Below are 45745 nucleotides of genomic sequence, written 5' to 3' on the forward strand. Positions count from 1 at the left end.
CTCCGTCCTGCGGCGATGGTCCGATCAGCACTCGTGCCACCGGCTGGTCGGGTGGCGCCGTGCTCGGGGCGGGAGGCGGCCGACGCGGCGTCCGCGTCCGTCGCGGCCCCGTCGCTCCGTCCGCCCTCGATGTAGTGGGGGACGAACTCCGCCAGGTCGCCGGTGATCAGGCCGCTCGTCTCGCGCACGTCGATGCCGGCCGGGGTCTCGCCGACGATCCAGCTGCCGATGACGACGGTCTTCCCGTCGACCCGGGCCAGCTCGGCGCGCTCCTGGTGGATGAAGCCCTCGGCGCCGTAGCTCCCGCCGTTCTCGGCGACGACCGAGCCGTCGGCGTCGAGGACCGTCACGTTGGCGCCCTCCCGGCCCAGGCGCGGCTTGCGCACCTGGGCGGTGCCGGGCAGCGGATGCACGGAGGCGGGCAGCAGGTTCGGGTGGCCGCGGAACATCTCCCACAGCACCACCAGCAGCTGCTTGTTGCTGAGCAGGAGCTTCCACGCCGGCTCGACCCAGCGGGTGCGCTCGCGCCGGTCGAGGAGCAGGCCGCCGAACTGCTCGCCGAGCATCCACTCCCACGGGTACAGCTTGAAGACGTGGCGGATCGGCTCGCCGTCGCCGTCGAGGAAGCCGGCGCCGTCGAGCTCGTAGCGGATGTCCTCGACGAAGATCAGCTTGGGGTCGAAGCCGGCCTGCGCCGCGGTCTCGGCCATGTAGGCGACGGTGTCGGCGTCCTCGACGATCAGCTCGCCGTCTCCGGAGTCGTGCAGCGACGCGAGGTGCAGCCGGGCGCCCTCGTCGAGGCTCCAGCGCTCGAGGCGGAGGTGGCGCCACTGCTCGACGAGCTGCTCGTGCAGGCTGTTGAACTGGTCGGCGTCGGGCCCCTTCGTCTCGACGAGCCACTGCCACTGGGCCGCGGCGGTCTCGACCAGCGAGGTCGGGGTGTCGGCGTTGAACTCGAGCAGCTTCACCGCGCCCGCGCCGTCGTAGGCGAGGTCGAAGCGGCCGTAGACCGTGGGGTCGTCCTCGTCCCACGAGGTGCGCACCAGCTCGTGGAAGCGGGGCGGGATGCCGAACTCGGCGAAGCGGCCCTTCCGCACCACGAGCTCGCACGCCTCCATGCAGAGGTCGAAGAGCTCCGAGGTCGTGCGCTCGAGCAGGTCGATCTCGGCGGGCTCGAAGGAGTAGGCCGCGGACTCGTTCCAGTAGGGGCGGCCGCCCTCGGAGGGGAGGTCGTAGAAGCTGAAGCCGATCTCGTCGCAGCGGGCTCGCCAGTCCGGTCGCGGAGTGAGGGTGTGTCTGCGCATGATGTCCGGCAAGTGTAGGTCGGGCGTCCGCGTGAGGGCAGGGGGTGGCGCCGTCCTCCGCGCTAGCCTCGACGGGAGCGAAAGGCCGTGCCATGACCGCACCCCTCCCGCTCGCGGGCGTCCGCGTCCTCGAGCTCGGCAACTTCATCGCGGCGCCCACCGCGGGCCGGCTGCTCGCCGACTTCGGCGCCGAGGTGATCAAGGTGGAGCGGCCCGGCACGGGGGACGAGCTGCGCCGCTGGCGGCTGCACGAGGGGTCCGAGACCTCGCTCCTCTTCCACACGATCAACCGCAACAAGCGCTCGATCGCGCTCGACCTGCGCACGGACGAGGGGCGCGACGCCGTCCGCCGCCTGGTCGCCGAGTGCGACGTGGTGCTCGAGAACTTCCGGCCCGGCACGCTCGAGCGCTGGGGGATCGGACCGGACGTGCTCGACGGGGCCCGGCCCGGCATCGTGATCGGCCGCATCTCCGCGTTCGGGCAGACCGGCCCGCTGTCGGCCCGGCCCGGATTCGCGGCGGTCGCGGAGGCGATGGGCGGGTTCCGCGAGCTGGTCGGCGACCCGGATCGGCCGCCCGTGCGCGTCGGCGTCTCGATCGGCGACTCGATAGCCGGGCTGTACGCGGGCTACGGAGTGATGATGGCGCTGTTCCAGCGCGAGACCCGCCGCTCCGCGGGGCTGGATCCGGCACCGCTGGCGGAGCGGGTCGTCGACGTGGCGCTGCACGAGGCGATGTTCTCGATGACGGAGTCGCTGATCCCCGACTACCAGGCGCACGGCATCGTCCGGGAGCGCGTCGGCGGGCGGATGGAGGGCATCGCCCCGACCAACGCCTACACCTGCGCCGACGGGGCGAGCATCGTGATCGCGGGGAACGCGGACGCGATCTTCCAGCGGCTGATGGCGGTGATCGGCCGCGCCGACCTGGGCGAGGACCCGGCGCTCGCCTCGAACGAGCAGCGCTGGGCCCGGCGCGACGAGCTGGACGCCGCGATCGGCGCGTGGACGGCGGGCCGCACCGCCGCCGAGGCGCTCGCGGTCCTCGACGACGAGGGCGTCCCCTCCGGCCCGATCTACACGGCCGCCGACATCAGCGCGAGCGAGCAGTACGCGGCGCGCGACATGATCCAGGCCTTCGACGTCGAGGACGCCGGCGGCACTCTGCGCGGCGTGGGCTTCCCGGGGATCGTGCCGGTGCTCGGCGGCCGCTCCCTCCCCATCCGCTCGCTCGCGCCCGACCTGGGCCAGGACACCGAGGAGGTGCTGGGGATGCTCCGGCGGACCGGTCCCGCTGCTCCCTCCGCCGGCGGGGCTGCTGCTGCAGCTCCGGCCGCTGCTGCTGCAGCTGCTCCCTCCGCCGCCGCTGCCGAGGAGGCCGGCCGGTGACCGCGCTCGCCTCCGCGCGCCTGCGAGACGTCACCCTCCGCGACGGCCTGCAGCTCACCGGCAAGCTCCTGACGACCGAGCGCAAGGTCGACCTCGCGCGCACGCTGCTCGCCGCGGGAGTGCCCGAGCTCGAGATCGGCTCGCTCGCGCGCGGCGACCTCGTCCCTCCGATGGCCGACACCCTCGACGTGATCGCCGCGCTCACTCCCGAGGAGCTGGAGCGGTGCTGGGTGTGGGTCGCGACTCCGCGCCACGTCGAGCGCGCGGCCGCCGCGGGGGCGCGCCGCTTCCAGTACTGCTTCTCGGCGTCCGACTCGCACAACCTCGCCAACGTCGGCAGGCCGACCGAGGCGAGCATGGCCGCGATGCCGGAGGCGGTCGCGCTCGCCGAGAGCGTCGGCGGGCGGATCCAGCTGTGCATCGCCACCTCCTTCACCTGCCCGTTCGAGGGCCCGGTCGACCCGGAGCGCGTGCTCGCGATCGCGCGCGACCCGCGAGCGGAGGGAGCGGCCGACGTGGTCGTCTGCGACACGCTCGGTCAGGCGCACGCCGGCCAGGTGGCGTCGCTCGTCTCACGCGTGGCCGCGGAGACCCCGCCCCGCGAGATCGTGTTCCACGGCCACGACACCTGGGGCTCGGGCGTCGCGAACGCGATCGCCGCCGTGCAGGCCGGGGCCGCGGTGGTCGACGGCGCGCTCGGCGGCCTCGGCGGCTGCCCCTTCGCACCGGGCGCCAGCGGCAACACGGCGACCGAGGACCTCCTGTTCGCCCTGCGCCCCGACTGGTTCACGCCCGGCGCGCTCGCGGTCCTCGTCGGCGAGTCGGAGGCGCTGCTCGCCGAGCTCGGCGAGCCCGGCCGCTCGAAGGCCGCGCAGGGCGCCCGCTCGAACGCCCCCGCCTTCCCCTGGGCGCTCTGAGCGGATCGTCCCCCGCTCGCCGGTCCGAGGCGTCGCGAACGGTCGCCTCCCGCCGCGGAGGACGACCGTTCGCGACGCCTCGACAGCGTCGTGCGGGTCAGCGCGCGAGCAGCGCGCCGAGGCGTGCGCGCTCGGCGCGGAGGACGTCGACCAGGAGGGAGCCCTCGGGCGCGGCGAGCCAGCGCTCCAGGGCGAGGTCGAAGAGGGCGGAGGCCGCGAGGGCGGCGAGGGCCGCGTCCTCCGGCGCGACTCCGGCGTCGACGAGGGCGGAGCGCATGCTCTCGGCGAGGGCGGCCGACTTCAGGAGCTCGCGCTCGCGCAGCTGCGACTCGGAGCGCACGACGGCACGGCGGGCGGCGATCGGAGCGCGCCAGGTCTGGAGGTCGCCCGAGGCGGCCGCCTCGAGGCCGTGCATCACGAGGTCCATCGGCGCGAGGCCGGCGGGGGCGCCGGCGAGCAGGCGGCCGACGATCTCGGGGAACTCGCGCTCGCGGAGGAAGAGGACGTCGCGCTTGTCGGCGAAGTGGCGGAAGAAGGTGCGGGTGGTGAGCCCGGCGCGCTCCGCGATCGCGGGGACGGTGGTGCCCGCGTAGCCGTGCTCGGCGAAGAGCTCCATCGCCGCCTGCTCGAGGCGGAGGGCGGCGTCGGGGGCCCAGCGTGACATCCGCCCAGGATAGCTGACGACACGACGTGTCATCGGGAGTAGTGTGACGACACGTCCTGCCATCACTTCCGACTGGAGCCGCCCGTGCCCGAGAACGCCGCCGCCCTGCTGACCGCCCCGCGGGCCGACCTCGTCGTCCGCCCCGCTCCGATGCCCGTCCCCGGTCCGGGGGAGGTCCTGCTGCGCAACCGCGCCCTGGCCGTGAATCCGGTCGACGAGATGAAGCAGTGGACGGGCGATCTGATGTTCCGGTGGGTGCCGTACCCGGCGGTGCTCGGGGAGGACGTGGCCGGAGTGGTCGAGGCGGTCGGCCCTGGAGTGACGCGCTTCGCCGTCGGCGACCGGGTCGTCGCGTACGCGGTCGGGATGGAGCGCGGGCGGCGGAACCGCGACGAGGGCGCCTTCCAGGAGTACACGGTCGTGCGCGAGGACCTGGCGGCGCCGATCCCCGACCGGCTGGGCTTCGAGGAGGCGGCGGTGCTGCCGCTCGCGGTCTCGACGGCGGCGACGGCGCTGTTCCAGCGGGACCACCTCGCCCTGCCGCACCCGAGCGTCCCGGTCCGGCCGACGGGCAGGACGGTCGTGGTCTGGGGCGGGACGACGAGCGTGGGGAGCAACGCGATCCAGCTCGCCGTCGCCTCCGGGCACCGCGTGGCGACGACCGCGTCGCCCCGCAACCACGATCGGATGCGCGAGCTGGGCGCCGAGATCGTGCTCGACTACCGCAGCCCCACCGTCGTCGCCGACCTGGTGGCGGCGCTCGCGGGCCACGAGGTCGCGGGGGTGCTCGCGATCGGGACGGGCTCCGGTGCCCCGTCGGTGGCGGTGGCCGCGGGCACCGGAGCGCGACGCGTCGCCCTGGCCAGCCCCTCCGTCTCGTTCGGCTCGCTCCCGCGCCGGCGCGGTGTCAGCGCCGCCTTCGTGCGGACGATGCTGCGCCTGGTCGGCGGCACCGCGGCGCTGCAGATCGCGGCCCGTCGCCGCGGCATCCGCGCCCGCTTCGTCTGGGGCGGCTCGCTGACGACGAACGAGGTGGGGCCGATGCTGTGGCGCGACCACCTGCCGGCGGCGCTCGCCGAGGGCCGTCACGTCTGCGCCCCGGCGCCCGAGGTGGTGGGTGAGGGGCTCGCCGCGCTGCAGCCCGCCCTCGACCGGCTGCACGAGGGTGTGTCGGCGGTGAAGCTGGTCGTCCGGCTCTGAGGGCGGGCCGCCGCCGCCCGCCCAGGCCGTGCCGCGGACCGGCCGCTCCGCCCGCAGCCGCTCCGCCCGAGCCGTGCCGCCGAGTGGCCGCAGCGCCGGAGCCTCGGTATCGTGGCGCGCTCCGACGCGACCCGAGGAGATCCCGTGATCCGCCGCACCGCCCCCGGAGCCGCCGCGCTCCTCCTGCTCGCCCTGACCGGCTGCTCCGCCGGGTCGTCGCCCGCGGCGTCCCCGTCCGCCACTCCGGAGCCCGTCGGCGGCCTCGGGGTCGCCGTCTCGGCGCTCTGCGAGCCCGGCTCCGATCCGCAGTGCGTCCCGGTCGGCGGGCAGGACGTCCTCGTCGATCCCGAGGACTTCACCCGCGCGGGCGTCGCCGCGGTCGAGGCCGATCCGAGCACGGGGGCCGTCGACGTCCGGTTCGACGAGGCGGGCGCCGCCCTCCTGCGCCGCGGCTCCCAGGCGGCCATCGACGAGGGGGCCGACGCCCGGCTCCTCCTCCGCGTGGGCGACCGGGTCGAGTCTGCGCTCTCCGTCATGCAGCCGATCGAGGGCGACACCGTGCAGATCGTTCCCGCGGAGGGCGACGCGCAGGGGCTGGTCGACCGGATCCTCGCCGGCTGACGCCCGCCTAGGATCGGCGCATGGCGAAGGGTTTCCGCACGGAGCGCGCGCAGGCGCTCCTCCTCGCGCAGCCCTGGGCGCTCTCGCTGGTGAGCGCCGTCTTCGTGGCGGGGATGCTCTGGCTGGCGGCGGACGCGGGCTGGGATCTCGGCGCGGTCGTCGGCGGCGGACGCCGGCACGCGCCGCTGTGGCTGGTGCTCCTGCTCGGCCTGCCGCTGTTCGGCGCCGGAGTGGTGCTCGGCGCGGTCCGGCAGGTGCGGCTCCTGCGGCGGCCGGCGGCGCCGCCCGTCCCGAGTCCGGAGGCGGAGCGGCTGCGGCGCGAGGGCCCGGGCTGGCTCAGCCGGCGCGAGGACGAGCGAGCGGCGCAGGGCGGGACCGGGAGCGCGCAGGGCGGCACCGGCGGCACACCGGACGTGATCGGCAGCGCTCCCGACGGCACGGACGACCCGCGCGACGAGGCCCGCTGACCGCGCCTCAGAGGTGCAGCATCCCCCAGTCGATGATCACGGCCAGCGCCGTGTAGGCCGCGGCCACTGCTCCGACCGCCTTGCCCGCGCGGTCGAGGTCGGCCTGCGGGTCCGGACCGGCGTCGGCGACGACCCGGAGCAGCGCTCCGACCAGCGCGATCAGCATGATCGCCAGGATCCAGACCTTGAGCGACGCGTGCGGATCGACATGCGCGAGCGTCAGCGCGACGACCGGCACCGCCACCACGAGCACCGACGCCAGCACCAGGAGGCAGCCGCGCCGGGTGAGGCCGGTCGGCCCGAAGGAGCCGCCGCGCATCCAGGCGCGCACGCGCTGCCTCCGCGACGCGGGCGGACCGCCGGCGGAGTCCGCGTCGGTCGAGGGCCCCCAGTCCTGCGCGGTCGTCATCGCGCGGTGCCGGAGCGGTCGGGAGTCGGGCTGGGCCGCATCGGGTCCTCCAGGAGACGAGGGGGCACGTCGGACGGTGGTGCCGACCCCTCAGTCTCGGGAGCGCCTCCGGCAGCGGCAAGCGCCTCTTCCGGACATGTCCGGAAGAGGACGCTCAGGCCCGTCCCTGCAGGATCAGATTCCAGTACACCCACGGCAGGACGCGGCGGTCGGCGAGGTAGGTGAGGCGCCGCTCCTTCGCCAGGCCCGTCCAGAAGGGGACGGTCGGCTTCGGGCGGTAGCGGTCGTCGAACTCGGCGAACACCACGCTCGACCGCGAGACCACGAAGGGGCAGACGGAGTAGCCGTTGTACACGCGGGGGAGCGGGCGGCCCTTCTGCGCGGCGACGAGGTTCTTCGCGAGCGTGGTGGTCTGCTGGCGCAGTGCTCCTCCGGACTTCGAGTTGACCGTGGCCGCCGCGTCGCCGAGCGCCCACACGTCGGGGAACCGCGGGTGCCGCAGGGTCAGCGGGTCGACCTCGACGAAGCCGCCCTCGTCGCCCTCGGCGGCCAGTCCGGTGCCGGCCAGCCAGTCGGGGGCCGACTGCGGGGGCACGGCGTGCAGCACGTCGTACGACAGCGTCTCGCGCGGGCCGTCGGTCGAGCGCCGCGCGCGGTCGGGGCCGGGGAGGGCGGTCGCGCGCTCGTCGACGGCGAGGACGACCCGCCGCTCGGCCGCGTCGACCTCGACCAGCTCGCGGCCGTAGCGGACCTCGATCCCGTACTCCGCCACCTTCCGCTCGAGCTCGGAGTCGATCAGCGGCATCCCGAACAGAGTGGGGGTCGGCACGACGAGCACGACGCGGATGCGGTCGAGGACGCCGGTCGCGCGCCAGTAGTCGCAGGCGAGGTACATCGGCTTCTGGGAGGCGCCGGAGCAGGTGCCGGGGCCGCCGGGCTGCGTGAAGACGACGGTGCCGGAGCGGACCTCGCGGAGCACCTGCGACGCCTTGCGGGCGTACTCGTACTCGTAGTTGGACACTCCGAACGGCGAGTCCATCGCCTCCTGGAGCCCGGGGACCGCGGCCCAGTCCTTCTGGATCCCGGGGCAGACGACGAGCTGCCCGTAGCCGACGGTGCGGCCGGAGAGGAGAGTGACCGTGTGCGCGACCGGGTCGATCGTCTCGACGCGGTCCTGGATCCAGACGACTCCCTTCGGCGTCACCGAGCCCTGGGGCCGGGTCGCCGCGGAGGCGGGTGCGGTGCCGCCCGCGACGTGGGAGAGCATCGGCTGGTAGACGTGGGTCGACCGGGGCTCGATCACCGCGACGTCGTCCACTCCGGAGCGCCGCAGCCGTCCCGCGGTCGAGAGTCCGGCGTTGCCGCCGCCGATGATGAGGACGTCGTGGCGGGCCGCGCCGGGATCGGTCATGGCCTCACCCTAGGGGCGCGCCGGGGTGAGCGGACGGGCTTGCGCAGACCCGCGGAAGGGGGGTGCGCCCGGAGCGCCCGGGACGGTGATCCCGCACGGCCGCCCGGCTCGCGTCAGGCCGCCTCGAGCGCCTGGATCGCGGTCCTCGCGGTCGCGCAGGGGTAGGAGTCGTACCCGTCGTGGGCGTCGAAGGCGCGGCACTCGGCGCAGCGCAGCCGCACTCCGGCGCCGCCCTCGAGGACGCGCTCGGGGCGGTGCCCGTGCAGGATGACGGCGAGGCTCGCGACGAGGGGGTCGCTGCTCACCAGCGCGCTCCGCAGCGCCTCCGACCGGCGGCGGAGGTAGTCGTCCGCCACCGCGTCGATCGACTGCTCGGGAAGGTCCGGCTCGGGCCAGGAGGCGGGCCTCTCGACGGGCAGGTCGAGCTCGTCGAAGCCCATCGACCAGTCCGGGAAGCGCCGCTGCTCGTGCACGCTGGTCCAGACGGTGACCACTCCCTCGTGCCGCGGGTCGGCGAGGATCCGCGCGTAGAGCGAGCGCACGTCCGACTCCTCGCCCTCGAGCAGCTGCATCACGCGGCGGCCGCGGAAGACGAGCATCCCCGAGACTCCGTGCTCGACGTTGTTGCGGCGGCTCGTCTCGAGCAGCCGGCGGATCTCCCCCGAGCCCAGGTCGCGGTCGAGGGTGCTGACGTAGACGACGGTGAAGACGAGGGAGTCGCGCCGCGGCGAGTGCTCGACGAGGTGGAGCGTCGCGGGGGAGTGGGCGCCGGCTTCGGGGTCCATCAGGGCCGCGACCTCCGGGAACTCGAGCCAGATCAGGTCCTCCGGAGCGCTCGGCTCCACGGCGGTGACCGCCGGGACCGCGTCCAGCCACTGCGTCCGCTGGCGGAGGTCGGCGGCGACGGCCTTCTCGTCGAGCCCGGGCAGGAGGCCTGCGGCGCCGGAGACGAAGAGGCTCGTCGCGGAGTTGAGCAGCAGCGTCACGACCGTCGCGTGGCCGTCGCCGCCGAGCACGGGGAGCTCGACACTGTCGGTGCGGCCGTGGGCGGCGAGCCCGGAGGCGTAGGAGACGAGTGCGTCGGCGACCGCGTCCCCCACCTGGAAGGTCGCGCCGGCGTACTGGATCTGCTTCACAGCCCTACGATGCGCCTGCGGCGGATCCACGGGTAGGGGTACCGGTGCCGGGTGGAGCGTGCAGGGGTCGCGGCTGCTCCCGTCCGAGGAGCACGGAGCGGCGGGACCGCGCCCAGTCGGCCGTCGAGCGGGCCGGCGTCCCCGTGATCCGCTCGACCTCGTCGGTGAGCACGTCGACGCCGTCCAGGCCGCGGCGGGCGACGACTCCGAACTGCCGGCGGAGCCCCTCCGCCTGCCACGCGGACATGCCGGCGAGGCGCAGGACCCCGGCGAACACGCGGCTGGGCAGGTGCAGGTAGCGGACGCGCCGCCCCAGGCCCGCGGTCAGCTCGCGGGCGGCGCCGGGTCCGTCGAGCAGGGCCGGTCCGGTGAGGACGGGCTCGGCGCCGGTGTGCCCTCCCGCCTCGAGGACGTGCGCGGCGACCCGGGCGATGTCGGCGGTGTCGATCCACGGGATGACGCCGCGCCCCATCGTCTGCGGGAGCAGACCGCGCGAGATCGCGGGCGCCGAGGGCTCGAGGTTCGTCAGGAAGCCCGAGGCGTGGAGGATCGTCGCGGGCAGCCCGGAGGCGCGCACCCGCTCGTCGGTCCGCCAGATCGCGCGGCCCCAGGGGAGCGGCGAGTGCTCGGCCGCGTCGCCGCCGGAGAGCTGCACGAGCGCGCGGACGCCCGCCTCCTGGGCGGCGCGGACGGCGGTGGCGCCGTGCTCGGCCTGGCGCGGGGTGGCGGCGGTGACCAGGAAGAGCTGGTCGGCGCCCCGGAGGGCGGCGGTCAGCGCGGCCCCGTCGCCGAGGTCGGCGATCCGTGCGTCGAGGCCGCGGGCCGCGAGGGCCGCCGCCTGCTCGGGCCGGCGGACGATCGCGCGGACGGGCGCGCCGGCCGCCACGAGCCGCTCGAAGGTCTTGCCGCCGACGTCGCCGGTGACTCCGGTGATCGCGATCACATCGCTCATGATTCCTCCTCGGTATCAACTAACTGATACTCGAAGACTACGCCGCTACGCTCGGTCCATGTCCTCGGAGTTCTCCCTGACCCGCGACGACGTCGACGCGATCGCCGCCTGGACGGTCATCCGCGCCGCCCGCGACCTGGCGAGGCGGGTCGGCGACGCGCTCGCGCCGGTCGGGCTCAGCCCGGTCGAGTTCGGCGTGCTGGCACAGCTCTCGGCGGCCGACGGGCTGACGCAGGCCGACCTCGCCCGCGCCGTCGGCGTCCGCCCGCAGAGCATGACCGCCCTGGTCGCCGGGCTGGCGGAGCGGGGCCTGCTCGACCGGGGGGCCGAGCGCGGCCGCGGCCGTCACTCCCGGATCGCCCTGACCCCGGCGGGGCGCGACCTCCTCGCGGCCGCCTACCCGCTCGTGCGGGCGGGCAACGCCTGGTTCGGCGGCGAGGAGCGCGCCGACGCCGTCGCGACCGCGCTGCGCCCGCTGCTCGGCGGGCAGTCGGGCCCGGGGCACGAGGTCCCCTGAGCGGACGGGGCGGGGAGGCTCGGCAGCGGGAGAGACGGCTCCTCCTCCGAGCGCTCGTGCACACCCGGCCCCCTCGCGGGTGCCACCGGTACCCTGGTCCGGTGCCCCTGACCCTCCCTCCGCTGAGCCGCGCCCGCGCGCGCGCCGCCGTGGCGTACCCGACCCGGCTGCTGCTGACCAAGCGCGCCTCGGGCACGAACGGATGGCTCAGCTCGTGGGGGACGAACGCGCACGGCGAGATCGCCGGCTGCCCCCCGCCGCGAGGCTGACCCGCGACCGCCCCTCCTCCGGAGCCCGCGGCCGCGTCCCCGCGCTCACCCACCCCTCCGGACGGAACCCCTCATGCCGCACCAGCCCCTGCCCGCCGATCAGGCCCCCCACTCGATCTGGCGGGGACTCCGCCAGACCCTCCAGAAGGACACGGTCGGCGGAGCGTTCCTGCTCACCGCGACCCTCCTCGCCCTGATCGTCGCCAACAGCCCCGCGTCCGCGCTCTACAGCGCGGTCCGCGACTTGCGCTTCGGCCCCGAGGCCCTGCACCTCGAGCTGAGCGTCGGGTCGTGGGCGGCCGACGGCCTGCTCGCGATCTTCTTCTTCGTCGTCGGGCTCGAGCTCAAGGAGGAGTTCGTCGCCGGCAAGCTCCGCGACCCGAAGACGGCGCTCGTGCCGATCGTCGCGGCCGTCGGCGGCGTGGCCGTCCCCGCCCTGATCTTCACCGCGGTGAACCTGCCCCGCGGAGGAGCCGCGCTGGACGGCTGGGCGATCCCCGCCGCCACCGACATCGCCTTCGCCGTCGCGGTGATCGCCGTGGTCGGCCGCTTCCTCCCGCCGGCGCTGCGGACGTTCCTCCTCACGCTCGCCGTGGTGGACGATCTCATCGCGATCACGATCATCGCCGTCTTCTACACCGCCGGCATCGACGTGCTGATGCTCCTGCTCGCGCTGGTGCCGCTGGCGGTCTTCGCGGTCTGCGTGCAGCGCGGCGTGCGCGCCTGGTGGGTGCTGATCCCGCTCGGAGTGGCGACGTGGGCGCTCGTGCACGCCTCGGGCATCCACGCGACGGTCGCGGGCGTGCTGCTCGGCTTCACCGTGCCGGTCGTCGCGTCGAGGCGCGCCCGGGTGCAGGTGGGGTCGGACGCGGAGGGGCGCCCGGTCTACGACGGCCTCGCCGCGCACTTCGCCGATCGCTGGAGCGTCCTCTCGACCGCGGTCGCGGTGCCGGTCTTCGCGTTCTTCTCGGCCGGAGTGACGGTCGGCGGAGTCGCGGGCCTGGTCGACTCGTTCCAGGACTCGATCGCCGTGGGCATCATCGCGGGCCTCGTGCTCGGCAAGCCGCTCGGCATCGCCGGGAGCACCTTCCTCCTGACCCGCTTCCGCGGCATCGGCCTGGATCCGTCGCTGCGCTGGGTGGACGTGATCGGCATGGCGTTCGTGGCCGGCATCGGATTCACGGTGTCGCTGCTCGTCGGCGAGCTCTCGTTCGGCGCGGGCAGCGAGTCCGACGACCACGTGAAGGTCGGCGTCCTGGCCGGCTCGTTCCTCGCGGCGGTGATCGGAGGCGCGATCCTCTCGGTCCGCAACCGCCACTACCGCCGCCTGCAGGGCTGACGGCCGACGGGATCTCGCGGCGCCCGCGGCCCGGGCGGCTCGATCGGCACGCGCCTCCTGCTGGTCGATCGGCCGTCGCAGGCGGCGCATCGAGATCCCGCGCGGCTCAGCCGTGCAGGCCGTGGACGACCGCGTGGCCGCGGCCGCGGGAGATGAGCAGGCGGTTCACCGGGGTCGTGATGACGAAGGCCAGGGCCAGGGCGCCGGCGAGCGAGCCCCAGAAGAGGCCGGACGAGAGGCCCGCGTCCATCGCTCCGGGGATCGCGAGCACCACCGTGTTGTCGACGACCTCCATCACGGCGATCGAGACGGTGTCGGCCGCCAGCGCGATGCCGACGGCGGCGCGCCACGTCACTCCGGAGCGGAGCACGCCCCGCAGCGTGAGCGCGTAGCCGAACACGAAGGCGAGGACGATCGAGAGGGCGACCGTCGCCAGGGCGGGCAGCCCCAGGGCGGAGCCGATCACCATGCCGAGGACCTCGCCGATCGCGCAGCCGGTCAGGCAGTGCAGGGTCGCGAGGGCGGCGGCGCGCCAGGTGGTCGGGTGGTGGTGGGCGTGGTCGGTCATGGTGTCTCCTCCGGTTCGGTCCAGGGGAGTGCAACATACCCCCGGGGGGTATATTCCCGACCCGGCCGTCGGAGTCTCCTCCGGCTCCGCAGGCGCGCGAGCCGTTCGCCCGGGCGCGCTACCCTCGCCCCGTGCTCCTCCGAGCACCGCCCCTCGACACCAGGAGCCCCGATGGCCGCCCCCACCGTCCTCTTCGTCTGCATCCACAACGCCGGCCGCTCGCAGATGGCCGCCGGCTACCTCCGCGCCCTCTCCGGCGGCGCCGTCGAGGTCCGCTCCGGCGGCTCCGAGCCCGGCGACAGCATCAACCCGATCGCGATCGAGGCGATGGCGGAGGAGGGCATCGACATCTCGCAGGCCGTCCCGCAGCTGATGACCACCGAGCAGGTCCAGGCCTCCGACGTCGTGATCACGATGGGCTGCGGCGACGTCTGCCCCGTCTTCCCGGGCAAGCGCTACGAGGACTGGGACCTCGCCGACCCGAAGGGCCGACCGCTCGAGGAGGTCCGCTCGATCCGCGACGACATCAGGGCCCGCGTGCAGGCGCTCGTCGCGGAGCTGCTGCCCGCCTGAGCCGTTCGATCCCGTCCGGCCGCGTCAGCGTTCGGCGGGAGGCGGGAACGTCCGCCCGACCGGAGGCGAGCCCGCCGGGAGCGCCGCGCGCGCCCGGTGCAGGAAGACGGCGGTCATGACGACCCGGGCGCGGGCCGGCGACGAGTCGAGCGGGCCGATCAGCTCCTCGATCCGCGCGAGCCGGTCGTAGAGGGTCTGCCGGCCGATGCCGAGCGCGGCCGCCGTCGCCGTCTTGCTCCCCCACAGCGACGCGAAGGCCTCGAGGGTGGCGAGCAGCTCGCCGCGCTGGGCGCGCAGGGGCCCGAGCACCTCCTCGACGAGGTCGTCCGCCTCCGGATCGTCCTGCAGAGAGCTCGCGAACCGCTCCAGGCGGTACTGGCGCGAGTCGACGACTCCGCCTGCGGGCGCCCACTCGCGCGCGCCGCGCACCTCCGCCAGCTCCCGGGGCACCCGCTCCTGCCCGCCGAGCCCGCTGCCGACGCAGAGCAGAGCGTCCGAGTCGAGGGCGGCGCCGAGGCGCAGCAGCTCCGCGCGGCCCTCCTCCATCGCGGCGGCGGTGGCGAACGGCAGCAGCGCCAGCAGCTCGGAGCCGACCACGCAGAGCACCGGGCCGGGATCCGCTCCTGCGCCCGTCAGGAGGCGGAGCAGAGCGCGGAGCCGCCGGTCGTCGTGACCGGTGTCGGCCCGGACGCCGAGGTAGCGCTCCCGGGATCCGGCGCCGAGGCGGCCGAGGAAGGCGTCGATCTGGAGGTCGGCCGCCGGGTCCGCACGCTCGACGGACGCGATCGCGAAGAGCTGGGCGGTCAGCCGCTCGGTGACCGACGGCGGGCGGTGCCGGAGCACGGCGATCGCGAGGACGTCCGGCGCCCGGTCGAGCGCGACGGCGACGGCGTGGAGGTCGGCGTCGGCGTGGGCCCGCAGATGCAGGGTGCCCAGGAGGGAGTCGCCCGCGTGCAGCACGTTCGAGAACGTCCCGGCCGTCGGCTCCGTGTCGACGCCCGGCCCGGGCGAGGCGCGGGCGATCTCGTCGCCCGTGAGCGAGACGAGCGAGGCGGAGGCGCCCGTCGCGGAGGCGACGACCTGCAGGAGCTCGTCGACGCCGGCGTCCCCGGAGGCCGCGTCGGCCAGCAGACCGGACACTCTGTCCGCCAGTCGGATGCTCCGGAACTTCTGCTCGGTGAGGTGGGTGTTGATGCTCTCGCAGACCTGCACGAACGGGACGCGCCGGGGCAGGGCGAGCACGGGGAGGCCGAGCTCGTCGGCCGCCGCGACGATCGGCGGCGGCACCGCGGGCAGGCGCGGCGAGAGCTCGAGAGCGAGGGCGCCGACTCCCGCATCCACCAGAGACCGCACGTACTCGCGGCACTCCGCCGGGTCCTGGTCGGTCGAGAGGAGCGCGCCCTCCATCAGGAGCAGCTCGCCTCCGAGGAGGAGGGGCGCGATGTCGAGCTGCTCGCTCGTGTGGGCCCAGCGGATCACGGCGCGCTCGGCGGCCGCGTGCCCGGCGGCCACCACCGGGAGCATGGCGGCGAGGCGCGGATCCCGCATCGCGTCCGACAGCAGGTAGGCCATACAGAACGTCCTCTCGCGTCACGGCGAATTTACACGCGGACGCGCCGCCCGAAACGGGTCCGCACGAGAGTGGAGCCTCACCGGGCGCCCCGCCCTCCCCTTCATCCCCCTCCCCGAGAGGATCCGCCATGAGCACCGACACCCTGCACGGCACCGCCGACGCCGAGGACGCGCTGAGTCCCCTGCCCGACTCCCGGCGCACCGCCCGGCTCGACGGGCAGTTCTGGATCTGGGCCGGCGCCAACATCGCCCCCATCAACTGGGTGCTCGGCGCCCTCGGCGTGAACATGGGCCTCGGCCTGGCGGACACCGTCACCGTCCTCGTGCTCGGCAACGTCGTCGGGATGGCGGTGTTCGGCTTCTTCGTCCTCCTCGGCCAGCGGACGGGGGCGACCGGGATGCTCGTGGGACGGGCGATCTTCGGCCGGCGCGGCAACTACGTCCCGGCCGCCATCCAGGCCGTGGTCGTGATCGGCTGGTGCGCCATCAACACCTGGATCGTCCTCGACCTCGTCATCGCGCTCCTCGGCTCCGTCGGCGTCGTCGACCCGGAGCAGGCGAACGTCGGCTGGAAGATCGCGGTGGCGGCGGTGATCATGGCGGTGCAGGTCGCGATCTCCTTCCTCGGCTACCGCGCGATCGCCGCCTTCGAGCGCTGGACCGTGCCGCCGACCCTCCTGGTGCTGGCGATCATGTCGGTCGTCGCCTGGTTCTTCCTCGACATCGACTGGTCCTACGCCGGCCCCGCGGAGGGCGCGCTCACCGGAGGCGACCGCATCGCGGCCATGTCCATCGTGATGACCGCCATCGGCATCGGCTGGGGCCTCACCTGGCTCGCCTACGCCGGCGACTACTCCCGCTTCGTCGGACCCCGCTCCTCGAAGCGGGGGCTCTACCTCGCCAGCGTCCTCGGCCAGTTCATCCCGGTGGTCTGGCTCGGCGTCCTCGGCGCGACCCTCGCGACGAAGAACGGCTCCGTGGATCCCGGGGAGCTGATCGTCGAGAACTTCGGCGCCCTCGCGATCCCCGTGCTGCTCCTGGTGGTGCACGGTCCGATCGCGACCAACGTCCTCAACATCTACTCGTTCGGCATGGCGACCCAGGCCCTCGACATCCGGCTCGGGCGCCGCGCGCTCAGCCTCATCGTCGGCGTGCTGGCCTTCGCGGCCGCGGTGTTCTTCGTGTTCCAGGACGACCTCGCCACCACGCTCGACGCGTGGCTGGTCGGCCTTGTCGGCTGGGTCGCCCCGTGGGGTGCGATCGTGCTGGTGCACTACACGGTGTTCGAGCCGCGCGTCCGCTCCTTCGGGCACCTGTTCGCCCCGGTCGGCTCGCCGCTGCTGCCGGACGTCCGCTGGCGAGCGCTGCTCTCCTTCGCGATCGGCGCGACTCTGACCTGGCTGTTCATGAACGGCTCGGCGCCCGCCCTGCAGGGTCCGGCCGCGACCGCCCTCGGCGGCGTCGACGTCTCATGGCTCGCGGGCGGAGTCTCGGCCGGCCTCGCCTACCTCCTGCTCGGCCGGGACGCTCCCGCCTGGGTCGAGCGCCGGGAGTCGGCCGCGCCGGTCGCCGCGGAGCCCGAGCCCGTCCGCGGCTGAGCCCGAGCCCCTCCGCGGGCCGGCCCCCTCGCGAGCCGGCCCGCCCGGTCCCACCCCGCACCACGAACGGAACCGCCATGCCCCTCTTCCTCTCCGACGCCGCCGTGATCACCATGGACCCGGTCTCGGGCGCCGTCCCGATCACGGCGAGCATCCGCATCGTCGACGAGCTGATCGTCGCGATCGGCCCGGGCCTCGTCCCCGAGCCGGGCGACGAGGTGATCGACGGGCGCGACCGCCTGGTCGTCCCCGGCTTCGTCAACGCCCACACCCACTCGTGGGAGTACCTCTACAAGGGCCGCTACGACAACCTGCCGCTCGAGCTGTGGATGCTGCTGTCGTACCCGATCCTCGGGAACAGCCGCGTCGCTCCGGATCTGGTGCGGCTGCGCTCGTCGCTCTTCGCCCTCGAATCGCTGAAGGCCGGGGTCACGACCCTGGTCGACGACGTGCTCGAGAACCCGGACCAGGACGCGGAGCAGCTCGCCGCGGTCTTCGACGCGTACGACGAGATCGGAGTCCGCGCCAACATCTCGGGCCACGTGATCAGCAGGCCCTTCCACGAGACGATGCCGTTCCTCGAGGAGTACGTGCCCGCGGAGATCCTCGACCAGGCGCGGTCGGCGTCGCGCCCGACGACGGAGGGCTACCTCGCCTTCAGTCGCGAGGCGTTCGCGACCCAGCACGGGAGGGGAGGCGGGCGGCTGCGCTACATGGTCGCCCCGTCCGCTCCTCAGCGGTGCGGGCCCGAGCTGCTCGTGGGGGCGACCGAGCTGGCGCTCGAGCACGGGGCGGAGTGCCACATCCACGTCCTCGAGACGAAGACGCAGCTGGTGACCGGCGAGCTGTCCTACGGCTCGACGCTGGTCGAGTACATGGAGCGGATCGGCGCGCTCTCCCCGAACACGACCTTCGCCCACGGGATCTGGCTCACCGACTCCGACATGGAGCGGATCGCCGCCGCCGGCACGTCCGTCTCGCACAACCCGATCTCGAACCTCAAGCTCGGCTCGGGCATCGCCCCGTGGCGCGCGCTGCACGACGCGGGCGTGAACCTCGGCCTCGGCACCGACGGCTGCTCGAGCAGCGACTCTCCGCGCATGCTCGACGTCGTGAAGGCCGCGGCGCTCCTGCACAAGGTCACGGATCCGGACATCGCCACCTGGCCGACCGTGTCCGAGGTGCTCACGGCCGGCACGATCGGAGGCGCGCGCAGCGCCGTGCTCGACGACGTCACCGGCAGCATCGAGGTCGGCAAGCAGGCCGACCTCGTCGTCTACGACCTCGAGACGCTGAACTTCACCCCGCGCCAGCGGCTCGAGAACCAGCTCGTCTACTCCGAGAACGGCTCGTCGATCGACACCGTGATCGTCGCGGGCCGGGTCGTCGTCTCGAAGGGCGTCTCGACCACCGTCGACGAGGCGGCCCTCCGTGCGGATCTCGCCGCGCAGCTGGGGGAGATCGTGGCCTGGCAGGACTCGCTGGACCGCACGAACGGCGTGCTCACCGAGCCGTTCCGGCGGATGTACGAGCGGGCGATGCGGCACGACGCCCCCGTCGACCGCTTCAGCGGCCGCCGGCTGGTCTGAGGGCGGGCCGCCTCCCGGCGGACTCCCGGCTCGGCACACGGACGGGCGGGGGCGCGGCTCCAGTAGGTTGCGCACATGAGGTGGCGAGCGGGAGCGGTGGCGGTGCTCGTCCTCGCGCTCGCCGGGTGCACCGCGCCGGCCGACCCCGAGCCGACGACCGGGCCCACGGCCGCCCCCGTCTCCGGGCCGGTGGTCGGCGGTTACGGCGACCTGCACGTCGCGCCCGACGGGTCGATGATGTTCTGCTACTCCGACCCCGACCCCGGATTCACGGGCGTCTGGCGCGAGTGCCAGGACGGGATCCGCGCCGTGAACGTCGACCCGGCCGCGATCGACGCGACCCTCGGGGAGACGGCGACGGCCGATCCGGGCGGGCACCGCTGGGTCGGCGCGGCGGCCGGGAAGCGCACCGCCGAGGACGGCACCGACGTCTACACCGTCTTCCTCGCGGGGACGCGCACGGACGACGCCTTCACCGTGACCGCGGTCGGCGAGGGCTCCTACCGCGTGCCGTCCGAGTACCAGGAGCTGCAGCCGGGAGTGCCGGGCGGGTTCCTGGTGCGGCTCGAGCCGATCGGCTGAGCGGGGGCGCCGGCGCGGGCGGAGGAGCCGAGCGGGGTGCAGCGGCCGGGAGGGGCGGAGCCGGCGGACTCGCGCACCCCCCCCGCCCGACCCTCACAGCGGGCGCGGCCGGTACCGCTCGATCAGCGCGTCGAACAGGCCGTTCATCCGCTCGTCGACCACGCGGCGCGACTCGTCGGCGTCGTACCACTCCACGATCTCGCGGGCGCCGTCGCTGAAGCGCACCGAGGGGGAGTACGCCGGGACGAGGCGGCGGATCTTCGCGTTGTCGAACACCATCGAGTGCGCCTTGTCGCCGATGATCCCGGCACCGAGCTCGGGGTCGGCGGCGGCGATCGCGTCGGAGGCGACGTGCACGAGGCGCGGCTCGACTCCGGCCGCCGCGGCGAGGCAGCGGTGGATCTCGTCCCAGGTCGGCGTCTCGTCGCCGGTGATGTGGAAGGCCTCGCCGATCGCGGCGGAGGCGCCGAGGAGGCCGACCAGGCCGACGGCGACGTCGTCGGCGTGCGTGAGCGTCCAGAGCGAGGTGCCGTCGCCGAGGACGACCACCTCCTGGCCGCGGCGCATCCGGTCGACGACGGTCCAGCCTCCGTCGACGGGCAGCGCGGTGCGGTCGTAGGTGTGGGAGGGGCGGACGATCGTGACCGGGAAGCCGCTCGCGCGGTACTCGGCCACGAGCAGGTCCTCGCACGCGATCTTGTCGCGGGAGTACTGCCAGTAGGGGTTCCGGAGCGGAGTCGACTCGGTGACCGGGAGGCTGCGCGGCGGCTTCTGGTAGGCCGAGGCCGAGCTGATGAAGACGTACTGGCCCGTGCGGCCGGCGAACAGGTCGATGTCCTGCTGCACGTGCTCGGGCGTGAAGGCGACGAAGTCGATCACGGCGTCGAAGGTCCGGTCGCCGAGGGCGGCGGCGACGGAGTCGCGGTCGCGACCGTCGGCCTGCACCTCGCGGACGCCCTCGGGCAGCGGGCGGAGCGACGTCCGCCCCCGGTTCAGCACGGTCACGTCGTGGCCGAGCCGCAGCGCCTCGCGGACGCAGGCGGCGCTGATGATGCCCGTCCCGCCGATGAACAGCACGCTGAGCGACATGGATCCTCCTCCGGCGGCGCCCGCGGCGGACGCCTCCCGATCCGATTCCCCCACATCGGGGCGCCGCACGCGAGTCCCTTGACCCGGCTACCGCTCGACGGGACGCCGGCGCTCGTCCTCCGGCTCGAGGGCGAGCAGCGCCTCCGGAGCGGCCGCCGCGGTCGGCACGTCGGGCGCCGTCCGCTGCTCGAGGGAGCGGCCCCAGGCCGTGCCCGCGAGGATCAGCGCGATGCCGAGGAAGCCGACCGGCGCGATCGGGTCGCGGGCGAGCGCGACTCCGACGACCGCGGCCCACACCGGCTCGGTGCCCAGCAGGAGGCTGACGCGGGAGGGGGAGGTGCGGCGGACCGCCCACGTCTGCACGAGGAAGCCGAAGACGGTGCAGACCAGGACGAGGTAGAGGAACAGGCCGGCGCCCACGGAGTCGAGCCCCGCGACGTACTCGGGGATCGGCACGCCGACGACGAGCGACGCGGCGCTGAAGACGACGGCGCAGGTGCCGAGCTGGACCGTGGTCAGGCGGAGGGAGTCCATCGGCGCTCGGGCCGAGAGGCGGTGCATCGAGGTGACGTGCACGGCCCGTACGACGGCGGCGCCGAGGATCAGCAGGTCGCCGGGGGAGAGCGGGCGGAGGGCGCCGTTGCCGGCGAGCAGCAGGTCGCCGGGGGAGAGCGGGCGGAGGGCGCCGTTGCCGGCGAGCAGCGCGACTCCGACGACCGCGACGAGGCATGCGAGCAGGAAGCGGCCCGGGAGCCGGCGCTTCGAGACGGCGGAGTCGAGGATCGGCGTGATCACGATCGTCAGGCTGATGATGAGGCCCGCGTTGGTGGCGGAGGTGCCGGCGATGCCGTAGGTCTCGAGCGCGAAGATCGTCGCGAGCAGCGCCCCGATGGTCACGCCGACCCGCCACTCCGCCGCGGTGATCCGGTGCCGCCGCGCTGCGACGATCACGGCCAGGCACAGCGCGGCGAGGGTCATCCGCGAGCCGAGCAGCGCCATCACGCTGGAGTCGGTGACGAGCTCCTTCGCCGCGAAGTAGGTCGAGCCCCAGGAGGCGGCGACCACGAGCAGGAGGAGGTCGACCCGGAAGCGGGAGAGGAGAGCGCGCACGGCTCATCGTGGCGGCACGGAGACCCGCAGGACAAGACTGCATCTTCTTCGCCGACGCGTAAGTTGGAACTCATGGAACTCGGACAGCTCAGGGCTCTGCGGGAGCTCGGCGAGCGCGGGAGCATCGCCGCCGTCGCCGCCGCGATGCGGGTGTCCCCCTCCTCCGTCTCGCAGCAGATCAGCGCGCTGCAGCGCCGCACCCCGACGGCGCTGACCTTCCGCGACGGGCGCCGGACCGCGCTGACCCCCGCCGGCCGCGCTCTCGCGGCGGCCGTGGTCGAGGTGGAGGTGGCGCTCGAGCGCGCGGCCCGGGCGGTCGCGGACTTCGAGGGGGAGCCGAGCGGCACGGTCTCGGTCGCCGCGTTCCACAGCGCGGGGCTGGCGATGTTCGGTCCGCTGCTGAAGGCGCTGCGCGCACCGGGTCGGCCGGGCGTCGCGCTCGCCGACTTCGACGTGGCGCAGAGCGCCTTCGCCGGGCTGACCGCGGATCACGACCTGGTCGTCGCGCACCGGCTCGCCGGCAGCGCCGAGTGGCCCGGGACCGTGCGGTCGACGCCCCTCCTCTTCGAGCCGCTCGACCTCGCGCTGCGGCGCGATCATCCGCTCGCCGCGAAGGACGTCGTCCGCCCCGCCGACCTCCGCGACGAGGAGTGGGTCGCGGTGCACGAGGGCTTCCCCCTGGAGCGGGCGATCGACGCCATCGCGGTCCTCGCGGGCGGCGACGCGCGCATCCCGCACCGGATCAACGACTTCCTGGTCGCGGCGGCGGTCGTGTCGGCGGGCGACGGCGTGGCGCTGCTGCCGCGGTACACGACCGACCTGCGGCGCACGCCGGAGGTGGTGCTGCGGCCGCTCGGGATCCCGGGGCTCGGCCGCCACATCGACTGCCTCGCCCGGCCCGAGACGCTGGAGCGCTCGGCCGTGCGGGCCGTGCTCGAGCAGCTGACCGGGATCGCCGCGGGGCTCGCCGCCGCGCCGTAGCATCGTGCCGTGCACCGCCTGATCGAGACCACGGCCGGAGACCCGGCCGCCACGGACCTCTTCGCCCTGCAGGAGGCCGACCTCCTCGCCCGCTACGGCGGCGACGACACCGGTCCGCGTCCGCCCGCCGACGCTCCGACCCTGCTGCTCGAGGTCGACGGCGGGCTCGTCGGCTGCGTGGCGCTCGCGGTCGAGGACGGCATCGGCGAGATCAAGCGGATGTTCGTGGTGAGCGCCGCGCGGGGCCGCGGGCTCAGCCGCGTGCTGCTCGCCGGCGTCGAGCGGCTGGCGGCCCGCGAGGGCGTGGAGCTGCTACGACTGGTCACCGGCACGGAGCAGCCGGAGGCGATGGCACTCTACGCGAGCGCCGGCTACGACCCGATCGCGGGCTACGGCTACTGGGGCGACGAGCCGAGCGCCCGCTGCTACGCGAAGCGGCTCGACCGCGGGGCGCTGCTCGCCGACGCGGGCTGACCCCGGGCTGCTACCGGGCTGCCCGTTCGGCCGTCGCGGGCCGGCGCCGGACTGACGTCGGGTTCTGCGCTCGGCCGTCGCGGGCTCTCCGGGCCGCTCGGTCCAGGGTGCTCGCGAGTCGGGCCGCCCGCTCGGAGGGTCCGTATCGGCGAGTCCGACGGGGCATCTGCGACGTCGTGCACGACTGGTCGGCGGTGCGGAGAAGCTGCTGAGGATGAGGCGCGGGAGGCGCGGCGCGCCGCCTCAGGGCAGGTTCGCGCCAGAGCGGCCTCGAGCGGCGTGCCCCGTCGCGGAGCAGGCGACTCTGTCGGAGCGGCACGGGCATCCTCCCGCGCCTCTCACCCGACTCTGCCCCCGATACCCAGGGGTGCACGATGACAGAAGGACTCCGATGCAGAACGAAGACACCAGCACGCCGACCGGCGCCCCCGATCGTCTGACCCAGCGCCGAACCGTGGTGAAGGGCGCCGCATGGGCGATTCCCGTGGTGGCCGCCTCGATCGCCGCTCCGATGGCGTCGGCCTCGACCGCCCCCCAGTGCGCCCTGCAGGACGCGCAGCGCATCGACGCCACCTCGACCACCGCGCTCGCGGCCCGGACGATCCCCGTGCCCGCGGGAACCCAGTGGGTCCGCTTCACGGCGGTCGGCGGAGACGGCGGCGGCGTCCGCACCGGGTCGGACGTCACCAGCGCCGGTGCGCGGGTGACGGGCACCATCCCCGTCGACGCGCTCGGCGGAGCGTCCGAGATCGTCATCACCGCAGGCTCGGGCGGCAGCAACCAGGCCGGCGGCCGGGGGCTCGGCAACGGCGGGGCTCCGGGCACTCCGGGCTACATCGGCTCCGGAGGAGGGGGCGGGGCCAGCGGGATCACCGCCGCGGGCTCCCTGCTCGTCATCGCGGGCGGCGGCGGCGGTAGCGCAGCCGGCTTCACCTCGAACGACTTCACCCGGTCCGCCCGCGTCGGGCCGAACGCGGGGTCCGGCGGCCCCGTCGGCGGCTCCGGCTACGACAGCGCCGTCTCGCGCGCGGACAGCAGCACCGGCTCCACCGAGCAGGCTCCGAGCACCGGCGGAAGCCAGACCGGGCCGGGGCAGCCCGGTGTGACGACGGTCAACGTGACCGAGACGGTTCTCGGCAGCCCGGGCTCCGGGCGCGACGGCGGTGCCGGCGCAGCCAGGACGAACGCGAGCCGCCAGGTGACCTACGCGTCCGGTGGTGGCGGCGGCGGTTACTTCGGCGGTGCCGGCGGCGGCACCTCCTTGTGGGTGCGGGGTGGCGGCTCCTACGCGGCCAACGCGTCGACGGGCGCAGGAGGCAGCAGCTTCGCCGCGTCCGGCGTGACCGTCGAGAACTCCGACGTCGACACCCGTTCGCAGACGATGGGCTACGTGGAGGTCGCCTTCTTCGTCTGCGAGTAGCGCCTGCCCGAAGGCCAGACGAGCCTCCGTGGTCGTCCGCTCCGGCGCGCGACCACGGAGGCTCGTCGTCGTCACCGTCCGCTCCACGTCGTCCCCGTCCTCCTGATGTCCCATCACCATATCAGTATGGGAAGGAAGACACCAGCCCTCACTCCTCCTGCGGCTCCGCGCCGTCGTGCTGCAGGCGCACCAGGACGCGGCGGAGGTGCATCGCCGCGAGGACGCCGGGCCCGAGGGTCCGGGAGGTCGCGGCGGTCCGCTCGTCGACGACCTGCACGAGGTGCCGGATCGCGCGGGCCGCGCCCCCGATCGCCCGGTGCGCGGCGGGGGAGCCGGCGTCGTCGCGGTCGATCGCGTCGGCGACCGCCCGGCAGGCCTCACTCAGCGGCGGCCCGAGCGCCGGATCGAACGGGAGCGCGCCCGGCCGCTCCCAGATGGTGTCCGCGAGGGCGCCGCTCAGATCGCGGACGTGGAAGAGGATCGCGTCGAGCGTCTCGAGGCGGAGGTGGTCGGGTCGGGAGTCGCGCCGGTGCAGCAGCGCGCGCGGGTTGCCCTTGCGGCTCTCGTCCGCGTCCGCGAGGGCCGCGCGGACCTCCTCCGCCGTCCGGGCCAGCTCCTCGCCGTTGCGCGCCCACGCCTCGTGCTCGGGTGGCCACGTCTCCTCGAGCGCGGCGGCCAGCTGGCGCAGGTGCTCCGCGAGCTCGCGCCGGAACGCGTCGACCCGGGCGGAGGCCGCCTCGACGGTGAGCCCGGGGGCGACGACCACGTTCACCAGCAGCCCCACCACCACGCCCACCGCCATCTGCACGAGGTAGCCGAGGGAGTAGTCCTCGGCGTCGGCCCCGCCGATGATGAGCACGAAGAGGGCCGCCATCGGCACGTACTCGCGGCCCGCGCCGAACCACCCCGTCCCCGAGAGGACCACGCCGATCCCGAGGACGAGCGGGATCGTCCACCAGGTCGGGCCGACGGTGACCACCACGAGGGCGGCGAGCCCGATCCCCGCCGCCAGGCCGAGCAGGGTCTGCAGTCCGGTGCGGACCGAGCCCATCAGGGTCGGGTACATGCTGACCAGGGCGCCGAGCGGCGCGTAGTACGGGTACTGCTCCGCGACTCCGGGAGCGAGCGGCGCGACGGCCCAGGCGATGCCGACCGCCAGCGCCGTCTTGAGAGCGAGCATCAGGCGCGAGCCGGTGACCGCCTCCCGCCAGGCGAGGGCGGCGCGGGACGTCCGGGTGCGGGGCATCCCGGCACCCTAGGCGAGGGGCGCGGACCGTCTCTCCCCTCTTGACAGCGGCGGCGGAGGCGCGAGCGGCGGTGGAAGAAAGAGGACGGCGGCTCGGGACGGCGGTGCTGATCACGACTCACGACGAACGTCCGATCCGGCCCACGTCGCCTGCGCCGTTCCACGGGGCGCCGCGGATCCTTCCTCCGTGACGAAAGCGACCGCGCGGACCGCAGGCGCCGTGAAGTGATGCCACCCCCGCTCACGGGGGCCGTTGAGTTTGCGCAGACGCCCTGTTACCGTGAACAAACCGTGCAGCTGGCGGCGTCGGAGGCCTCGAGGTGGAGGTCGCGCCGGATCCTGCGAGTCACGGCGAGTTCTTCTCCGGGGTCCACCGGGCCTCTCCCCTTGGCGCCCTCCGGCGCCTCTCCGCAGCCCCCCAGCCCCCGGGGGCGCGCCGCTCACGGTGCGCCTCCGGGCCCCACGCCGCCCCTTGACGATGGAGTCACGATGACGACCGCATCGACGCCCGTCGACGCCGAGCTCCCCCGATCCGCGGGGCTCCGGCGCCACCACACGGCCGGGCTGCTGATCCTCCTCGCCGCGGTGGCTCCGCTGCCCTACACCGCCGCCTCCCCGGCCGTCGCCCTCGGCGAGCCGACCTCCACCGACCCGATCGCGCCGGACACCGCCGACCCCGCGATCGAGTTCCACGACGGCGACTGCTCCATGGTCGCGACAGCCCGGGCAACCCCGTCGTGATGCGGAAGGCGCCCACCCTCGCGGCACTCGGCACCACCGCCCCGACCACCGGGTACACCGACATGAACCCCGGCGGCTGATCCCTCGTGCCGGTCGAGCGGCTGCCCCTCCCTGCCTGTCGAGCAGCCGCCCAGCGGCGTATCGAGCCCCTCGTGCTCCGCACACAGGTTCCGACACGCCCCTGACGGCGCTGCTCGACCGAGCAGGGCTCGGCACCCCGAGATCCTCTCCCCCTCCCTGAACCGCACCACTCCACTGAAGGAGCACCATGCCCCCCACCACCACACCCGCGCGGCGAGCGCCGCTGCGCGCCGCGCTCGCCGCGCTCGGCCTCGGAGCAGTGCTGCTCTCGGGCCTCGTCGCCCCGGCTCCGGCAGCGCAGGCGGCCGATGCCGTGATCCCGCAGCAGGGCCTCCTCGCCGACTACCGGTTCACGCAGACCACCGGCAGCACGGTCCCGAACACCGTGAGCGGAGGCGTGGGAGCCGCCACCGTCCGCAACGCGACCGACGCGCTCTGGACCGGCACGTCGCTCCGCCTCACCGGCGGCCCCAAGAGCAGCACCACGGCCCCCTGGGTGCAGCTGCCCGCGAACCTGCTGACCGGCCGCTCGTCGGCCACCGTCACGATCGAGACCCGCGCCGACGCGTCGATGCTCTCGAACTTCCACTTCCTGTGGAACATCGGCAGCGACAGTACGAACCAGTACTGGTTCGCGTCCGTCCGCGATCGCGTGCGCACCGCGATCACGACCAGCGGAGGGAACGGCGAGAACAACGCCCGCAGCGCCTCCGCCCTCACCGCCGACCGCTGGTACAGCCTCACCTCGGTGATCGACGGCAGCGCCGGCACGATCTCGTTCTTCGTCGACGGCGTCCAGGTCGCCTCGGCGCCCACCGCTCTGCGCCCCTCGTCGGTGGCGGACCAGTCGCTGAACACGATCGGCCGAGCACCGTACCCCGACCCGTTCTACACGGGCGAGGTCTCGGCGTTCCGCGTCTACGACCGCGCGCTCACCGGGGCGGAGGTGGTGGCCGTGTCGAGCGTCGACGCGAAGCCTCACGCCTCCACGTTCTCCCCGATCGCCGCCGCCGTGCTGGCCGGGGTCGCCCCGCTCACCGTCGACGACTCGACCACGAACCTGCCCGACTACGGGGGAGCGGTGACCTGGTCCTCCAGCGACCCGACCCTGCGCGTCTCGGCCGACGGCCGCACCCTCAGCGCCGACCGCCCCGCCGTGGGCCAGGCCGCGCGCGCCTCGACGCTCACCGCGACGGCGTCGATCCGCGGAATCGTGCAGACCCGCTCGATCGCCGTGACGGTCGAGCCGCAGGTCGGCGTCGACACCCCCTACGGCTACATGATGGTCCACTTCGTCGAGGACTCCCAGGGCTACGCCGAGAAGATCTACCTCGACGTCTCCCGCGGCGACGACCCGGAGAAGTGGGACCCGCTCAACGGCGCGAAGCCGATCCTGGCCTCCGACCTCGGCACCACCGGTGTCCGCGACCCGTACCTGACCTACAACCCCGACACGAAGAAGTACTACATCATCGCCACGGACCTCCGCGTCTTCGGCGGCGACCGGGGCCCCAGCACCTGCGACACCTGGTGCTACTGGACCACCAAGGGCAGCACGAAGATGAACGTCTGGGAGTCGAGCGACCTCGTGTCGTGGAGCGACGTCCGCCAGTTCGACGTGGCGCTCGACGCCGCGGGGACGAAGAAGCTCGAGGCCGGCATGATGTGGGCTCCCGAGGCCACGTGGGTGCCGGACTACGCGGGACCCGGCAAGGGCGCGTTCGTCGTCTACTGGTCCTCGACGGTCTACCCGACCGCGGCGCACACGCCGGGCACCGGATCCTCCCGCGTGCTCTGGGGAGCGACCACGGACTTCACGCAGGCCACCTACTCGTACGGCGGCACCTTCATCGACACCGGGGCCGACACGATCGACACCACGCTGATCCAGGACTCCGGCACGACCTACCGGATCTCGAAGGACAACGGCACCGGCAAGGGCATCTACATGGAGTCGACCACCTCGGCGACCTGGTGGCTGCCGACGACCTCGTGGACGCAGATCCAGTCGCGCATCGGCGCGGTGTGGTCCGGCGGCAACCCCGGTGGGGTCGAGGGCCCCGCGGTGTTCAAGGACCACGGCGAGGACACCTGGTACCTGTACGTCGACGTGATCCCCGCGACCGGCTACAAGCCGATGGTGACGAACGACCTCGACACGGGCTGGACCCAGCTCACCGACCCGGGCTTCTCGCTCGCCTCGTCGACCAAGCACGGCGGCATCGTCTCGCTGACCGCGGGGCAGTATGCCGAGGTCCGCTCGGCCGACGCCGCCTCCGCGGTCCGCTCGGACCTCGGCGAGGTGACGGTCGCCTCCGGCACCGACGCCGCGGCGGCTCTGCCCGCCCGCGCCGACGTCGTGCTCGCCTACAACCGGGGCACCGCCTCGCAGCCGGTCACCTGGAACACCTCCGCGGTGGCGACGGCGCCCGGCCGCTACTCCGTCACCGGAGTCGTCCGCACGATCGGTGCAAACGACAACCAGTGGGTGGGCGCGAACGGATCGACGGCCTACAACGCCGCCGACCGTCGGCTCTCGAGCTCCACGGCCGTCACGGTCACCGCGACCGTGGTGGTGACGGCACCGACCTCGACGCTCACCGCGTCCACCCGCTGCGTCGCGGGCAAGGTCGTCCTCACCGGAGTGGTGAAGAACACGGGCGCGACGCCCCTCTCGGTCGTCATCCGCTCGCCGTTCGGCGCCTCGCAGACGCTGACCGCCGCCCCCGGCGCCAGCGCCTCGGCCGCCTTCACCACCCGTCAGGCCTCGGTCCCGGCCGCCTCGCTCACCGCGGGCGCCCTGACCGCGGCCTACCCGGCGCGCACCTGCTGACGCACGCGCGCCGCTGACGCCGAGACGGCCCGCCCCCGCCGAGACACCGCCCCACCGCGGTGCCTCGGCCGGGAGCGGGCCGTCTCGGCGTCGAGCGCCTCGGAGCTCCGCGGCGGCCGCCCCACATCCCGGCACGGCAGGCTGTACGGATGAGCGCGCCTGGAACCACCGACCCCCTCGACCACGTCCGCGTGCGCGGCGCCCGCGAGAACAACCTCCGGAGCATCGACGTCGACGTGCCGCGCGACGCCCTCGTCGCCTTCACGGGGGTCTCCGGATCGGGCAAGAGCTCGCTCGCCTTCGGCACGCTCTACGCGGAGGCGCAGCGCCGCTACTTCGAGTCGGTCGCCCCCTACGCGCGGCGGCTGATCGACCAGGTCGGCGTGCCGGACGTCGACTCGATCGAGGGCCTGCCGCCGGCCGTCGCCCTCCCGCAGCGGCGCTCCGGAGGCTCGGCCCGCTCCACGGTCGGCAGTGCGACGACGCTCTCGAGCGTGGTGCGGATGGTGTTCTCGCGCATCGGCGCCTACCCCGAGGGCGCGCCGATGCTGCTCGCAGAGGACTTCTCGGCCAACACCGTGCAGGGCGCGTGCCCCAGCTGCCACGGCATCGGCCGGGTCTACGACGTCCCCGACGAGCTGATGGTGCCGGACGACTCCCTCTCGATCCGCGACGGGGCGCTCGCCGCCTGGCCGACCGCCTGGCACGGCAAGCAACTGCGCGACAGCCTGATCTCGCTCGGACACGACATCGACGCTCCGTGGCGCGACCTGCCCGCGGAGGACCGCGACTGGATCCTGCACACTCCTGACTCCCCGCAGGTTCCCGTGTGGACCGACCGCTCTCCCGCGGAGGTGCGCGCGGCCGTGGCGGCCGGTGACGAGCCGCGCTACATGAGCACGTTCCTCGGGGTGCGCCGCTACGTGCTCGACACCTTCGCCGGCTCGAAGAGCGCCCGGATGCGCGAGCGCGCGGCCTCGTTCGTCGTCAGCGTCGCCTGCCCGGTGTGCGGCGGCCGGAGGCTGAAGCCCGACGCGCTCGCCGTCACCTTCGAGGGGCTCGACATCACCGAGCTGTCAGCGCTCCCGCTCGAGGAGCTGGTCGTCGTCGCGCGGCGCGTGCTGGAGCCCGGCTGGACCCCGGCCGACGGCGCTCCGCAGACCCGCCTGGCCGCGCAGCGGCTGGTCGAGGACCTCGTCGCCCGCCTCGCGCCGATCGTCGACCTGGGCCTCGGCCACCTCTCGCTCGACCGCTCCACGCCGACGCTCTCCTCGGGGGAGCTCCAGCGGATGCGCCTCGCGACGCAGGTGCTCTCGCGCCTCTTCGGCGTCGTCTTCGTGCTCGACGAGCCGTCCACGGGCCTGCACCCCGCCGACACGGAGGCGCTGCTCGGCATCCTGCGGACCCTGCGGGCGACCGGCAACACCGTCTTCTTCGTCGAGCACTCCCTCGACGTCATCCGCGAGGCCGACTGGATCGTCGACATCGGCCCGGGCGCGGGGTCGGGGGGCGGCACCGTCGTCTACTCCGGCCCGCTCGACGGCCTGCCGGGCGCCCGCGACTCCGTCACCCGCCGCTACCTCTTCCCCGAGGGCGACCCGGCGCCGCTGCGCTCCCGCCGCACCGCGGAGCAGTGGATCGAGCTCGCCGGAGTCTCGCGGCACACCCTCGGCGACCTCTCCGTCGCGTTCCCGGTCGGGGTGCTCACCGCGGTCACCGGCGTCTCCGGATCGGGCAAGTCGACGCTCGTGAACCAGGCGCTGCCCGATCTGCTGCGCGCCTCGCTCCGCGCCGACGTCGCCGAGGACGCGCCGGCCGAGGAGGGCGGGGAGGCGGACCCGCTGCTCGACGCGGCCGCGGCGGCGACCCGCGGCACCGCCTCCGGGCCCGCGGACCGCCTGCGCCGGGTGGTGCAGGTGACCCAGACCCCGATCGGCCGGACCTCGCGCTCGAACGTCGCGACCTACACGGGTCTGTTCGACCGGGTGCGGACGCTCTTCGCGGCCACCCCGGAGGCGAAGCGCCGCCGCTTCTCGGCGAGCCGCTTCTCCTTCAACCTGCCCAGCGGGCGCTGCCCCGTCTGCAAGGGCGAGGGCTCCGTGGAGGTGGAGCTGCTGTTCCTCCCGACCGTCGAGGCGCCCTGCACGGCGTGCGGCGGCACCCGGTACAACGACGAGACCCTCGAGGTCACCCTCGGCGGCCGGACGATCGCCGACGTCCTCGCGCTGAGCGTCGCCGACGCGCGCGAGGCCTTCGCCGAGGACCGCGAGGTCGCCCGCCACCTCGACGCTCTGGTGGACGTGGGGCTCGGCTACGTCTCGCTCGGCCAGCCGGCGCCCGAGCTGTCCGGGGGAGAGGCGCAGCGGGTGAAGCTCGCCTCGGAGCTGCGTCGCGCCCAGCGCGGGGACACGCTCTACCTGCTCGACGAGCCGACGTCGGGCCTGCACCCCGCCGACGCCGACCGCCTGCTCGAGCACCTGCAGCACCTCGTCGACGCGGGCAACACGGTGATCGTCGTCGAGCACGACATGCGCGTCGTCGCCGACGCGGACTGGGTCGTGGACCTCGGCCCGGGGGCGGGCCGGGCCGGCGGCTCGGTGGTCGCGACGGGCACTCCGGAGGAGGTCGCCGAGGCCGCGGGCAGCCGCACCGCTCCGTACCTCCGGGCGGCTCTGGACCGGCGCCGCTGAGCGCTCGAGGACCCTGTCAGTCCTCTCACCGAAACCTCACCGAAAACTATTGTTAACGGTAACATTCGAGGCGGCCCGCCCCCCTGGGCCGGATTTCTCAACGACGAGAGGCCTCACGAATGAGACGACGACTCCCCCTGGCCACCGTGGCGGTGATGGCGCTGACGGCGGGTCTCCTGTCGGTCGGCCCCACGGCCCAGGCCGCCCCCACCACCTCGCTCGACGCCGCGAAGGTGCTCGAGCTCCCGTTCGACGGGTCGCTCGCCGACACCAGCGGTCGTGGTACCGCCCTCGGGATGCAGAAGGGCACCGCCTCCTACGGCACCGGCCTGAACGGCCGGGCGTTCGAGTTCACCGGATCGAACGCGATCTCGCTCGGCACTGCGGCGGCGCTGCAGCCCGCCGACCTCACCGTCTCGTTCTGGTACAAGCCGACCAGCGCGATGACCGGTGAGCAGGTCTTCACCTGGAACAAGACCGCCTACAACTCCGACGGCTGGTACCTCACCTCCGAGGGCGACGGCACTCCGCTCGCCCTCTCGATCGGCCCGTCCGGCGGTCAGCCGTACAAGGTCGCCGTCGAGACCGCCCGCTCCGGCTTCTTCCCCGCGGGGGAGTGGACGCACGTGGTCGCCACGTACGACAAGAGCACCAAGGCCGTCGCCTTCTACCGCAACGGGGTGAAGCAGACCGCCGTCGTCAAGACCGCGCCGTCCTCCTCCGCATCAGGCGTCCTCGGCTCCGAGAGCACCTCGACGAAGACCCTCGGCTTCAACGGCCCCCAGTACAACGGCGCGCACCTGCGCGGCCTGCTCGACGACTACGCGCTCTACAACGGCGTCGCGACCACCACCGACGTCGTCGCCCTGACGAAGGCCGGCAACCCCTCCTTCGACCCCGCGAGCATCGCCCGGGCCGACCTCGAGCTGGTCGCCCCGCCCGCGAGCACCAGCACCGGCTTCACCCTGCCCACCGTCGGCGCGAAGGGGTCCGCCCTCAGCTGGACCTCCTCCGACCCGGCGACCGTCGCGATCAGCGGAGGCACGGCCGCGGTCACGCCGCCCACCGGCTCCGCGACGCAGGTCGTCCTCACCGGCTCCGCCACCTACGGGGGCAGCACCGCGGTCACGAAGACCTACACTCTCCAGGTGCAGCCCCGGGGAGTGAAGACGTCGAACTACCTTCTGGAGGCCGGCCTGTCCGACGTCTCCGTGCAGGACCCCTACCTCGAGAACGGGGAGCAGCAGACCGTCGAGTACCTGCTGAGCCTCGACCCCGAGATGTTCCTCTACTCCTTCTACCGCGAGGCCGGGCTCACGCCGACCACCAGCGGCGGATACGGGGGTTGGGAGCGCGAGAACGGCACCCGGTTCCAGGGCCACTTCTTCGGCCACTACCTCTCGGCGCTCTCGCAGGCCTACGCGACCGAGGAGGACGCGGCCACCAAGGCGGCTCTGCTCGCGAAGCTCACCGCTTCCGTCGACGGTCTGAAGAAGGTCCAGGACGCCTACGCGCTGAAGGACCCCGCGAACGCCGGCTACGTCTCGCCGTTCCCGACCCGCTACCTCCCCTCGGGCGGCGACGGCCTGCTCGTCCCCTTCTACAACCTGCACAAGGTGCTCGCAGGCCTCCTCGACGCCCACGACCAGGCGCCCGACGCCGTCTCGCAGAAGGCGCTCGTCGTCGCCGGCGGCTTCGGCAGCTGGATCACCGCCTGGGCGGGCCGCCAGGCCAACCCCGGGCAGCTCCTGAACACGGAGTACGGCGGAATGAACGAGGCGCTCTACCGCCTGTACGAGACCACGCACGACCCGGCGCACAAGCGCGCGGCCGAGTACTTCGACGAGACCGCGCTGTTCCAGAAGCTCGCGAACAACGAGGACGTCCTCAACGGGCTGCACGCGAACACGACCGTCCCGAAGCTGATCGGCGCGCTGAAGCGCTACCGCGTCTTCACCGACGACCCGGCGCTCTACGCCACGCTCACCGCCGCGGAGAAGTCGGATCTCGACATGTACCGCCGTGCCGCCGAGAACTTCTGGCGCATGGTCGACGAGACCCACACCTACGCCAACGGCGGCAACAGCCAGTCCGAGCACTTCCACGCACCCGGCACCCTGTACGAGTACGCCACGAACGGCCAGACCACCGGCTACGGCGAGAACTCGACCTCCGAGGGCTGCAACATCTACAACATGCTCAAGCTCACCCGGGCGCTGTTCCAGGTGACCGAGGACGTGAAGTACGCCGACTTCTACGAGGAGACGTTCATCAACGGCGTCCTCTCGGTGCAGAACCCGGACACCGGCATGGTGACCTACTTCCAGCCGCAGACCGCGGGCTACGCCAAGGTCTTCGGGCACGAGCTCGACGAGTTCTGGTGCGACCACGGCTCGGGTATCGAGAGCTTCACCAAGCTCGGCGACTCGATCTACTTCGAGAAGCCGAAGACCGTCTTCGTGAACCAGTTCCGCTCCTCGGTCCTCCGCTCCTCCGCGAACAACCTCCGGCTGACCCAGACGGCGGACATCCCGAGCACGGACACGGCGACCCTGAGGGTCGAAGCGCTGGCCGGAGGAGCCGTGGCCGCGGACACGACCCTCAAGCTGCGCGTGCCGTCCTGGATCGACGGAGCGCCGACGCTCACCGTGAACGGTGCCGTCCGTGCCGTCACGGCCCAGGCCGGATACGTCTCGGTCGCCGTCGCCGCCGGTGACGTGCTGACCTGGAAGCTGCCCGCCGCGGTCAGCGCGGTCGCGGACACGGAGAACCCCGACTGGACCGCGTTCCGCTACGGACCGGTGCTGCTGGCGACCGAGCTCAACCGCTCGAACGTCGAGGCGTCCTACGTCGCCGGCGTCCTGGTGCGCATGGGCACGGCCGACAAGTCCGTGAACTCGAACGTCGTCGTCGCGGACTCCGCGGCCTGGAAGTCCGCGGTCCGCGGCAACCTGGTCCGCCTGCCCGACGGCGCGGACGGCAACGGCCGCACGACGATGCGCTTCGGCATGAAGAACGTCGACGCCGCGTCCGCCGCCCGGGTGTTCACTCCGTACTACAGCCTCTACAACGCCCGCTACGCGACCTACATGACCCTGATCGAGCCCGACTCGGCCGCGGCCCAGGCGCTGATCCGGACGCAGAAGGAGCAGCTGCGCGTCGACGAGACGACGATCGACTCCCTCACCTCCTTCGACAACAACAACAGCGAGGCCGACAAGAACTACAAGACCGCGCGGTCCTCGGTGGGGACCTGGCGCGGCGAGGGGTACCGCGACGGCGAGCGCTCGGCGGAGGCGTACTTCCAGTACGACATGATCGTCGACCCGGCTCTGCCGGCGAACTACCTCGGGGTCCGCTACTACGGCGGCGACGCGGGACGCACCTTCGACGTCTACCTCAACGACGTGAAGCTCAAGACCGAGGTGGTCTCGGGAGCGGCCGGAGCGACGAGCTGGTACGTCCAGTACGACCGGATCCCGGCGTCGATCCTCAGCGGTCTCGCCGCGAAGGACAGCTACAAGCGCGACCAGAGCGGGAAGTACGTGCTCGACGCGAAGGGGCAGAAGATCCCCGTCGTCACGGTGCGCTTCCAGGGCACCGGATCCAGCTACGTCGGCGGTGTCTTCGGGGTCTACACGACCGAGTCGACCACCTACGCTGCGGACCCGGAGCTGACGAAGCTCTCCTCCGACGTCGGGACGCTCTCGCCGGCTCTCGCCGCCGGGGTCAGGGACCACACGCTCACGGTGCCGGCCGGCACGACGAGCGTCTCGCTCGACCTGGACCCGGCCGTGCCCAGCGGTCTGGTGAAGGTCGACGGCGTGCTGATCGACGACACCCTCCGCCGCACGGTGCCGCTCGCGGCGTCGGGCACGACGAGCGTGGTCGTCGAGTCGTCGGCGCAGGACCACACGACGACAGCGACCTACCGCCTCTCCATCGTCCGCGCCTCCGCGGCGACGGTACCGACGACCGTGGCGGCCACCAGCCGCTGCGTGGCGGGCAAGGTCGTGGTGACGGTCACCGCTCGGAACGATGCGAAGGTCCCGGCGGGGATCACCCTCGGCTCCGCCTGGGGCTCGAAGGCGTTCACCGGGATCGCTCCCGGGTCGAGCGCCTCGCACGCCTTCACCACCCGCGCCGCCTCGGTGGCCGCGGGCTCGGCGACGGTGACCGCGACGGCGACCGTGGACGGAGCATCGGTGACCACCACGAAGCAGGCCGCGTACTCCGCTCTCACCTGCAAGTGACGTGACGACGACGGCCGCCGGGGATCGCCCCCGGCGGCCGTCGTCGTCAGTCGGAGGTGCGGTAGAGGCCCTGGAGCAGCCCGATGACGTCGCCCAGGAGGGGCGGCGGGTCGCTCCGGATCCACGCGGCGTGCACGGGGACCGGCGGGGCGTCGCGGACGACCCGGTAGGCGAGGCCCTGCCGTCGGTACTGGCTCACCGTCGATTCCGCGGTCACTCCGCGGGCGGAGCCGCTGCTGATCACCGTGAGCCAGTCATCGACGTCGGTCGTCGGGACGGTGATCCGCGGCCGGTCGTGCTCGGGCCAGAGGTCGAGCCGGGTGCTCCCGGTCCGGTCGTCGAGCGCGAGCGGAGCGGTCGCCACCTGGGCGAGCGTGACCGTGCGCTTCGCGGCGAGCGGGTCGTCGACGGACAGGGCGCAGTAGCGCTTCTCGGTGCCGATCAGAGCCGACTCGACGTCCGCAGCCGGAGATCCGCGCCGGAGGATCGCGAGGTCGCTGAGGCCCTCCGCGAGCCCCGCGGTGGGGGTGTTGGAGCGGATCAGCCGCAGCTCGTGGCGGGGGAGCGCCGCGGCCCAGCGGCGCTGGAACTCCTGGGTGTGCTCGCCGAGAGCCGACCAGGCGTAGCCGATCCGGATCGTGTCCGTCCCGGCCGCCGCCTCCTCGCGCAGATCGTCGACGACGGCCAGGACGCGGCGGGCGTGCCGCAGCACCCGCTCGCCCGCCGGCGCGAGCTCGACGCTGCGGGTCGTCCGGTGGAGGAGCCTTCGTCCGAGGACGGACTCGAGCGCCGCGACGTTGCGGGAGACCGCCGTCTGGGAGATGCCGAGGTCGATCCCCGCGTCGGTGAAGGTCCCGGCGTCCACGACGCCGACGAACGACCGGAGGTGGCGCAGTTCCAGATCCATGACCGCATCCTATTCATGCGGTTCCCGCATCGATCGGACCGGTGATGCATTGTGAGCCGGGGCCGGACGGCTCGCAGACTTCCGGCATGACGAAGCAGCTCCCCGGCGACGGACGGACCGTCGGCGTCGCGACCGCCCTCGCGAGCGCCCTCTCGAATCAGCTCGGGGCGGCCTCCGGGACTCTGGCCTTCCCGGTCCTGGGATCCGTCGGAGTGGTCGCCGTCCGGCAGATCGTCGCCGCGCTGATCCTCCTCCCGGTCGTGCGGCCGCGGATCCGCGACCTGACCCGCGCGCAGTGGTGGCCCGTCCTGCTCCTCGCCGTGGTGTTCGGAGCGATGAACCTCACGCTCTACGCGGCCATCGATCGCATCGGGCTGGGGCTGGCGGTGACCCTGGAGTTCTGCGGGCCGCTGGCGGTCGCGCTCCTCGGCTCCCGGAGCAGGACCAGCGCGCTCTGCGCCCTCGTCGCCGGAGCGGGCGTCGTCGCGATCGCCGGGCCGAGGCCCTCGTCCGACCAGTTGGGGATCGCGCTCGGTCTCGCGGCCGCGTGCTGCTGGGCCGCGTACATCCTGCTCAACCGGATCATCGGACTCCGGCTGCCCGGAGCGCAGGGGACCGCCACGGCGACCGGGATCTCCGCCGCCGTCTTCCTGCCCGTCGCCGTCTGGACGCTCGTCTCGACGCGCCCCGACGCGGGCACCGTGCTCCTGGCGGTCGGCGCCGGCGTCCTGGCGACGGCCGTCCCGTTCGTGGCCGACGTGATCGCGCTCCGGAGGCTCCCGGCGAGCGTGTTCGGGACGCTGATGAGCGTCAATCCCGTCCTGGCCGCCCTCATCGGCGCGGTCGTGCTCGGGCAGGACGTCGGCGCGGCCGGATGGATAGGGATCGCCCTCATCGTCATCGCGAACGCGGCGGTCCTCCGGCGGGGGCGTCGCGCGCGGTGAGGCCCGGCGGCGGGCCGAGCGAGAGGTGATCCCGTCGAGATGCCGCCGCTGTGCGTTACCTGTTCGTTATGAAAAAGGCGTTTACACGACCAAACCAGGGACACCCTGGGAAACGGCAGGTCGCGGGAGAAAACTCTCCTCCATGAACCAGACAGCGGCACCCGTGCGCGAGCATCGAGCTCTCTACTTCCTGCTCGCCGCCCTCGCGGGCATCGTCACGGGCGGAGTCCTTCTCGCCGTCGCCGAGCTCATCGCCCTCGCGGTCGCCCGCACCGCGAGCCCCGTGCTCGCGCTCGGCGCCTTCATCGTCGACATCGTCCCGCGCCCGCTCAAGGAGTTCGCGATCGAGACGTTCGGCGAGAACGACAAGACCTTCCTGCTCGGCAGCGTGGGCGCCGCGGTCGTCGTCGCCGCCGCGATCGCCGGAGTGCTCCAGCTGGTCCGCCCGCCGCTCGGCCAGGTGCTGCTCGTGATCGCCGGCGGCCTCTCGATCGCCGCCATCGTGACCCGCACCGGAGCGTCGCCGCTCGCTGCGGTGCCCACGCTGGTCGGACTCGTCGTCGCCGTCGTCGTCATGCACCTCCTCTTCACGCGCCTGCGCGGCTGGCGTGCGGCCCGGGCCTCGGAGGCCAGGGGAACATCCTCCGAGGCCCGTCCGGGCGCCCTCGAGCGCCGCGGCTTCTTCCGCATCGCGCTGATCTCCGCCGTCGGCGCGGCCGTCGTCGGCACCGGCGCCCGCCTGGTCAACGCGGCGACCTCCTCCCTCGCCGGCGTCCGCGACGCCCTGCGCCTGCCGTCCCCGCGCAGCACCGTCTCGGTCCCCGCGGGCGCCGAGCTCGACATCGAGGGCATCACGCCGCTCTACACGCCGAACGCCGACTTCTACCGCGTCGACACCGCCCTCACCGTGCCCAACCTGGACCCGTCGGCCTGGTCGCTGAAGATCACCGGCATGGTCGACCGCGAGGTGACGCTGAACCTCCAGCAGATCTTCGACATGGGCCTCGACGAGTACGGCATCACCCTCACCTGCGTCTCGAACCAGGTCGGCGGCAACCTCGTCGGCAACGCCAAGTGGCTCGGCGTACCCCTGCGCGACGTGCTGAAGATGGCCGGCGTGCAGAGCGGAGCCGACATGCTCCTCTCGACCAGCAGCGACGGCTACACGGCGTCCACCCCGATCACCGCGGTCACGGACGAGAACCTCGACGCGATCCTCGCCGTCGGCATGAACGGCGAGCCCCTGCCGTTCGAGCACGGCTTCCCGGTGCGGATGATCGTGCCCGGCCTCTACGGCTACGTCTCGGCCACCAAGTGGCTCACCGAGCTCAAGGTCACCACCTTCGAGGCCGACCAGGCCTACTGGACCCCGCGCGGCTACTCCGCCGAGGCCCCCATCAAGATGTCCTCGCGGATCGACACCCCGCGGATCGGCGTCCCCGTCACCTCGGGCGCTCTCAAGATCGCGGGCGTCGCCTGGGCGCAGAGCATCGGCATCGAGAAGGTCGAGGTGAGCATCGACAACGGCGACTGGCAGGAGGCGACGCTCTCGACCCCGGTCAACCTCGACACCTGGGTGCAGTGGTTCGTCGACTGGGACGCCCAGCCCGGCTCGCACTACGTCGCGGTCCGCGCGGTCGACAAGAACGGCATGGTCCAGATCGAGGACCGCGCACCGGTCGCGCCCGACGGCTCCTCCGGCTGGCAGCGCACGCTCATCAACGTCACCTGACGCCCCGTGGAGGCGCCGATCCCCGGGGGTCGGCGCCTCCGGCGCGTCCGGCGTCCGTCGCGACGACGCCCCCGCAGTGCGGACGGCCCTGACGCGACGTCGCCTCCGCGGCAGGCACCGCGGCACGTCCCGGCCCGGCGCGCAAGCCTCCGCGGCGGCGCGGCCCGCGAAAAGGCGCCGCTCTAGCCTTCGAGGATGCGCTCCCGGCTCCTCCACCTCCGCGAATCCTTCTGGTTCCTCCCCGCCCTGTTCGGCGTCCTCGCCGTCGGGCTGGCGCTGGGGCTGGTCGAGGTCGACCACCTGCTGGTCCGCGCCGGCGTCAGCGACATCCCCCTGATCGAGGACCTGTCGCCGACCGGCGGCCGGGCGATCCTCTCGGCGATCGGCGGGACGATGCTCGGCGTCGCCGCGACCTCGTTCTCGATCACGATCTCGGTGCTGGCGACCACGTCCTCCGCCTACGGGCCCCGGCTGGTCCGCAACTTCATGGCCGACCGCGGCAACCAGATCGTCCTGGCGGTGCTCACCTCCACGTTCCTGTACTCCCTGATCGTGCTGCGCGCGGTGCACACGGAGGAGGACGCGTCGCTGACGTTCGTGCCGGTGGTGGCCGTCTCGTTCTCGGTGCTGCTCGCGGTGGGCGACGTCGCGGTGCTCGTCTACTTCATCCACCACATCGCTCTGTCGGTGCAGGTGACGACGCTGCAGCAGCGGGTGCTCGGCGAGCTCGTCGACGTCATCGAGCGGCTGCACCCGGAGGACGGGGAGGAGCCGACGGATGCGGAGGGGGCACTGCTCGCGGAGGAGGCCCTGCCGCCGGCGGGGCGCGAGCCGGTCGTGCTGCGTGCGGTGCGCGGGGGCTACGTCGAGCAGCTCGAGGTCGAGCGGCTGGTCGCCCTGGCCCGCCGCGGCGACGCGCGGCTCCGGGTGCTCGCGCTGCCCGGCGACCACGTCCTCGTCGGCGACCCGGTGCTCGAGGTCCTGGAGGGGTCCGTCGCCCAGGAGGAGGCGGTCGCCGCGGTCGTCGTCGCCGACGCCCGCACCCCGCACCAGGACCTCCGCTACGCCGTCCAGCAGGTGGTCGAGATCGGAGTCCGCGGGCTCGCGACCGGCACCAACGACCCGTACACCGCGGTCGGCGCCGTCGAGGCCCTGACCAGCGCGCTCGTCGACCTCTGCGGCCGGCCGGAGGCGCGCGGCCGCTACTCCGACGCCGACGGAGTCGTCCGCCTAGTCGTCCCGTGGCCTCGAGCGGGCGAGCTTCTGGCCGACGTGTTCCTCGCCCTGCGCTCGTACGCGATGGAGCAGCCGCTCGTCGTCCGCGCCGGCGTGCGCCTCGCCGAGCGGCTCGCGGTCGTCGCCCGCGGCGGGACCCGCGTCGAGCTGCACCGCCAGGTCCAGGCGTTCGCCGCCGCGCACGCCGCCGCCGACGGCGACGCCCTCGAGGCGCCGGCCCTGCGCGCGTCGCTCGCCGCGCTCGAGGCGCGTCTCGCGGCCTGAAGCCGGCCTGCCGGATGCTCCGGGAAGCCGCACCGCCCATGGAGTGCTCGAATCGATTCGAGTAGGCTCGGCGCATGACAGAGAACACCACTGAGCTGCGCGTGGGGGTCGTCGGCCTCGGCTTCGCCGGCACCACCCACCTCGACGCCTTCCAGTCCCTGCCCGGCGCCCGCGTCGTCGCGCTCGCCGGCCAGGAGGAGGCGCGCCTGCACGAACTCGGCGCGACCCGCGGCGTCCCCGACCTCTACGCCGACTGGGAGGAGCTCGTCGCCCGCGACGACCTCGACGTCGTCTCCATCGGCGTCCCGAACCACCTGCACCACCCGATCGCCGTGGCCGCGCTCGCGAGCGGCAAGCACGTCTTCTGCGAGAAGCCGCTCGCCACCACCGCCGAGCTGGCGGCCGAGACGGTCGAGGCCGCCCGCACGAACGACCGGGTGCTCGAGATCGCCTACAACCACCGCCGCCGCGCCGACGTCGCCTTCCTCCGCGACTACCTCGACGACGCGCCGCTGGGCGACGTCTACCACGCCCGCGCGAGCTGGCAGCGGCGCACCGGCATCCCCGGCATCGGCTCCTGGTTCACCAGCAAGGAGCTCGCCGGCGGCGGCCCGCTGATCGACCTCGGCTCCCACGTGCTCGACATCGCGCTGCACCTGCTCGACGAGCCGCGCGTGACCAGCGTCTCGGCGGTCGCGTACGGCGAGATCGGCCGCTCCGGCCGCGGAGGGCGCCCGCACGGCGTCGCCGCCACCGGCACGCACGCGTTCGAGGTGGAGGACTTCTCGAGCGCCCTGCTGCGCCTCGACAACGGCCGCTCGCTCCAGCTCGACGCCTCCTGGGCCAGCTACTCGAAGGTCGACGAGGACATCGAGGTCGAGCTGCTCGGCTCGGCCGGGGGCGCGCGCCTCCACATCGCCGACTACGCCACGGAGGGGACTCTGACGCTCTACTCCGAGGTCGCCGGAGCGCCGACCGTCTCGCACCCCGACGTGAAGGTCCCCGCCGGGCACCACCGCTCGGTCATCGCCGAGTTCCTGGAGGCGATCGCCTCGGGAGCCGACGCGCCCGCGGGCGGCCCCCGCTACTCCGGCCACTACGGCGAGTACGCGCTGCACCGCAGCCGGGTGGTCGACGCGATCTACCGCTCCGCCGCCGAGAAGCAGGAGGTGACGGTCGCGTGAGCGCCCCGATCGAGGTCCTCGTCTGGAACGAGTTCCGCCACGAGACCCGCGGCGACGAGACCGTGCTGCGCCACTACCCGGACGGCATCCACCGCGTCATCGCGGACGGACTCGCGGAGTCGCTCGGCGACGCCGTCTCGGTGCGCACCGCGACGCTCCCCGAGCCCGAGCACGGGCTCACCGAGGAGGCGCTCGCGACGACGGACGTGCTGCTGTGGTGGGGGCACATCGCGCACGAGGAGGTGTCGGACGAGGTCGTCCAGCGCGTCCTGCGGCACGTGCAGGAGGGGATGGGGATCCTGGTCCTGCACTCGGGCCACTACTCGTCGATCTTCAAGGCGCTCATGGGCACGACCTGCTCGCTGAAGTGGCGCAACGACCGCGACCGCGAGCTGGTCTGGACGATCGCGCCCACCCATCCGATCGCCGAGGGCGTGCCCAGCCCGCTGATCATCCCCGAGCAGGAGATGTACGGCGAGTACTTCGACATCCCGGTGCCGGAGGAGACGGTGTTCCTGTCGACCTTCACCGGCGGCGAGGTGTTCCGCTCCGGCGTGACCTACACCCGCGGCCTCGGGAAGGTCTTCTACTTCTCGCCCGGCGACCAGGACTACCCCGTCTACCACCACCCGGACATCCGGCGCGTGCTGGCGAACGCCGTCCGCTGGGCCCGCCCGACCCGTCCGCGCACGTCCCTCACGGCCGACCACCACCCCCGGGGCTGGTTCGAGTCCTGACGCGGTCCCCTCCCTCTCCGCGGGATGCCGCTCCGGTGCGCGACACGCCGTGCCGGGCGTACCGACGTGGCGTCTCACGGGGAGGTACTGGGGGGATGCAGCAGACGGAGGGGCGCGAGCCGGACGAGGTGCGCCGGTACGGGGAGGCGCCGGAGCAGATCGCGGACGTCTTCCGCGGGGCGCCCGGCGAGGCGCACCGGCCGGTCGTGCTCGTGCACGGCGGGTTCTGGCGGGCGCGGTGGGACCGGCGGCACGCCCGGCCGCTCGCGGCGGCGCTGGCCGACCGCGGGCACGACGTGCTCCTCCCCGAGTACCGGCGCACGGGCGACCCGGGAGGCGGCTGGCCGGGCACCGGCGACGACGTCCTGGCCGTGCTCGCGGCGCTCCCGGCGCTGCTGCCCGGCGCCGGGCCGGTCACCCTCGTCGGCCACTCCGCCGGCGGCCACCTCGCCGTCTGGTCGCAGGCCGCCCGTCCGTCGCCGCACGTCGCCGCTGTGGTGGCGCTGGCGGGCGTGCTCGACCTGGCCGCCGCCTCCGCCGACCGCCTCAGCGACGACGCCGTGGGGGAGCTCCTCGGCGGCGACCTCGCGCTGCTCCCGGGCGCCGACCCCGCGCAGTTGCCCGCGCCGCCGCAGCCGACCACGTTGATCCACGGCACGCTCGACGAGGACGTCCCTGTCGCCTACAGCCGCCGATACGCCGACCGGCACCCCGCCGTGCAGCTCCACGAGCTCGCCGACGCCGACCACATGGCGCTCGTCGATCCAACGACGCCCGCCTTCGCGATCCTCCTCGCCGCGCTCGCCTGACGCGGGATCGCACCCCCTCGCCCGTCGGCGTGCGCTGGGGACGGATCGCGACGCATCGCCCGCCGACGCGCGACGGAAACAGGCCCCCTACAGGACCGGCGGGTACAGGAAGAGCGGGACCTGCGCGGTGGGGAAGGTGCGGGTGACGTAGCTGTGCTTGCCGCCGTAGTTGTACTCCTCGAGGAGCACGGTGCCGTCGTCGTTGACCTTCTGCACGTACGAGACGTGGTTGTAGGTCCACCACGCGACGCAGCCGACGATCGGGACGCTGCTGGTCGCCCAGCCCTTCGCGGCCCAGTTGTCCGGCCACTCGTAGGCGCTGCCGCCGAGCGGGGTGATGTTCCCCCACGTGTACTTCCACGGCGCGGAGGTGCGGCCGGCGTCGCGGTTGAGGCGCCAGGCCACGAAGTCGACGCACTCGCGGTAGTAGTAGCCGAGGGGCGAGAGTCCGCCGCCGTCGTCGTCGATGGTCTCGTAGGGCCACGGGTAGTCGTCGCCGACCGCGCGGGTCTGCACGGTCGAGAACTCGCCGCCGTTGGATCCGGAGAGCACGGCCGCCTGGCGGCTGGCCTCGTCGAGCTGCGCCTGGGTCGGTGCGGCGAAGGCGTCGCGGACGGCGGTCTGGCCGGCGGCGTCGGAGGAGACGGTGAGGTTCTGGAGGCCGACCCGGTTCGCGGCGGCGCGGCCGGTCGCGGTGGCGGAGGAGCTGCGGGCGCCGTACGCGGGGATCGCGGCCGTGGCGAAGAGGCCGCCGACCACCGAGAAGGTGCCGAAGGCCAGGGCGCGGCGGCTGAGGCCACGGGCTCGGGCGGCCTCGGCGGCGCGGGGAGCGACGGGGCGGGAGGCGGACGCGCGGCGCGGAGAGGCCGGGATCGACCGGGAGGCGGGGGAGGCGACGGCGGGGACCTCGACCGACACGGTCGGAGCGGGCGCCACGGCCGATGCGGCGTCGACGATGGAGTCCGCGGAGTCGTCAGCGCCTGCGGAAGCGGCGGAGTCGTCCGATCCGCTGCCCTCGACCGCGGCACCGGCGGTCGCCGCGCCCGTCTCCGCCTCGGCCCGGGCCGCACGGCGCTCGGCCTCGCGGGCCTCGCGCCGGGTCGGGGGTGCAGTGGTCGGGGTGCCGGCACTCTCCTCAGGGGTGGGAATGCCTGGCTTCGACACGCGTGCGTTCTCCTCGGATGACGGTGGTGACGGGGGTCGGGGGCCGGTGGGAATCCGGCGACGAGCCACTCTAGCCCGAGGCCCGCGCATGACGGAACGATCACGACGGATCCGGCACGGATGCTCCGACCGCTCGCGCCCGTGCGGTGCCAGGATGGGGCGCAACCGGGAAGGAGCTCCTCATGACCGCACCCACCCCCACCGGGCCCGTCCTCGTCGGCATCGTCGACGGCCAGCGACCCGAGGTCCTGCGCACCGCCGCCCGCGTCGCCGCCGACGCCGGAGCCGCCCTGCTGCTCGTGTCGGTCTCGGCCGATCCGTACCTCGTCGGCGAGTACGTCGATCCGATGACCGGCGGCATCCCGCTCGGCTTCGTCGGCGCCGCGGCCGACCGCGGCGAGGGCCCGTCCCTCCCGCCCGGGCTCCGCGAGACGGTCGAGCACGAGCTGCACGGCAGCACCGTGCAGTGGTCGCTGCGCGCGGCGCGGGGCGAGCCCGCCCTGGCGCTCGCCGAGGTCGCCGAGGAGGTCGACGCGCGGATGATCGTGGTCGGCACCCGCGACGCGGGCGTGCTCGCGAGCATCGCCGAGTTCCTCAGCGGGAGCGTCGCCGCCCACCTCGCGCACCGCCAGCACCGCCCCGTGCTCGTCGTCCCGCGCGCCGACCGCGACCCGTCGCGCCCGGCGCCCTGGGACCTCGCGGAGTGACGCGACCCCTCCACCTGCGCCCCTCCGCGATCCTCCTCGTCGCGGCGGGTGGAGGCGTCGGCACGGC

General features: G+C 73.8%; 39 protein-coding genes. 26 read left to right on the forward strand and 13 right to left on the reverse strand.

The window, feature by feature from the left end:
• Positions 1-1304 (reverse strand): glutathionylspermidine synthase family protein (locus C5C74_RS10510; RefSeq protein WP_104351496.1); only part of this gene is annotated, 1304 nt, incomplete at its 3' end.
• A 92-nt stretch (positions 1305-1396) separates the two neighbouring features.
• On the opposite strand from C5C74_RS10510, the gene C5C74_RS10515 reads away from it, so the two are divergent.
• Together C5C74_RS10515 and C5C74_RS10520 are read left to right on the forward strand one after the other, a co-directional pair.
• A complete protein-coding gene (locus C5C74_RS10515; protein WP_104351497.1) occupies positions 1397-2692 on the forward strand; it encodes a CaiB/BaiF CoA-transferase family protein in 1296 nt (431 codons plus the stop codon).
• Positions 2689-3609: a hydroxymethylglutaryl-CoA lyase gene (locus tag C5C74_RS10520; RefSeq protein WP_181127430.1), complete on the forward strand. Its 921-nt coding sequence runs from the start codon at positions 2689-2691 to the stop codon at positions 3607-3609. The genes C5C74_RS10515 and C5C74_RS10520 overlap by 4 nt, the downstream gene beginning before the upstream one ends.
• A gap of 97 nt (positions 3610-3706) precedes the next feature.
• Here C5C74_RS10520 and C5C74_RS10525 read toward each other — a convergent pair whose 3' ends face one another.
• Positions 3707-4273, reverse strand: coding sequence for a TetR/AcrR family transcriptional regulator (locus tag C5C74_RS10525; protein ID WP_181131487.1), 567 nt, complete (start codon positions 4271-4273; stop codon positions 3707-3709).
• Between the two features lie 84 nt (positions 4274-4357).
• On the opposite strand from C5C74_RS10525, the gene C5C74_RS10530 reads away from it, so the two are divergent.
• From C5C74_RS10530 to C5C74_RS10540, 3 genes are all read left to right on the forward strand, one after another.
• Positions 4358-5473 carry a zinc-binding alcohol dehydrogenase family protein gene (locus tag C5C74_RS10530; RefSeq protein ID WP_104247794.1) on the forward strand — a complete coding sequence of 372 codons (1116 nt, stop codon included), beginning with the start codon at positions 4358-4360 and terminating at the stop codon, positions 5471-5473.
• A 144-nt stretch (positions 5474-5617) separates the two neighbouring features.
• Positions 5618-6094, forward strand: coding sequence for a hypothetical protein (locus C5C74_RS10535; RefSeq protein ID WP_104261081.1), 477 nt, complete (start codon positions 5618-5620; stop codon positions 6092-6094).
• Between the two features lie 20 nt (positions 6095-6114).
• Positions 6115-6561 (forward strand): hypothetical protein, encoded by a 447-nt coding sequence (locus C5C74_RS10540; RefSeq protein WP_104255608.1) that lies wholly within the window; start codon positions 6115-6117, stop codon positions 6559-6561.
• Positions 6562-6568: 7 nt separating this feature from the next.
• Here the strand turns inward: C5C74_RS10540 and C5C74_RS10545 are convergent, their stop codons facing one another.
• The 4 genes from C5C74_RS10545 to C5C74_RS10560 all read right to left on the reverse strand — a co-directional run bounded on the left by C5C74_RS10545 (position 6569) and on the right by C5C74_RS10560 (position 10469).
• Positions 6569-6970, reverse strand: a complete 402-nt coding sequence (locus C5C74_RS10545) for a hypothetical protein (protein WP_104351498.1) — start codon at positions 6968-6970, stop codon at positions 6569-6571.
• A 154-nt stretch (positions 6971-7124) separates the two neighbouring features.
• The gene (locus tag C5C74_RS10550; RefSeq protein ID WP_104234352.1) at positions 7125-8381 is read right to left on the reverse strand and encodes an NAD(P)/FAD-dependent oxidoreductase; all 1257 of its coding nucleotides are present in this window, start codon (positions 8379-8381) and stop codon (positions 7125-7127) included.
• Between the two features lie 113 nt (positions 8382-8494).
• Positions 8495-9517 (reverse strand): BLUF domain-containing protein, encoded by a 1023-nt coding sequence (locus tag C5C74_RS10555; protein WP_104250016.1) that lies wholly within the window; start codon positions 9515-9517, stop codon positions 8495-8497.
• Positions 9518-9521: 4 nt separating this feature from the next.
• Positions 9522-10469 (reverse strand): NAD(P)H-binding protein, encoded by a 948-nt coding sequence (locus tag C5C74_RS10560; RefSeq protein WP_104222415.1) that lies wholly within the window; start codon positions 10467-10469, stop codon positions 9522-9524.
• 58 nt (positions 10470-10527) lie between these two features.
• On the opposite strand from C5C74_RS10560, the gene C5C74_RS10565 reads away from it, so the two are divergent.
• The 3 genes from C5C74_RS10565 to nhaA all read left to right on the forward strand — a co-directional run bounded on the left by C5C74_RS10565 (position 10528) and on the right by nhaA (position 12594).
• On the forward strand, positions 10528-10986 hold the full coding sequence (locus C5C74_RS10565) for a MarR family winged helix-turn-helix transcriptional regulator (RefSeq protein ID WP_181027218.1): 459 nt from the start codon (positions 10528-10530) through the stop codon (positions 10984-10986).
• A gap of 101 nt (positions 10987-11087) precedes the next feature.
• On the forward strand, positions 11088-11255 hold the full coding sequence (locus tag C5C74_RS17450) for a hypothetical protein (protein ID WP_181134687.1): 168 nt from the start codon (positions 11088-11090) through the stop codon (positions 11253-11255).
• Positions 11256-11328: 73 nt separating this feature from the next.
• The gene (gene nhaA / locus C5C74_RS10570) at positions 11329-12594 is read left to right on the forward strand and encodes a Na+/H+ antiporter NhaA (RefSeq protein WP_104351499.1); all 1266 of its coding nucleotides are present in this window, start codon (positions 11329-11331) and stop codon (positions 12592-12594) included.
• A 106-nt stretch (positions 12595-12700) separates the two neighbouring features.
• Here nhaA and C5C74_RS10575 read toward each other — a convergent pair whose 3' ends face one another.
• Entirely contained in the window at positions 12701-13162 is a 462-nt protein-coding gene (locus C5C74_RS10575; protein WP_104226993.1) for a DUF4396 domain-containing protein, read from the reverse strand.
• Between the two features lie 171 nt (positions 13163-13333).
• On the opposite strand from C5C74_RS10575, the gene C5C74_RS10580 reads away from it, so the two are divergent.
• Positions 13334-13735, forward strand: coding sequence for an arsenate reductase ArsC (locus C5C74_RS10580; protein ID WP_104222419.1), 402 nt, complete (start codon positions 13334-13336; stop codon positions 13733-13735).
• A gap of 24 nt (positions 13736-13759) precedes the next feature.
• Here C5C74_RS10580 and C5C74_RS10585 read toward each other — a convergent pair whose 3' ends face one another.
• A complete protein-coding gene (locus tag C5C74_RS10585) occupies positions 13760-15307 on the reverse strand; it encodes a PucR family transcriptional regulator (protein ID WP_104273778.1) in 1548 nt (515 codons plus the stop codon).
• A gap of 128 nt (positions 15308-15435) precedes the next feature.
• Between C5C74_RS10585 and C5C74_RS10590 the strand changes: the two genes are divergently transcribed.
• The 3 genes from C5C74_RS10590 (at position 15436) to C5C74_RS10600 (ending at position 19076) form a co-directional block, all read left to right on the forward strand.
• Entirely contained in the window at positions 15436-16905 is a 1470-nt protein-coding gene (locus tag C5C74_RS10590; protein ID WP_104351500.1) for a cytosine permease, read from the forward strand.
• A gap of 77 nt (positions 16906-16982) precedes the next feature.
• Entirely contained in the window at positions 16983-18494 is a 1512-nt protein-coding gene (locus tag C5C74_RS10595; RefSeq protein WP_104269297.1) for an amidohydrolase family protein, read from the forward strand.
• A gap of 75 nt (positions 18495-18569) precedes the next feature.
• Complete coding sequence (locus C5C74_RS10600) at positions 18570-19076, forward strand: hypothetical protein (protein ID WP_146083057.1); 507 nt, start codon at positions 18570-18572, stop codon at positions 19074-19076.
• A 93-nt stretch (positions 19077-19169) separates the two neighbouring features.
• On the opposite strand, the gene C5C74_RS10605 is transcribed toward C5C74_RS10600, so the two are convergent.
• The gene (locus tag C5C74_RS10605; RefSeq protein WP_104351501.1) at positions 19170-20165 is read right to left on the reverse strand and encodes an SDR family oxidoreductase; all 996 of its coding nucleotides are present in this window, start codon (positions 20163-20165) and stop codon (positions 19170-19172) included.
• 87 nt (positions 20166-20252) lie between these two features.
• Entirely contained in the window at positions 20253-21275 is a 1023-nt protein-coding gene (locus C5C74_RS10610; protein ID WP_219813465.1) for a DMT family transporter, read from the reverse strand.
• A gap of 72 nt (positions 21276-21347) precedes the next feature.
• Here C5C74_RS10610 and C5C74_RS10615 point away from each other — a divergent pair, with 72 nt between their 5' ends.
• The 3 genes from C5C74_RS10615 to C5C74_RS10625 all read left to right on the forward strand — a co-directional run bounded on the left by C5C74_RS10615 (position 21348) and on the right by C5C74_RS10625 (position 24150).
• A complete protein-coding gene (locus C5C74_RS10615; protein WP_104351502.1) occupies positions 21348-22256 on the forward strand; it encodes a LysR family transcriptional regulator in 909 nt (302 codons plus the stop codon).
• 9 nt (positions 22257-22265) lie between these two features.
• On the forward strand, positions 22266-22730 hold the full coding sequence (locus C5C74_RS10620) for a GNAT family N-acetyltransferase (protein ID WP_104351503.1): 465 nt from the start codon (positions 22266-22268) through the stop codon (positions 22728-22730).
• Between the two features lie 391 nt (positions 22731-23121).
• Positions 23122-24150, forward strand: coding sequence for a hypothetical protein (locus C5C74_RS10625; RefSeq protein ID WP_104351504.1), 1029 nt, complete (start codon positions 23122-23124; stop codon positions 24148-24150).
• A gap of 148 nt (positions 24151-24298) precedes the next feature.
• Here the strand turns inward: C5C74_RS10625 and C5C74_RS10630 are convergent, their stop codons facing one another.
• Entirely contained in the window at positions 24299-25396 is a 1098-nt protein-coding gene (locus tag C5C74_RS10630; RefSeq protein WP_104351505.1) for an aromatic acid exporter family protein, read from the reverse strand.
• Between the two features lie 489 nt (positions 25397-25885).
• Here C5C74_RS10630 and C5C74_RS10635 point away from each other — a divergent pair, with 489 nt between their 5' ends.
• The 4 genes from C5C74_RS10635 (at position 25886) to C5C74_RS10650 (ending at position 35994) form a co-directional block, all read left to right on the forward strand.
• Positions 25886-26137, forward strand: coding sequence for a hypothetical protein (locus C5C74_RS10635; RefSeq protein WP_104263513.1), 252 nt, complete (start codon positions 25886-25888; stop codon positions 26135-26137).
• Positions 26138-26405: 268 nt separating this feature from the next.
• A complete protein-coding gene (locus C5C74_RS10640) occupies positions 26406-29051 on the forward strand; it encodes a LamG-like jellyroll fold domain-containing protein (RefSeq protein WP_104307977.1) in 2646 nt (881 codons plus the stop codon).
• 149 nt (positions 29052-29200) lie between these two features.
• Positions 29201-31741 carry an excinuclease ABC subunit UvrA gene (locus C5C74_RS10645; protein ID WP_104351506.1) on the forward strand — a complete coding sequence of 847 codons (2541 nt, stop codon included), beginning with the start codon at positions 29201-29203 and terminating at the stop codon, positions 31739-31741.
• Between the two features lie 119 nt (positions 31742-31860).
• Positions 31861-35994 carry a beta-L-arabinofuranosidase domain-containing protein gene (locus C5C74_RS10650; protein WP_104292559.1) on the forward strand — a complete coding sequence of 1378 codons (4134 nt, stop codon included), beginning with the start codon at positions 31861-31863 and terminating at the stop codon, positions 35992-35994.
• A gap of 46 nt (positions 35995-36040) precedes the next feature.
• Here C5C74_RS10650 and C5C74_RS10655 read toward each other — a convergent pair whose 3' ends face one another.
• Positions 36041-36901, reverse strand: coding sequence for a LysR family transcriptional regulator (locus C5C74_RS10655; protein ID WP_104222432.1), 861 nt, complete (start codon positions 36899-36901; stop codon positions 36041-36043).
• An 86-nt stretch (positions 36902-36987) separates the two neighbouring features.
• Between C5C74_RS10655 and C5C74_RS10660 the strand changes: the two genes are divergently transcribed.
• The 6 genes from C5C74_RS10660 (at position 36988) to C5C74_RS10685 (ending at position 43807) form a co-directional block, all read left to right on the forward strand.
• Positions 36988-37845 (forward strand): DMT family transporter, encoded by an 858-nt coding sequence (locus tag C5C74_RS10660; protein WP_104327614.1) that lies wholly within the window; start codon positions 36988-36990, stop codon positions 37843-37845.
• Positions 37846-37987: 142 nt separating this feature from the next.
• Positions 37988-39577 (forward strand): molybdopterin-dependent oxidoreductase, encoded by a 1590-nt coding sequence (locus tag C5C74_RS10665; RefSeq protein WP_104226578.1) that lies wholly within the window; start codon positions 37988-37990, stop codon positions 39575-39577.
• A gap of 195 nt (positions 39578-39772) precedes the next feature.
• A complete protein-coding gene (locus C5C74_RS10670; protein WP_104347109.1) occupies positions 39773-41077 on the forward strand; it encodes a DUF2254 domain-containing protein in 1305 nt (434 codons plus the stop codon).
• 74 nt (positions 41078-41151) lie between these two features.
• Entirely contained in the window at positions 41152-42261 is a 1110-nt protein-coding gene (locus C5C74_RS10675) for a Gfo/Idh/MocA family protein (RefSeq protein ID WP_104351507.1), read from the forward strand.
• A gap of 8 nt (positions 42262-42269) precedes the next feature.
• Complete coding sequence (locus C5C74_RS10680; protein WP_104351508.1) at positions 42270-42998, forward strand: ThuA domain-containing protein; 729 nt, start codon at positions 42270-42272, stop codon at positions 42996-42998.
• 95 nt (positions 42999-43093) lie between these two features.
• Positions 43094-43807: an alpha/beta hydrolase gene (locus C5C74_RS10685; protein ID WP_104347112.1), complete on the forward strand. Its 714-nt coding sequence runs from the start codon at positions 43094-43096 to the stop codon at positions 43805-43807.
• Positions 43808-43894: 87 nt separating this feature from the next.
• Here the strand turns inward: C5C74_RS10685 and C5C74_RS10690 are convergent, their stop codons facing one another.
• Positions 43895-44971, reverse strand: coding sequence for a CHAP domain-containing protein (locus C5C74_RS10690; protein WP_181134688.1), 1077 nt, complete (start codon positions 44969-44971; stop codon positions 43895-43897).
• A gap of 182 nt (positions 44972-45153) precedes the next feature.
• Here C5C74_RS10690 and C5C74_RS10695 point away from each other — a divergent pair, with 182 nt between their 5' ends.
• Positions 45154-45678: a universal stress protein gene (locus C5C74_RS10695; RefSeq protein ID WP_104308825.1), complete on the forward strand. Its 525-nt coding sequence runs from the start codon at positions 45154-45156 to the stop codon at positions 45676-45678.
• The last annotated feature ends 67 nt before the right edge of the window (positions 45679-45745 follow it).

The organism is Rathayibacter sp. AY1E8, assembly GCF_002931415.1.
GTDB lineage: Bacteria > Actinomycetota > Actinomycetes > Actinomycetales > Microbacteriaceae > Rathayibacter.

Excerpts from the sequence above, each read along its gene's own strand:
- C5C74_RS10695 (WP_104308825.1), top strand. The coding sequence starts at position 45,154 with ATGACCGCACCCACCCCCACCGGGCCCGTCCTCGTCGGCATCGTCGAC.
- C5C74_RS10675 (WP_104351507.1), top strand. The coding sequence starts at position 41,152 with ATGACAGAGAACACCACTGAGCTGCGCGTGGGGGTCGTCGGCCTCGGC.
- C5C74_RS10650 (WP_104292559.1), top strand. The coding sequence starts at position 31,861 with ATGAGACGACGACTCCCCCTGGCCACCGTGGCGGTGATGGCGCTGACG.
- C5C74_RS10625 (WP_104351504.1), top strand. The coding sequence starts at position 23,122 with ATGCAGAACGAAGACACCAGCACGCCGACCGGCGCCCCCGATCGTCTG.
- C5C74_RS10660 (WP_104327614.1), top strand. The coding sequence starts at position 36,988 with ATGACGAAGCAGCTCCCCGGCGACGGACGGACCGTCGGCGTCGCGACC.
- C5C74_RS10605 (WP_104351501.1), bottom strand. The coding sequence starts at position 20,165 with ATGTCGCTCAGCGTGCTGTTCATCGGCGGGACGGGCATCATCAGCGCC.
- C5C74_RS10670 (WP_104347109.1), top strand. The coding sequence starts at position 39,773 with ATGCGCTCCCGGCTCCTCCACCTCCGCGAATCCTTCTGGTTCCTCCCC.
- C5C74_RS10525 (WP_181131487.1), bottom strand. The coding sequence starts at position 4,273 with ATGTCACGCTGGGCCCCCGACGCCGCCCTCCGCCTCGAGCAGGCGGCG.
- C5C74_RS10580 (WP_104222419.1), top strand. The coding sequence starts at position 13,334 with ATGGCCGCCCCCACCGTCCTCTTCGTCTGCATCCACAACGCCGGCCGC.
- C5C74_RS10595 (WP_104269297.1), top strand. The coding sequence starts at position 16,983 with ATGCCCCTCTTCCTCTCCGACGCCGCCGTGATCACCATGGACCCGGTC.
- C5C74_RS10665 (WP_104226578.1), top strand. The coding sequence starts at position 37,988 with ATGAACCAGACAGCGGCACCCGTGCGCGAGCATCGAGCTCTCTACTTC.
- C5C74_RS10635 (WP_104263513.1), top strand. The coding sequence starts at position 25,886 with ATGACGACCGCATCGACGCCCGTCGACGCCGAGCTCCCCCGATCCGCG.
- C5C74_RS10645 (WP_104351506.1), top strand. The coding sequence starts at position 29,201 with ATGAGCGCGCCTGGAACCACCGACCCCCTCGACCACGTCCGCGTGCGC.
- C5C74_RS10600 (WP_146083057.1), top strand. The coding sequence starts at position 18,570 with ATGAGGTGGCGAGCGGGAGCGGTGGCGGTGCTCGTCCTCGCGCTCGCC.
- C5C74_RS10685 (WP_104347112.1), top strand. The coding sequence starts at position 43,094 with ATGCAGCAGACGGAGGGGCGCGAGCCGGACGAGGTGCGCCGGTACGGG.
- C5C74_RS10550 (WP_104234352.1), bottom strand. The coding sequence starts at position 8,381 with ATGACCGATCCCGGCGCGGCCCGCCACGACGTCCTCATCATCGGCGGC.
- C5C74_RS10590 (WP_104351500.1), top strand. The coding sequence starts at position 15,436 with ATGAGCACCGACACCCTGCACGGCACCGCCGACGCCGAGGACGCGCTG.
- C5C74_RS10540 (WP_104255608.1), top strand. The coding sequence starts at position 6,115 with ATGGCGAAGGGTTTCCGCACGGAGCGCGCGCAGGCGCTCCTCCTCGCG.
- C5C74_RS10585 (WP_104273778.1), bottom strand. The coding sequence starts at position 15,307 with ATGGCCTACCTGCTGTCGGACGCGATGCGGGATCCGCGCCTCGCCGCC.
- C5C74_RS10575 (WP_104226993.1), bottom strand. The coding sequence starts at position 13,162 with ATGACCGACCACGCCCACCACCACCCGACCACCTGGCGCGCCGCCGCC.
- C5C74_RS10655 (WP_104222432.1), bottom strand. The coding sequence starts at position 36,901 with ATGGATCTGGAACTGCGCCACCTCCGGTCGTTCGTCGGCGTCGTGGAC.
- nhaA (WP_104351499.1), top strand. The coding sequence starts at position 11,329 with ATGCCGCACCAGCCCCTGCCCGCCGATCAGGCCCCCCACTCGATCTGG.
- C5C74_RS10630 (WP_104351505.1), bottom strand. The coding sequence starts at position 25,396 with ATGCCCCGCACCCGGACGTCCCGCGCCGCCCTCGCCTGGCGGGAGGCG.
- C5C74_RS10565 (WP_181027218.1), top strand. The coding sequence starts at position 10,528 with ATGTCCTCGGAGTTCTCCCTGACCCGCGACGACGTCGACGCGATCGCC.
- C5C74_RS10560 (WP_104222415.1), bottom strand. The coding sequence starts at position 10,469 with ATGAGCGATGTGATCGCGATCACCGGAGTCACCGGCGACGTCGGCGGC.
- C5C74_RS10615 (WP_104351502.1), top strand. The coding sequence starts at position 21,348 with ATGGAACTCGGACAGCTCAGGGCTCTGCGGGAGCTCGGCGAGCGCGGG.
- C5C74_RS10515 (WP_104351497.1), top strand. The coding sequence starts at position 1,397 with ATGACCGCACCCCTCCCGCTCGCGGGCGTCCGCGTCCTCGAGCTCGGC.
- C5C74_RS10640 (WP_104307977.1), top strand. The coding sequence starts at position 26,406 with ATGCCCCCCACCACCACACCCGCGCGGCGAGCGCCGCTGCGCGCCGCG.
- C5C74_RS10545 (WP_104351498.1), bottom strand. The coding sequence starts at position 6,970 with ATGACGACCGCGCAGGACTGGGGGCCCTCGACCGACGCGGACTCCGCC.